The sequence below is a fragment of the Streptomyces sp. NPDC029041 genome, from assembly GCF_040637515.1.
Taxonomy (GTDB): domain Bacteria; phylum Actinomycetota; class Actinomycetes; order Streptomycetales; family Streptomycetaceae; genus Streptomyces.
Genome location: NZ_JBEZWO010000021.1, coordinates 1 through 57,671 on the forward strand (window position 1 = coordinate 1; position 57,671 = coordinate 57,671).

At 71.0% G+C, this 57,671-nt stretch carries 40 protein-coding genes and 11 pseudogenes (1 of these 51 running past the window's edge); 23 read left to right on the forward strand and 28 right to left on the reverse strand.

The window, feature by feature from the left end; genetic code table 11:
* Nucleotides 1-176: 176 nt before the first annotated feature.
* Nucleotides 177-782: a class I SAM-dependent methyltransferase gene (locus AB0F04_RS35060; protein ID WP_362049570.1), complete on the forward strand. Its 606-nt coding sequence runs from the start codon at nucleotides 177-179 to the stop codon at nucleotides 780-782.
* Nucleotides 783-785: 3 nt separating this feature from the next.
* Nucleotides 786-1,838 (forward strand): hypothetical protein, encoded by a 1,053-nt coding sequence (locus tag AB0F04_RS35065; protein WP_362049573.1) that lies wholly within the window; start codon nucleotides 786-788, stop codon nucleotides 1,836-1,838.
* A 25-nt stretch (nucleotides 1,839-1,863) separates the two neighbouring features.
* On the opposite strand, the gene AB0F04_RS35070 is transcribed toward AB0F04_RS35065, so the two are convergent.
* The 4 genes from AB0F04_RS35070 to AB0F04_RS35085 all read right to left on the reverse strand — a co-directional run bounded on the left by AB0F04_RS35070 (nucleotide 1,864) and on the right by AB0F04_RS35085 (nucleotide 3,605).
* Nucleotides 1,864-2,085, reverse strand: a complete 222-nt coding sequence (locus tag AB0F04_RS35070; RefSeq protein ID WP_362049576.1) for a hypothetical protein — start codon at nucleotides 2,083-2,085, stop codon at nucleotides 1,864-1,866.
* A 315-nt stretch (nucleotides 2,086-2,400) separates the two neighbouring features.
* Nucleotides 2,401-2,676 carry a hypothetical protein gene (locus AB0F04_RS35075; protein ID WP_362049579.1) on the reverse strand — a complete coding sequence of 92 codons (276 nt, stop codon included), beginning with the start codon at nucleotides 2,674-2,676 and terminating at the stop codon, nucleotides 2,401-2,403.
* Between the two features lie 119 nt (nucleotides 2,677-2,795).
* On the reverse strand, nucleotides 2,796-3,035 hold the full coding sequence (locus AB0F04_RS35080) for a hypothetical protein (protein WP_362049582.1): 240 nt from the start codon (nucleotides 3,033-3,035) through the stop codon (nucleotides 2,796-2,798).
* Nucleotides 3,036-3,320: 285 nt separating this feature from the next.
* Complete coding sequence (locus AB0F04_RS35085; protein WP_362049585.1) at nucleotides 3,321-3,605, reverse strand: hypothetical protein; 285 nt, start codon at nucleotides 3,603-3,605, stop codon at nucleotides 3,321-3,323.
* Nucleotides 3,606-3,865: 260 nt separating this feature from the next.
* Here AB0F04_RS35085 and AB0F04_RS35090 point away from each other — a divergent pair, with 260 nt between their 5' ends.
* The 9 genes from AB0F04_RS35090 to AB0F04_RS35130 all read left to right on the forward strand — a co-directional run bounded on the left by AB0F04_RS35090 (nucleotide 3,866) and on the right by AB0F04_RS35130 (nucleotide 17,989).
* Nucleotides 3,866-4,162, forward strand: a complete 297-nt coding sequence (locus AB0F04_RS35090) for a hypothetical protein (RefSeq protein WP_362049587.1) — start codon at nucleotides 3,866-3,868, stop codon at nucleotides 4,160-4,162.
* Nucleotides 4,163-5,060: 898 nt separating this feature from the next.
* Nucleotides 5,061-6,473 carry a hypothetical protein gene (locus tag AB0F04_RS35095; RefSeq protein WP_362049590.1) on the forward strand — a complete coding sequence of 471 codons (1,413 nt, stop codon included), beginning with the start codon at nucleotides 5,061-5,063 and terminating at the stop codon, nucleotides 6,471-6,473.
* A gap of 27 nt (nucleotides 6,474-6,500) precedes the next feature.
* The gene (locus AB0F04_RS35100; protein ID WP_362049593.1) at nucleotides 6,501-7,748 is read left to right on the forward strand and encodes a hypothetical protein; all 1,248 of its coding nucleotides are present in this window, start codon (nucleotides 6,501-6,503) and stop codon (nucleotides 7,746-7,748) included.
* Nucleotides 7,745-10,351 carry a hypothetical protein gene (locus AB0F04_RS35105; RefSeq protein WP_362049596.1) on the forward strand — a complete coding sequence of 869 codons (2,607 nt, stop codon included), beginning with the start codon at nucleotides 7,745-7,747 and terminating at the stop codon, nucleotides 10,349-10,351. Before AB0F04_RS35100 ends, AB0F04_RS35105 begins: the two co-directional genes overlap by 4 nt.
* Nucleotides 10,348-11,679 carry a hypothetical protein gene (locus tag AB0F04_RS35110; protein WP_362049599.1) on the forward strand — a complete coding sequence of 444 codons (1,332 nt, stop codon included), beginning with the start codon at nucleotides 10,348-10,350 and terminating at the stop codon, nucleotides 11,677-11,679. Before AB0F04_RS35105 ends, AB0F04_RS35110 begins: the two co-directional genes overlap by 4 nt.
* On the forward strand, nucleotides 11,679-13,286 hold the full coding sequence (locus AB0F04_RS35115; protein WP_362049602.1) for a vWA domain-containing protein: 1,608 nt from the start codon (nucleotides 11,679-11,681) through the stop codon (nucleotides 13,284-13,286). The genes AB0F04_RS35110 and AB0F04_RS35115 overlap by 1 nt, the downstream gene beginning before the upstream one ends.
* Nucleotides 13,283-13,960 (forward strand): 4Fe-4S single cluster domain-containing protein, encoded by a 678-nt coding sequence (locus AB0F04_RS35120; protein ID WP_362049604.1) that lies wholly within the window; start codon nucleotides 13,283-13,285, stop codon nucleotides 13,958-13,960. The genes AB0F04_RS35115 and AB0F04_RS35120 overlap by 4 nt, the downstream gene beginning before the upstream one ends.
* Complete coding sequence (locus AB0F04_RS35125) at nucleotides 13,950-15,359, forward strand: hypothetical protein (protein ID WP_362049607.1); 1,410 nt, start codon at nucleotides 13,950-13,952, stop codon at nucleotides 15,357-15,359. Before AB0F04_RS35120 ends, AB0F04_RS35125 begins: the two co-directional genes overlap by 11 nt.
* Complete coding sequence (locus AB0F04_RS35130; protein WP_362049610.1) at nucleotides 15,356-17,989, forward strand: AAA family ATPase; 2,634 nt, start codon at nucleotides 15,356-15,358, stop codon at nucleotides 17,987-17,989. The genes AB0F04_RS35125 and AB0F04_RS35130 overlap by 4 nt, the downstream gene beginning before the upstream one ends.
* Nucleotides 17,990-18,081: 92 nt before the next feature.
* Here AB0F04_RS35130 and AB0F04_RS35135 read toward each other — a convergent pair whose 3' ends face one another.
* Nucleotides 18,082-19,053, reverse strand: coding sequence for a hypothetical protein (locus AB0F04_RS35135; protein ID WP_362049613.1), 972 nt, complete (start codon nucleotides 19,051-19,053; stop codon nucleotides 18,082-18,084).
* A 233-nt stretch (nucleotides 19,054-19,286) separates the two neighbouring features.
* Between AB0F04_RS35135 and AB0F04_RS35140 the strand changes: the two genes are divergently transcribed.
* Both AB0F04_RS35140 and AB0F04_RS35145 read left to right on the forward strand, forming a co-directional pair.
* Entirely contained in the window at nucleotides 19,287-19,571 is a 285-nt protein-coding gene (locus tag AB0F04_RS35140) for a CU044_2847 family protein (protein ID WP_362049616.1), read from the forward strand.
* The gene (locus AB0F04_RS35145) at nucleotides 19,564-23,946 is read left to right on the forward strand and encodes a tetratricopeptide repeat protein (protein ID WP_362049619.1); all 4,383 of its coding nucleotides are present in this window, start codon (nucleotides 19,564-19,566) and stop codon (nucleotides 23,944-23,946) included. Before AB0F04_RS35140 ends, AB0F04_RS35145 begins: the two co-directional genes overlap by 8 nt.
* Here AB0F04_RS35145 and AB0F04_RS35150 read toward each other — a convergent pair.
* Nucleotides 23,941-24,408, reverse strand: coding sequence for a hypothetical protein (locus AB0F04_RS35150; protein ID WP_159038739.1), 468 nt, complete (start codon nucleotides 24,406-24,408; stop codon nucleotides 23,941-23,943). The genes AB0F04_RS35145 and AB0F04_RS35150 overlap by 6 nt on opposite strands.
* A gap of 5 nt (nucleotides 24,409-24,413) precedes the next feature.
* On the reverse strand, nucleotides 24,414-27,245 hold the full coding sequence (locus AB0F04_RS35155; RefSeq protein ID WP_362049622.1) for a tetratricopeptide repeat protein: 2,832 nt from the start codon (nucleotides 27,243-27,245) through the stop codon (nucleotides 24,414-24,416).
* An 80-nt stretch (nucleotides 27,246-27,325) separates the two neighbouring features.
* On the opposite strand from AB0F04_RS35155, the gene AB0F04_RS35160 reads away from it, so the two are divergent.
* Nucleotides 27,326-28,294, forward strand: a complete 969-nt coding sequence (locus AB0F04_RS35160; protein ID WP_362049625.1) for a hypothetical protein — start codon at nucleotides 27,326-27,328, stop codon at nucleotides 28,292-28,294.
* A gap of 824 nt (nucleotides 28,295-29,118) precedes the next feature.
* Here AB0F04_RS35160 and AB0F04_RS35165 read toward each other — a convergent pair.
* Nucleotides 29,119-29,427, reverse strand: coding sequence for a hypothetical protein (locus AB0F04_RS35165; RefSeq protein WP_362049628.1), 309 nt, complete (start codon nucleotides 29,425-29,427; stop codon nucleotides 29,119-29,121).
* Nucleotides 29,428-29,767: 340 nt separating this feature from the next.
* On the opposite strand from AB0F04_RS35165, the gene AB0F04_RS35170 reads away from it, so the two are divergent.
* Entirely contained in the window at nucleotides 29,768-29,893 is a 126-nt protein-coding gene (locus tag AB0F04_RS35170; RefSeq protein ID WP_362049631.1) for a hypothetical protein, read from the forward strand.
* A 108-nt stretch (nucleotides 29,894-30,001) separates the two neighbouring features.
* Here AB0F04_RS35170 and AB0F04_RS35175 read toward each other — a convergent pair whose 3' ends face one another.
* Both AB0F04_RS35175 and AB0F04_RS35180 read right to left on the reverse strand, forming a co-directional pair.
* Nucleotides 30,002-31,066: a hypothetical protein gene (locus tag AB0F04_RS35175; RefSeq protein WP_362049634.1), complete on the reverse strand. Its 1,065-nt coding sequence runs from the start codon at nucleotides 31,064-31,066 to the stop codon at nucleotides 30,002-30,004.
* A 63-nt stretch (nucleotides 31,067-31,129) separates the two neighbouring features.
* On the reverse strand, nucleotides 31,130-31,729 hold the full coding sequence (locus AB0F04_RS35180) for a hypothetical protein (RefSeq protein WP_362049637.1): 600 nt from the start codon (nucleotides 31,727-31,729) through the stop codon (nucleotides 31,130-31,132).
* A gap of 171 nt (nucleotides 31,730-31,900) precedes the next feature.
* On the opposite strand from AB0F04_RS35180, the pseudogene AB0F04_RS35185 reads away from it, so the two are divergent.
* Nucleotides 31,901-32,620 (forward strand): annotated as a pseudogene (locus tag AB0F04_RS35185) (IS6 family transposase).
* Nucleotides 32,621-32,686: 66 nt separating this feature from the next.
* Complete coding sequence (locus AB0F04_RS35190; protein ID WP_362049640.1) at nucleotides 32,687-32,983, forward strand: hypothetical protein; 297 nt, start codon at nucleotides 32,687-32,689, stop codon at nucleotides 32,981-32,983.
* Nucleotides 32,984-33,254: 271 nt separating this feature from the next.
* Here AB0F04_RS35190 and AB0F04_RS35195 read toward each other — a convergent pair whose 3' ends face one another.
* Nucleotides 33,255-37,760 (reverse strand): caspase family protein, encoded by a 4,506-nt coding sequence (locus AB0F04_RS35195; protein WP_362049642.1) that lies wholly within the window; start codon nucleotides 37,758-37,760, stop codon nucleotides 33,255-33,257.
* 74 nt (nucleotides 37,761-37,834) lie between these two features.
* Nucleotides 37,835-38,311: a hypothetical protein gene (locus AB0F04_RS35200; protein WP_362049645.1), complete on the reverse strand. Its 477-nt coding sequence runs from the start codon at nucleotides 38,309-38,311 to the stop codon at nucleotides 37,835-37,837.
* Nucleotides 38,312-38,986: 675 nt separating this feature from the next.
* Here AB0F04_RS35200 and AB0F04_RS35205 point away from each other — a divergent pair.
* On the forward strand, nucleotides 38,987-39,304 hold the full coding sequence (locus AB0F04_RS35205) for a hypothetical protein (protein WP_362049647.1): 318 nt from the start codon (nucleotides 38,987-38,989) through the stop codon (nucleotides 39,302-39,304).
* On the opposite strand, the pseudogene AB0F04_RS35210 reads toward AB0F04_RS35205, so the two are convergent.
* From AB0F04_RS35210 to AB0F04_RS35225, 4 genes and pseudogenes are all read right to left on the reverse strand, one after another.
* Nucleotides 39,282-40,030 (reverse strand): annotated as a pseudogene (locus tag AB0F04_RS35210) (transposase family protein). The gene AB0F04_RS35205 and the pseudogene AB0F04_RS35210 overlap by 23 nt on opposite strands.
* Nucleotides 40,031-40,346: 316 nt before the next feature.
* A pseudogene (locus AB0F04_RS35215) lies at nucleotides 40,347-40,454 on the reverse strand (IS5/IS1182 family transposase); the annotation flags it as partial.
* Nucleotides 40,455-41,012: 558 nt separating this feature from the next.
* Nucleotides 41,013-41,189, reverse strand: coding sequence for a hypothetical protein (locus AB0F04_RS35220; protein WP_362049650.1), 177 nt, complete (start codon nucleotides 41,187-41,189; stop codon nucleotides 41,013-41,015).
* Nucleotides 41,186-44,491: an RHS repeat-associated core domain-containing protein gene (locus AB0F04_RS35225; RefSeq protein ID WP_362049653.1), complete on the reverse strand. Its 3,306-nt coding sequence runs from the start codon at nucleotides 44,489-44,491 to the stop codon at nucleotides 41,186-41,188. Before AB0F04_RS35225 ends, AB0F04_RS35220 begins: the two co-directional genes overlap by 4 nt.
* Nucleotides 44,492-44,844: 353 nt before the next feature.
* Between AB0F04_RS35225 and AB0F04_RS35230 the strand changes: the two are divergent.
* Nucleotides 44,845-45,368: pseudogene (locus AB0F04_RS35230) on the forward strand (tetratricopeptide repeat protein).
* A 1-nt stretch (nucleotide 45,369) separates the two neighbouring features.
* On the opposite strand, the pseudogene AB0F04_RS35235 reads toward AB0F04_RS35230, so the two are convergent.
* The 3 pseudogenes from AB0F04_RS35235 to AB0F04_RS35245 all read right to left on the reverse strand — a co-directional run.
* Nucleotides 45,370-45,669 (reverse strand): annotated as a pseudogene (locus tag AB0F04_RS35235) (IS5/IS1182 family transposase); the annotation flags it as partial.
* A gap of 33 nt (nucleotides 45,670-45,702) precedes the next feature.
* Nucleotides 45,703-46,505: pseudogene (locus AB0F04_RS35240) on the reverse strand (IS5 family transposase).
* Nucleotides 46,506-46,529: 24 nt separating this feature from the next.
* Nucleotides 46,530-46,634: pseudogene (locus tag AB0F04_RS35245) on the reverse strand (IS5/IS1182 family transposase); the annotation flags it as partial.
* A 568-nt stretch (nucleotides 46,635-47,202) separates the two neighbouring features.
* Here AB0F04_RS35245 and AB0F04_RS35250 point away from each other — a divergent pair.
* Together AB0F04_RS35250 and AB0F04_RS35255 are read left to right on the forward strand one after the other, a co-directional pair.
* Nucleotides 47,203-47,604, forward strand: coding sequence for a hypothetical protein (locus AB0F04_RS35250; RefSeq protein WP_225890818.1), 402 nt, complete (start codon nucleotides 47,203-47,205; stop codon nucleotides 47,602-47,604).
* 360 nt (nucleotides 47,605-47,964) lie between these two features.
* Nucleotides 47,965-48,712 (forward strand): annotated as a pseudogene (locus tag AB0F04_RS35255) (transposase family protein).
* 35 nt (nucleotides 48,713-48,747) lie between these two features.
* Here the strand turns inward: AB0F04_RS35255 and AB0F04_RS35260 are convergent.
* Nucleotides 48,748-49,341, reverse strand: a complete 594-nt coding sequence (locus AB0F04_RS35260; protein WP_362049656.1) for a hypothetical protein — start codon at nucleotides 49,339-49,341, stop codon at nucleotides 48,748-48,750.
* A gap of 142 nt (nucleotides 49,342-49,483) precedes the next feature.
* On the opposite strand from AB0F04_RS35260, the pseudogene AB0F04_RS35265 reads away from it, so the two are divergent.
* Nucleotides 49,484-49,727: pseudogene (locus AB0F04_RS35265) on the forward strand (transposase); the annotation flags it as partial.
* Here AB0F04_RS35265 and AB0F04_RS35270 read toward each other — a convergent pair.
* The 3 genes and pseudogenes from AB0F04_RS35270 to AB0F04_RS35280 form a co-directional block, all read right to left on the reverse strand.
* Nucleotides 49,699-49,918: pseudogene (locus tag AB0F04_RS35270) on the reverse strand (ankyrin repeat domain-containing protein); the annotation flags it as partial. The pseudogenes AB0F04_RS35265 and AB0F04_RS35270 sit on opposite strands and share 29 nt — an antisense overlap.
* A gap of 202 nt (nucleotides 49,919-50,120) precedes the next feature.
* A pseudogene (locus tag AB0F04_RS35275) lies at nucleotides 50,121-51,199 on the reverse strand (IS110 family transposase); the annotation flags it as partial.
* A gap of 276 nt (nucleotides 51,200-51,475) precedes the next feature.
* A complete protein-coding gene (locus AB0F04_RS35280) occupies nucleotides 51,476-51,700 on the reverse strand; it encodes a hypothetical protein (RefSeq protein ID WP_362049659.1) in 225 nt (74 codons plus the stop codon).
* Between the two features lie 78 nt (nucleotides 51,701-51,778).
* Here AB0F04_RS35280 and AB0F04_RS35285 point away from each other — a divergent pair, with 78 nt between their 5' ends.
* Entirely contained in the window at nucleotides 51,779-53,188 is a 1,410-nt protein-coding gene (locus AB0F04_RS35285; RefSeq protein WP_362049662.1) for a PLP-dependent aminotransferase family protein, read from the forward strand.
* A 34-nt stretch (nucleotides 53,189-53,222) separates the two neighbouring features.
* On the opposite strand, the gene AB0F04_RS35290 is transcribed toward AB0F04_RS35285, so the two are convergent.
* The 5 genes in view from AB0F04_RS35290 to AB0F04_RS35310 are tightly spaced (at most 37 nt apart) and all read right to left on the reverse strand, a layout consistent with a single transcriptional unit that may run on beyond the window.
* Nucleotides 53,223-54,215, reverse strand: coding sequence for an aldo/keto reductase (locus tag AB0F04_RS35290; protein WP_362049665.1), 993 nt, complete (start codon nucleotides 54,213-54,215; stop codon nucleotides 53,223-53,225).
* Entirely contained in the window at nucleotides 54,212-55,168 is a 957-nt protein-coding gene (locus AB0F04_RS35295; protein WP_362049668.1) for a hypothetical protein, read from the reverse strand. Before AB0F04_RS35295 ends, AB0F04_RS35290 begins: the two co-directional genes overlap by 4 nt.
* On the reverse strand, nucleotides 55,165-56,334 hold the full coding sequence (locus AB0F04_RS35300; RefSeq protein ID WP_362049671.1) for an endonuclease/exonuclease/phosphatase family protein: 1,170 nt from the start codon (nucleotides 56,332-56,334) through the stop codon (nucleotides 55,165-55,167). Before AB0F04_RS35300 ends, AB0F04_RS35295 begins: the two co-directional genes overlap by 4 nt.
* Nucleotides 56,335-56,345: 11 nt before the next feature.
* A complete protein-coding gene (locus AB0F04_RS35305) occupies nucleotides 56,346-57,395 on the reverse strand; it encodes a glycosyltransferase family 2 protein (protein WP_362049674.1) in 1,050 nt (349 codons plus the stop codon).
* A gap of 37 nt (nucleotides 57,396-57,432) precedes the next feature.
* Nucleotides 57,433-57,671, reverse strand: the 3' portion of a protein-coding gene (locus AB0F04_RS35310; RefSeq protein ID WP_362049677.1) for a UbiA prenyltransferase family protein. Its footprint extends 715 nt past the window's final position; the window shows 239 of its 954 coding nt (coding positions 716-954); the start codon falls outside the window, past its right edge; it ends in the stop codon at nucleotides 57,433-57,435.

The following is a 57,671-nucleotide window of genomic DNA, read 5'->3' on the forward strand; positions in this document are numbered from 1 at the left end:
TCAGGTGCACGCTGCGTGTGGCACGGGGAAGACGATGATTGCTGCGGCGTCAGCGAAGCGGCTGGTGCCCCGCGGGCGGGTGCTGGTGCTGGTGCTATGACGAGACGTACGACTCCGACACGAAATACCAATCCTGGATCGCCAGCCTGAACGCACGGCTTGAGAAGGGGAGCAGAGTGCTGGACCTGGGCTGCGGCAGCGGAGCGCCGGTCGTTCGTGACCTTGTGGCGGCAGGACACCACGTCACCGGCGTCGACATCAGTGAGGTGCAGATCCAGCAGGCTCAGAAGCTCGTGCCGCAGGCCGACTTCATCATGGCCGACGCCACCTCGGTGGACTTCCCGGGCGGATCCTTCGATGCCGTCGTGTCCCTCTATGCCCTCATTCACATTCCACAGGACGAACAGCTTCCGCTCCTGGAGAGGATCGCCACGTGGCTCCGGCCCGGCGGCTGGTTTCTCTGCAGCACCGGTCAGCATGAGTGGACCGGCATGGACGAGAACTGGCTGGACAGCGGGGTTGCCATGTGGTGGAGCCACGCAGATGCCGACACCGATCGTGCCTGGATCACCCGCGCGGGACTGACGGTTGAGCAGGAAGAATTCGCCCCCGAAGGGGGACGGCGGGCATGCGCTGTTCTGGGCACTACGTCCGCTGTGACAGAGCAAGCGAGCGGCATCCGTCAGCCGGCCGGCGGCCGGGCAAACCCCCAGCGAGTCAGGCCCCGTCCCGGTCCCAGGACGGGGCCTATCCCAAATGTCACTGGCGGCGGCCACACTTGAGCCATGACGCTCGACCGTGCCGATGCGGCACCGCCACTGCTCATCCCCTCCGGGGCTGCGTTCAACCCGATGGTGTTGGACCGGCGGATGCTGCTGCCAGTCCTCGACACCAACGCGCTGCTGGTCGAAGCCTGCGCTCTGGCCAAGAGCGGCGACCGACAGGACCGGGTCACAGCGCTAGCCGTCACCGGCCGCGCCACCCCGTACATTGCGGCGCACGTACCAGGCGAAGTCGACGAACACCTGGCCAAGGTGGCTGCCGACTTCGAGGTGTCGGAACATCAGGCGCGTCGCGTGCTCGATCAGCAGATCTTGCCGACCCTTCGAGTAGTCGACCTGGAGATCCGCGACCATCTGGCCCCGCAGACCCGGCACATTCTGCGAGTCGATTCCACGATGCCGCGGAGGTATCGGGGTGACCCGGACGACGCGTCTACCATGGCGCTCGCGGAGTTCCTGGGGCCGTGCGTCATCGTCTCCGCGGACAGTGTCTTCTCCCGCTTCGGGTTTGCCGTCATGGACTGGATCCCCGTCGCCGAGAGCGTGCTGCGCTTGGCCGGTCTGGAGGCCACCGCCGCGAACGCGCTGGTACTCATCGACATTGCGTTCCAGTTGTTCGGTGTCGGTGTTCACCGCCTGAGGGTCCTCGCCGCGCGCAACCCGCTGGTCGCGACGGCCGCCGTCGGCGGGCTGCTGTGGTGGTGCCACCGTCACGGCTACCTGACACGCGACAACTGGAGACGTCGCCTGTCGCAGGTAGGGGGTATGGCGAAGCCGCTGCTGGAGCTGACGCAAGCCGGGATGACCGAGCACCAGGCGCTCAGTAACTCGCTTCTGGTGGTGAAGCCGCCGGCCTGCCCCACCAGCGAGCAGCTCGCGGCCCGGTACCTCGCGCGCTGCGGCTCGGCACTGACGCCCGGCGAGCTACGAGACGCGCTCGCTCGACGAGGCCACACCATCTCCGCCGCCCAGTTGAAGCGGGCCATGCTCGCCCACAGGGCGTTCGTTCGCGGCCCCGGCGATCTGTGGACCGTGGGTCGCCCCGTGCTGACGTAGCAGGTCCGCCGCCTATCGATCAGCGTCAAGCCGTGAGGACGTCCCGGAGCTCCCGCATGGCGCCTTCGTGGTGGTGCTGGGCGGGGATCGCCTCGAACAGGTCCAGGGCGCGGCGGCGGACCAGGCCGGTGCGGTAGTCGACGGGCAGCGCCGTCAGGGCAGCGACTGTGCGACGGCACGCCTCATCGCTGTCGCCGTCGTGATGGGCGCAGGCGACGCCGTCGATGTTCAGCAGGGTGCGCGTCATGGTGCTAGTTGGCGCGGACAGCTGCTGTCTCTCCCGGGCGCGGCGGGTGTCTCCGAGGGTGGGGAAGGCGTGGCTTCTGCTCGCCGTACGTCAGCCAGGTGTCCGACCGTTCGCACTCAGGGAGCCGATCCATAAGTGCATCCGTGTCGGTCAGCGCCTGGCGGGCATGCTCGGGCTGGTGGTTGAGGGCACAGCCAAGGACGTTAACGCCCTTGGCCTGCACTCAGCGAACCCTTTTCCTCTCCCTGCGGGGGCACTGAGTCTCGGCACTCACGCGTTGTCGGTTCTCATCGACATTTTCGAGCCAACTGATCGCTAAGTGCTGTCCAAACCCGTCGATAAACGTTGCCTGCTCTCGCTTACTGAACCAGCCGTGTCCGTCTCGGCGTCGAGCGGGGTTTCGACGCCTGCGAAGAGGGTGTCGACGTAGGTGCCTTCGGCGTCGTGGAGGTGGGCCGACCAGGGCTCGGTGTGCTCGGCGGCGGGGCGGTCCGCGTGCTCGGCAGCGTGCATCAGGAGGTGTGCGCTGGTGTAGGCGGATCCTTCGTCGTCGGGGGCGTCCGGATCGGCCATCATGATCAGGAACGTCACTCCGCGGTCGCCGCCGAGGTAGGCGCGCCGGCCGCGCCGGGCCAGTTCGGCGATGAGCAGGTCGCCTTCGGTTGGGGCCCGGGACGGCCGCTGCCACGTCGGCCCGCCCCGGGGAGCGGTCAGAACGGGAGCGGCGCCAGCACGCTGGATGCCTGGACGGCTTCGACACCGGCCGGGCTGAACTTCAGCGTCTGGAAGGTGGTGGTGACGCCGTTGTCGTGCTCGGTGCGGATGCGCAGCGTCGCTTCACCGAACTTCAGGGCGAGGTTGGCCAGGTCGACGATCCGGTCCAGGTGGTGCCCCAGTGGCCCGTGCCGATGACGCCGTATTCGCGGTAGGTCACGTCGCCCATCGCCCACGTGTGGCTGCCGCGGTACTCGAAGGTGTTATCGAGGTTGACGGTGCCGATTCCGCCGTCCGTCACCGCGGCGACGATCGGCAGGAGGGCGGGAGTGGAACGGCGCAGCATCAAAGGCTGCCGTGCAGGCGAGAGTTCGGGGGTGCTGGCCAACCCCGACCAGCAAGAGAAATATACCGCACTTTCATCACTCACGGGAAGGGGGCACACCACTGCCCCCGACAGCACGGCGGCCGCGCCCGGACATGTGTCCCGGGGCGCGGCCGCGAGCCGGCCAGGGCAGGCGTCACGCGGTGAGCGTGACGTCGGTGGTGTCGATGACCCGGCGGATCGGGATCGGTGCTCCCTTCTTCCGCTTGGGGGCGGGCTTGGGCAGCTCCCGCACGGGCCGGAAGACGGTGCCCGTCCGGCCGGTGACGTCTCGCCAACGGGCCTCGAAGGATTTGCGCTGCTTGTCGACCACGCCGGCGGGGGCCGCGACGAGGAAGGCTTCGGCGGAGGGCAGGCCGTCGGTGGGCAGCAGGCAGTGGGCGCGGCGGATGTGGGAGTGCTCGCCGATGGTGAGCTTCACGTCAGCGTTCTTCGACGCGTAGCGGCGGACGAGCATCTCGGGCGGTGGATCGGTCGCCGACCCATACGGTGCGCAGGGAGCGCCAGGACTGGCCCTTCTTGACCTTGCCGCGGCAGCCCTCGGGGCCGGAGCACCAGGGCGGGTGCTTGATGTACTCCTCGGTCTCGGGGTCGGTGTAGCCGCCCGGGGGGGTGGTTGCGTCGACAGCGGGCGGTGCGCTTCATGTGGCACCACCACTTCGGGCGGGTGCACTTCTTGCCGTGGTGGGTTCGGCACTCCTTGGTCCGGCCGATGAAGGTCATGCGGCGGATTTCGTAGACGGCGTACTCGGCCTGGTCCAGTGCGGTTTCGAAGGTGGTCAGGACGGGGTTGTTGCGGCCGTCCTCGGCGAGCCGCTGGTAGAGCGAGCCGGCCGGGCCGTACAGCGACATCTGCTCGTTGAGGGCCTGGGACACGAACTCCATGGGAAGTACCTCGGCGGCGACGTGCGGGTGTTCGCGCAGTCGCTCCTCGTGCCGGTCGCGGGAGGCACAGACCCCGCTGAAGGGGCACTGTGAGCAGTAGGACTTTTTGATCTTCTCGCCGAGCTGGTCGTACACGTAGGCCTCGACGGCGGCCCGGTCTGCCTCGGCTAACCCGCCGTTTTCCCCGCGCGCTCGGCATGCACGCGTGGCGGTACAGGGCGGCAAGACCGTCCCCTGAGTCACTCCCGTAACGGAAGAGCGATCCGCCCCAACCGGAAAAGGGAACAAAAGTTCCCCGTACTGGCGTGTTGCAGTTCCGGAATTCCCCGCCAAAGGGCATCCCACGGCCTGCACTTGTGCCATTATGAGGCCCTCCGGAGCGAGTGCTTCTGGCTGGCGTGCGTGCGGATGGGGATCCGCTACGACGCTCAGGGGGATCAAGCGACGGCCCACAGAGATCTTCGGCCGTCGTATCGGGGGGAGTGGGGTGACGGAATCTCATGTCGATCAGGCATGCCCTGTGTGCAGAAATCCCGGGGAAGTCGGTGAGTTCTGCGGGGTCTGCCAGTGGCGTTTGCGGGACGACCGGGTCCTCGGGGAACTGACCGAGGAGGACGTGGCACAGTCCCGCTCCGCACTGCAGGCGGCCGGACACGCGTGGGACGTGCGAGCCGCGACCCTGTCGAGCCGGGCGCCGAACGGCCGGGCCGACGCGGACGGCGACCAACTCGCGGACGTGATCCGCGGCGGGCCCTGGAGACCGGAAGGAAAGGCGCCGGCCGGAGCGCCGGATCTTTCGTACGGGCGCGGTGACCCCGGTTCGCAGGACGGCGCGGAATTCCTTGACGACCTGTTCGCCCGGCGCATCATGGAATTACTCTTCATCGAATTCACGCCCGACGAAGTGAATGTGATCAAGGTGGCGGTGGGGGAAGGCGGACTTCCCCGGCAGGCTGACGCGGGAAGTATGCAATGGCCCTCTCTGGCACCCATGATCGATTCCCGTGACAGCATCCGCCGATTCCAACTCGCAGGCGGTATCGGAACACTGCCTCCCGTATCCCGTAGGCAATTCGACACGACCGTTCTGCATTGGCTCAAGGCCTACATCCCCCCTTCGTACGAGCAGTCCGTCGTACTGCTGACCCCCCGCACCGGATGGGTCCTGCTGGAGCGGGCCGCGGCCGCCGTGCGTACCGCCTACACCCTCCGAGCCGAACTCGGGCGGGGCAGCGCCGTCGACGCGGACTGCACAACCTCACAAGCTGTACGAGAGGTGCTGCGCACCGCGCCCCTGCTCGCCGACCACACACTGGTACTGGCCCGGGCCGACCGGTCCACCGGTGCCGTGCGGACGCACAGCCACGTGCTCTTCCCGGCGGGGCGCCGGCTCCGCCGTGGTGAGACGGCGGTCGCGGACGTCACCGTGCACGGCGGGGTCACAGGCGCCGAGCCCGTGCGCCTGCCGGTCTTCGCGGGCAGGCCAGCGGCCGACGGCACCGGAGCCGAGCCCCTGACCGTGCACGAGGTCACCGTCGCTGCGCTGTCCCAGGTCCGGTTACGGTTCGTCCTGCGCGGACCCGGCGAAGTCGAACTCGTCACCCCGCAGGAAGGAAGCGCGCACGCGCCGAGAAGACCGGCCGCCGTCGACGTGCCCGCCTTGCTCACCCGCCTGCCCCACCGGATCCTCCGCCCGCCGAGGCTCGAGGTCTTCCTCACGGTCGAACTCAGCGGCGCGGACCGGGACGAGACGCAGGAGCGGCTGGCGTTCGCCCGGGACCTCCTCACCACACTGTCCGGGCAGGACGCTTCAGGTGCCGCGATCCGCACCGGGGCGATCGGTCACTACGACCACGAGATCCACGAGAACGGCTACACCTCCCGGCGCACCCTCCTGCTGCCACCGGTCCCCGCCGGACCCGCCCCCGCCACGCTCACCGCCCTGGCGGGCTGGCGGCCCGCCAGGCGCGAACAGGACATGGCCTCCTCACTGGAAGACGCGCTGCGGGCGGTACTTCTGCTCGTCGGCGCGGCCACGGGCAGCTCCGAGGACGTGCGGCGCGTCCTCCTGATCGTCGCTCGCCGCCCGCCCGGCCAGCCCCGACAGCACGGCATCATCCCGGCCTGCCCGCTCGGCGCCGACTGGCGAACGGAACTCGGCCGCCTGCGCTCCGCCGGCGTCAAGGTGATGACCAGGGCCGATCCGCAGACCGGGCCGCCACCGCAGGACCACCCGGGCATCGCGGCGCGACGTTACACCGACGCGGCCTGGGCCGAACTCTCCGCCGAGGGCACCTTCCGCCCCGGCCAGGACTCGGCGGCCGATGTCGCCAAGGCGCTCGTCCCGCCCTGGCGACTGGAGGGGCCACCCTGCCGTCTGGCCTTCGCCACCCCCCTGCTCTGAATTCCTTTTCCGCACGAGGAGAACGTCATGGCCCCAGAGTTCTTCAACCCCAATGAGGACAAGCCCGACGGCGGCCCGAGCGGCACCGGCACCCCGGCTGGCGGTCCGGCCGGCCCACAGCCCGCCGAAGCCGCGCAGCCCGCCGAGCCGGAGCAGCCCGGCACCCGGTGGTCTCCCCGCGTAGTACCGCCCCAGGCCCCCGGACGGACGGACGCCGGCCCCGCGCCGGCCTATCCGTCCCAGCCCACCCTCCCGCCGCCGATGCCACCCGTGCAGGACGGCAACCTCGAACCTCTGCGGATCCCCACAGCCCCCCAGGAAGACGGCACCGCCGCGGACCGCGTACGCATCGGCCTGTGGGGCGCGCCGCGCTCCGGCAAGACCACGTACCTGGCCGCACTGCCCATCGCGGCGATGCAGTACCAGCGCCACGGGCAGGGCAACTGGCTGATCAGCGGCATGACCGCGGAGGCCAACACGTTCCTCAGCGACAGCGTGTCCAAGCTTGCGATCCAGCGCGAGTTCCCCGGCGGCACCGTGGCTGTCACGGGCATGAGCTGGTCGTTCCAGGGCCAGGAACCCGGCACCGGGATGATGCGCAGGCGCACCCGGGAACCGAGCTTCGTCCTGGAGATCCAGGACGCGCCGGGCGAGGCGTTCCGGCCGAACAACCCCCTCCAGACCCAGGTGGTCGACCAACTGGCCCGCTCCCAGGGCCTGATCTACCTGTTCGACCCGCTCGGCGACGCCCAGGAACTGACCCAGAGCCTGACCTTCTTCTACTCGACGCTGAACGAACTGAACACCCGGATCAGGGACGCGGGCGGCCACTACCGGGGCCGGCTGCCGCACCACGTGTCGGTCTGTGTCGCCAAGTTCGACCACCCGGACGTCTTCCGGCCCGCCGTGGAAGCAGGCTGGGTCACCCAGGACACCGTCGGCTCCCAGCTGCCGCGCATACCCGAGCACCTCAGCGAGCGCTACTTCCAGTGGCTGTGCGACGAGTTCCGCGGCTCCACCGCGCGCCTGGTGCGCGACGGGCTCGCGAACTTCTTCCACCCCGACCGCATCACCTACTACGCGACGTCCGCCATCGGGTTCCGGCTGAACCCGCAGCACGTCTTCGACTACCGCAACTACGCCAACGAGGAGATCGTCGACGGAGTGCGCCGGATCTGCACCTCCCCCGAGCCGATCAACGTGCTGGAGCCGCTGACGGACCTGGAACGCAAGATCCGTACCGTCCGCGACGCCCGCAAGGGGTGGCGGCGGTGAACGAGGAGCAGGGCCAGGACCGGCTGGCCGCCCACTGGGCCGTGCTGGGCAAGCACCCGGGCCAGGTCATGGGATACGAGGTGCTGGACGGCAGCCTGCCCCCGGACCGGGCCGAGTCCTACCTGTGGGCTGCCGCCACCGGCACCCCCGAGAGCCGCGAACCGGCGGCGGCACTGCCCTGGCGTGTGTTCCTCGGCAGCGTGCGCACCGACCCCACCCCGGTCTGCGCGACCGTCGAGACGACCTGGGACGGAAGCCGGGACGGGACCGGCGCCCCCAGTTACACCTGGCGACTGTTCCTCCTCGACTGGTCCCAGGCAGGCGCTGCCCGGCTGACCTGGTCCGCGCTGGACCAGGCGCTGCCACACGACGGCCAACCGCCGACCAGCGGGAGGCCGGTGCCCCTCTCCCCGCCCCGGCCGCAGGCCGGGCAACTCGCCGCACAGGCGGAGGAGCTGGGCTTCGAATGGACAGCACGCGTCGCCGCCCTGCTCCTGGACAACCGGCGGGTCGCGATCGTCCCGCCCTCCGGGACGACACTCCCGGAGGTCACCGAACGGGTCCGTGTCCTCGACGCTGTCTGCGCTCTCCTGCCGTACGGCTGCCGCGCCTGGCTGAGCGGTGCGACCTGGGCCGGGCAGTCCGACCACGCACTGCGGCTCGTCTTCACCGCCACCCCTAAGACCGGGCAGGTGGAGGTCTGGCCGGGCACCGGCAGCCCGCCCGACCCGCAGGGCACCGCCGCCCGCACCTACCTGAGCGAACTGCTCCGGCTGCGGGCGAAACCCCGGCCCACCGCCGAACTGGTCGAGCACCTGCTGGGCTGGACCGAGGTCATCCCGGTGCAGAACCCGGCCGAGGCACTGCGGGCGCTGCGCGATGCCGACCTGCTGGACTCCGTGATCGAGGCCGTCCGGCAGGGCCGCGGTGACCTGCACGACGTACAGCGGCTGTTGGAGCGGTACCCGGTGGAGTCCCTCGGCGAGGTGCGACTCGCGGTGCTCCTGCCCTTCCTGGCCCGGTGCGCGCAAGGCCCGGAGGGCGGGCCCGCGCGTGCGCTGCTGCTGCGGCACTGGAGCCGGTCCCTCCCGCACCTGCTGGCCGAGGACGTCGTCGCGGGCGGCGGGACAAAGGAGTCGTTCGAGCGTGCGCGGGGCCATCTGGGACTGATGCACGCCCTGGAGGCCGAACGGCCCGGTGCACTCGACGAACTGCTGACCGCTCTGGTGTCAGCCCCGCAGCACAGGCCCGAATGGACCGGATACCTCGTCTACTGGGCGGAGCAGACGTTCGGCCGGGCACCGGAGGCCGCCGACACCCTCCTGATCCGTTCCCGCGAGGCGGGGCTGGCCTGGCTCAGCAGCTGGCTGGAGGACAGGACACGCGACCTGGCGCCGCTCGTGCGGCTGGCGACGCGAGCGGTCGGCGGCGCCTCGGGCGGCGTCACCGGATGGCCGCGGTTCGCCGCGGCCCTCACCGGACGGGCGGGCTTCGCGCAGGCGACGGCGGAGGACGCCGAAGAGTTCGTCGGAGCACACGACGACGCGTGGGAGACCGCCCTTGAACTGGCGACGGCCGAGGGACGGCCGGAGGTCGTCGATCTGATGTGGCCCCGCCTGCGCGAAGTCGCCCGAAGCCGGGAGGCGTCCGCACGGCTGCTGCCCGCGCTCGACAGGCTCGCCCCGGCCGAGGGCGCGAGCCTGGCACCGGAGGTCGCGGCGGACGCCGACCTGCTGCGCGCTCTGCACGCACACGCGGCGGACGGCTCCAGGATCCCGTCCGGGATGCCCCGCGCCCGACGGCTGACCGACACCCGTGCCCAGGAGGCGTACGCCGCGGCCCTGAGCCGGCGTGTCGACACGGACCAGACCTCCACAGCGGTGGCGGTCGAAGCCCTGCTCGGTGACGAGCCGGATCCGCACAGCTGGCGTGTGCTCCAACTGCTGATGGCGCAGCGGGTCTCCACCGAATCCCTCGTCCGGGACGGCCTGGCCCGACGGCTCACCGAGGCGCACGCCCGCTGGCTCCGCCTCGACCTGCCCGACCACCTGGTGCGGGACCTGAGCCGGCGCCACCACCTCAGCTGGCTCACATCGGTGTGGGAATTCGGCCGCGCGGTGCGTGAGAAGCAGCCGATGGACCGGTTGGCCCGGCTGATCGCCACCGCCGCTCCCGGCGGCAGGTTCAGCCCCCAACTGCTCTCCGCGATCGCGGACTTCATCCGGGCCAACGGCCCGTGGATCGCCTACTCCCTCGCGGCGCCGCTGCACCGGACGGCACCGAACCTCGACCTGGTCCTCTACAGCGCGCTGCGCCGGAGCGAGGGGACCCGGGCGGTCGCGGACCTGCTGGACCGGTTCCACGCGGAGGAGACCTACCAACACCAGCGGCTCCACGGTGCGCTCACCGGCACGCCGCCCACCACGGCACCGCTCACCGCCCTGCCACCGGCCGGTGCGCCGCCGGTGACCGCTCCCGCGCCGCCGCAGACAGCTTCGCCCCAGACCGCCGCACCCCTGCCGGCGGCGCCGCAAGGGACGGGCCACAAGGCGCGGTGGCCTGTGTTTCGCCGCCCCGACTGGTTCCAGGGCATGCGGCGATGACGACTCCCACGGCCATCGCCATCGACCCGGGCGGCCGCTTCACCCGCGTCGCCCACGTCGGCTCGGACGGCACACCGGCCCTGGCCGCGCTGCCCGGTGAGGTGCCGGGGGAGGGCCTGCCCGCTTCCGGAAACACGGCAGGCCACCCTGCTGCTGCCCTTCGGGCCGCGTACGCCGTGTACCGCGAGCACTACGGCACCCCCGAGCAGGTGGTACTCGTCGTCCCGCAGCACGATCGGGCCACCCACGCGCGCCGGGCGACCGACGTGCTGACCGCCCTCCACGGCACCGACCCCATGCCGCGGCTACGGACGCTGAGCCACCCGCACGCGGTCCTGGCCCTCCTGCGGCACGCGGGCACGGCGACCGCACACCGGTATCTGGTGTGCGACCTGGGCGCTACCGCAGTGGAGGTATCGGTGTGCGCGCTCGCCCCCGGCTCGGTGGCGGTGACCGGCACGGCACGCCAAGCCCCTGGCGACGGCTTCGCCGCCGGTTTCGACACGGCGCTGCTGACCGGCGCCGGGCTGCCGGACGACGAGGCCACCCGCCTGGCGCTCGCGCGGGCCAGAACCCGGGACGGCGCGGAGCAGCGACTCGATGTCGCGCTCGGTCACAGCGCCCGCCGTCCCGGGCGGTACGACGACACCGTGGTCCTCGAGGTGGCAGGTGGAGAGATCACCGTCGGGGTGCTCCGGCGGGCCCTCGACCGGCTCATCGCAGGGCTCGACGCCGTGCTCGACGAGACGGGGGACGACTCGGCGCCGCCGCTGATCGCGGTGGGCGGCGTGGCGCGGTCGGGTACGCTTCTGCGCCACCTGACGCAGCATCACCGAGCGCCGGTCGCGCTGCCCGGCGGTGTGGACCCCGCCCTGGCGGCCTCGTTCGGCGCCGCGCTGGTCGCCGCTGGGCGGGTCGACCCCGCCGACCGGTATCCGTACGCCGTCTACGTCGGCACCCACCGGACCCTGGGCGGCGAGATCGAAGCGGAGGATCTGCTGGTCAGCCCGGCGGGAGCGCTGGAACCGGGCGGGGCGACCGTCTTCGCCGAGACCGGCGGCCGGCGCGTCCGCGTACGGACCAGGCCGATCGGCTCGGGAGCCGCGCGACCCGTGCGGATACACGTACGCGACGCGCGGGGCGGCAACGCGACACAGATCGGAACTCTGACGGTCCCCGCGAGCGCCGAGGGAGCCCGTTACCACGTCGGCGTCCGAATCGCCGTCGACGGCACCGCCCGTCTCGTCCTGCACCCGCTGGGTTCCGGGACGCCCAGTGAACACCCGCTCGGCGCCCTGCCGACCGACATCGAGGGAGCTCGTTCGTGATGTCATCCGCCGGGGGGCCGTCGGCCGTGCCCCCGTCCAAGGAAACGGCCGGCCTTGCCCGGCGCCGCGCCGGGCGAGCCCGGGGCGCCTTGGTGGCCGCGAGCCTCCTGGCCCTCGTGCCCCTCGCCGCGCCCACGGCGTCCGCCGACACCGCTCCGTCCCGGGCCGAGATCTACGACGCCCTGGGACTGGACGAACAACCGGCCGACTACGTGGTCCTCGTGGACACCTCCGGCTCGATGGCGAACAAAGGCCGGTACAACACCGTCCGCTCCACCCTGCGCCAGTTCCTCGACGGTCTGTCGGCCAAGGACCACATCGCGCTGTTCACCTTCGACTCCAGCACCGAGCCGCGCTACGTCGGCTCGGGCGGTGACACCGACGCCATCATGTCCCGGCTGCCCGCGTCCCCCGACCCCGACGGCGAGACGGACGTCGGGTCGGCCCTGAACAGCGCGCTTGGCGAACTCGAACGGGACGACGCCGCCGAGGTCGCCTCGGTGGTGCTGCTCACCGACGGCGAGCACAGTCCGCCCAAGGGATCGCGCTACCCGAAGTCGACCGGTGCGGCCTGGACCGACCTGCACGAGCGGGCGCAGGACATCGGCAAGGGCACCGAGCTGGCCGGATACGCCCTGCCGTTGGGCGACGGCGCCACCGGTGCCGAGCTGCTGGGGGAGGTCGTCGACGACACGACGGTGCTGCGCCCCGACAGCATCGAGGACCTCGGCGGATACCTGAAGCGGGCCGGCGACGGTGCCCGGGCGCGCAAGGCGGGACTCCTGCTCGCGGGCGACGAGGGCGAGGGGATCACCGCGTCCTGGTCCGACGGCCCCCGCCGCGACATCACCGGCGGCTCGGTCACCGCGCGCCTCACATTGCGCTCGACGGCCCGTCACGTGCCGTTGAGCGTGAGTGGCCTGGACGTGTCGGTGCCGGGCGACGACCTGCGGATCTCCGGCCTGCCGTCCTTGGTGACCCTGGGCCCGGGGGAGTCCCGCACATTCCCCGTGAGGGTGCGCGGCACCCTCTCGGACGGCCCGCTGCCGTTCCGCCGGGACCGGGACACCGACGCCCGCCTGAGCGTGGCCGGACGTGTCAGCTCCGACTGGGAGCGGCCGCTCGCCGCGGACGTGCGCCTGGACGTACCGCGCCGGGTCCAGGTCACCGGCGCACCGCTGCCGCTGCGGGCCACGGTGGGATCCGCTGCCCTCCTGCCCGCCCTCCTCACGGGAATGTTCGCCGTCCTGCTGGCCTGCTGGCTCCGGTGGCGGCGTACGAACCGGCCCCGGCTGAGCGGCGAGTTGCTGCTGACCCCGGTCTACGGCGGGCAACTGCCCGACCGGATCCAGCTCAACGGGCGCCGGGTGGACCTGCGCCCACACGCGGTCGGCGGACGGGGCTCGGTGCGCGGACGGCGCCGGTCGACCGAGCAGGGACCGCGGGTCGATCTGCGGATCCGCTACACACCGGACGGATCCGCCGGCCGGGAGAGCGACGCCACATGCGGGCCCGGCGGTCAGGTCGTGGTCAACGGAGTGTCGTTCACCTATCTGCCCGAGCGGCGTGCCGACGGCGTCACCTCCACGGGCGGGCGGCCGCGATGACCACCACGGTGCTCAACGTCGCCGCCACACACATCGGCACCGAGGCGCTGGGGCCGGGCGTACGGTCCGTCGTCTGGGTGCAGGGATGTCCCTTCCACTGCGCCGGCTGCATCGCCCCGGACTGGATCCCGGACCGTCCGGCACGGCACGTCGCGCCCGGCGCGCTGGCGGCGGAACTCCTGGCCGACCCCCGGGTCACCGGTCTCACCCTCTCCGGAGGGGAGCCGATGCAGCAGGCCGGCGGCCTGGCCGAGCTGGTCTGCCAGGCCCGGCTGATCAGGGACGTCTCCGTCATCTGCTTCAGCGGGCACCGTCTGGAGCACCTGCTGACCCGGCCTCCCTCGCCCGGCGTACCGGACCTGCTCGCCGCCGTCGACGTGCTGATCGACGGTACCTACGTAGCCGCGCTGAACGACGGCCGGGGCCTGCGCGGCAGCTCCAACCAGCGGATCCACCACCTCACCGACCGCCTGGCGGTCCACGGGCACGAACTGGCTCAGGGGCCCCGCACCGCCGAGATCGCCGTGACCGGCCGGGAGGCCCTGCTCATCGGCGTACCACCCACCGGGCTGCTCACCGCGTTCGACAGCGCGGTCGACGCCGTCCGCGCCTCTACGCCACCCCGCACGTCACCCCGTACGTCCCCAGGAAGGAAGCACCACCATGAGCGGTAGGAAGCGCATTCAGGTCGACGAGTCGGAGTGGTACCGCATTCAGCGCAAGGCGCAGCAGCTCAAGGAGGTGCAGCGCAACATCCCCCGGCTGATCGAGGACGTACGGTCCCAGACACGCGCGGACATCGACCGCACCTTCGCTGGTGTCCAGCAGCGACAGCGCCGGCACGAGGAAGCCGTTCGCGCGCTCAGCGACCAGACCCGGCAACTGGAGGCCGACACCACGCGCCGGCTCCAGCAGCAGGCCGCGGACCTGCACCGCTCGCTGGACGAGACCGCCGGCCGGATCCGGGAGGAGACCCGCCGGGAACTGGCCCGGCAGCACGAGGAGACCACGCGGGCGCTGGCCGCCGAACGTGCCGAGCGCCGCGCAGAGATGACGAGGCTGTCCCAGGACATCGAAGTGATCAAGGCGGGCGAGGCGCGCGCCGAGGAGATGGTGCGGGCCTGGCTCGCGGACGCTCGCACGATGGCCGCACTGATCGCCGACACTCTGCCGCACGAGCGGTACGCGCCCGGCGCACTGAACCGGCTGACCGGACGGCTCGCCACCGTGGAGCACAACGTGGCGGAAGGCCGGTTCGAGGCCGCCCTCGCTGTGGCACAGGAGACCTTCCACTCGCTGAGCGACCTGCGGGTGGACACCGAGCACCGGGAACTGGAGCGCTGCTCGGCCCAGTCGGAGGCGGTCGAAGCCCTGGTCCGTGTCGAGAGACTGATCGCGGGCAATGAGCAACGGCCGGTCATCGGGCCGGACGGTGAGGCACTGGCCGGGTACAGGCTGGACGTCGTCCACTGGTCGGAGGGCGAGTTCGACGAGCTGCGCCAGGAAGCCGCCGACGCCCTGGCCCGGGCCCGCGACGACGTGACGGACACCGACGAGCTGCGCGGCCTGCGCGACCAGGAGGCCACCCGGCTCGAGCAGGCCCTGGGCGGCACGGTGGAGCGGGCGGGCATGCGTCACCTCGCCTCGCAGATCCGGGTCAACCTCGCCGACGCGGTGGCCCAGACCCTCAGCGATTACGCGTACTACGACCTCGTCGACGGCAAGTACGAGAACGCCGACGCCCGCGGCAGCTACTACGCCAAGCTCCGCAACGGCGCCAACGGCAACGAGATCGTGGTGGACGTCTCCCAGGCGGAACGGGATTCGGACCAGTGTGTGATCCGGGTGGTGTCCTACGACCACGATGTCACGGCCGAGGCCGAACTCATGGACCGTGTCCGGGCCATCCAGCAGGCGCTCGAGGCGGACGGCCACCGTGTGTCGGCGCCGGAGTGCGAGCCGGACACGCCCGGCGGCGGTCAGTTGCCCACCCCGCGGCCCGCTCCCCACCCCACCCCGCGCCCCGCTCCCCGTCCCGCCGAGCAGAGGCAGTCGAGGAAGGCGGCAGAATGACCGCGACGGCTGCGGAGACACCGTCCGTGCCGGGTCCCACGACGGAGCGGCTGGACCCGGCCGCTCTGCACAGCGGTGAGCCGTTCACCGTCCTCTACGGACCCGGCGTGGGGGATGTCTTCGTCGACAGCGCCTACCAGGTGTGCGTCCTGGAACAGGCCCTGTGGCGGCTGCTGCGGGCCGAGGGCTTCGAGCGGATCGTCTTCAGCTCCCTGGACCATCCGGTGTACTTCCGTGACCGCGCCTCCCGCGACCTGTCCCGGCGCGCCCCTGCCCGGGCAGCCGCGGCCTCCCGGGCGCCGGACCGGCGCACCATGCGTCATCCACAGCTCAGGGGCCCACTGGACGGGCTGCTGGTACGGGACTTCACGCCCCGCGCCGGCCCGGAGCCGCATCCCGCTCCACCGCCGCCCGGCGGCAGCGGTGGCGGGGCGGCGCCCCCTGCGCCGTCGACGGGGATATCCGACCCGTTCGGAGTCATGACCCTCACCGGCTATCTCCGCCAGTCGCGGCACCGCACCGCCGTGGTGTTCTCCCAGGCCGAGGAGATCCTGCACCACACCAGGGCCGCACGGCAGCTGGCGGGCGCCATGGAGCGGTGGGCGCACCACGGCGACGACCGCAACCTGTGGATTCTGGTCTTCCGCAAGGCGACCCTGGGCGACGTGGCCGAGTTCCTGCGGGTGCGCGGGAGCTTCCCGTTCCTGGAGACCTTCGTGAATGACCAGCGGGCCGCGCCGGGACGTGGCGGCACCTTCCGGGTCGGCCACCCCGAGGCCGCCGAGCTGGAACGGCTGATCCACACGGTGCGGCTTCGGCAGGATCTGCGCATCGCCGACTGGGTGGAACTCGACCCGATCGTCAAGGCGATGGCGGCCCACCCCGGCAAGGCCCTCACCTGGCAGTCGCGGCTCGCCCGACTGGCCCGACAGGGCGGGACGCTGAGCCGGGACACGGTACGGCAGTGGCTCGGCACCGTGTCCGCCGACGGCCGCACCCCGTGGGAACGGCTGGAGTCCATGCCCGGAATGGGCATGCTCTTGGAACACTTCGAGCAGCTGCGGGCCGAGACCGAGGCCGCGGCGGAACTGCGCGCCCTCGGGCGGGCCACCGGCGCGGAGCCGCCCGCCCTGCACCTGGTGTTCACCGGAAACCCGGGTACGGGAAAGACCACGGTGGCGCGACTGGTCGGTGAAATGTACCGGGATCTCGGCCTGCTGAGCCGCGGTCACTTCGTCGAAGCGCAGATGAGTGACCTCGTCGCCGGATACGTCGGCCAGACCGCCCAGTTGACCAACGCGACGGTCGACCGTGCCCTGGACGGGGTGCTGTTCATCGACGAGGCGTACGGACTGAGCGACCAGCGGGACGGATTCGGCGACGAGGCGATCCAGACGTTGCTCAAGCGCATGGAGGACGACCGTGGCCGGCTGGTCGTGATCGTCGCCGGATACCCGGGGAAGATGAAGGAGTTCCTCGCGGCCAACCCCGGCCTCGCCGGCCGGTTTCCGCTGGACAACATCCTGGAGTTCCCCGACTACGCCCCCGGCACGCTCCAGGCCATCCTGGAACGCCGGCTGGCGGAGCGCGGTCTGCTGCTCGCTGAGGGGACGGCGGACCGGCTGCGGGAGATCGTCGCCGAGATGTACCGGACCAGGAACCCGGACTTCGCCAACGCCCGGGAGATGCGCACCCTCGCCGACGCCGTCGCCAAGCAATGGGCCCGTCGCGTCCGGCGCGACGTCGGGGAGCCGGTCACCGCCGAGGACATTCCCGATGCCTACCGCGCCTACCTGCCCCGCCCGGCACCCGACCCGGCGGCCCTCCTGGCCGAACTCGACGACTACGTCGGCCTCGGCCCGGTACGGGAGGTGCTGGAGAACCTGGCCAACAGACTGAGGATGCGCCAGGAGTTCCGCAAGCGGGGCCCTCTCCTCCCACCCCACATGCTGTTCACCGGGCCGCCCGGAACGGGCAAGACCACCGTGGCCCGGCTGATCGGGGCGCTCTTCCGCGACCTGGGTCTGCTGCGCAAGGGCCACGTCATCGAGGCGACCAAGGCCGACCTGGTCGCGAGCTACGTGGGCCAGACCGCTCCGCTGGTGTGCAAGGCCGTGCAGGACGCGCTGGACGGTGTGCTGTTCATCGACGAGGCCTACAGCCTGGTCCGGGACACCAAAGGGCACGGCGGGTTCGGCGCCGAGGCCATCGACACCTTGATCCGGGAGATGGAGCACTGGCGGGGGCGCCTGGTGGTGATCGCCGCCGGCTACCCGCGGGACATGGACGAACTTCTGGCCTTCAACCCGGGCATGCCCTCACGCTTCACCGAGCGGGTGCCCTTCCCGGAGTACTCCATGGCGGACCTGGTCGAGATCCTGAGCAGGATGGCCGCCGCCGAGGGCTACACCCTGGCCGAGGGGGTCCCGGAGCGGGCCGCGCGCTGGCTGCGAGCCGCCCGCCTCGCCGATCCCGCCGCCTTCGGCAACGCCCGCACGGTGCGCGGACTGCTCGGCAGTATGGAGGGCCGGATGGCCGCCCGCTACGCCCGGGGAGAAGCCACCGGCCCCGAACTCCGGCCCGACGACGTCCCGCCCCCGCCACCCGTCCACCGGCACGAAGGGTTGTGAACCGTGCCGGGCCGGCTGTCGGACGGTTGGGCGTTCCAGCGGTGTCGAGCAGCCGGGGCGGCCTGCACGGCCGGGGCGCGGTGGGGGACCGGTCAGCCGGTGGTGCGCAGAATGACGTCGCGGCCTTGTGTGTCCTGCTCCTCACGCTCTCGCAGTACGTCGGCGAGGGCCTCGTCGGCCTCGCGGAGACGCCGCTCGATGGTGTCCGCGACGGCCTCCACCTGCTCCGGCGTCATACGCTCCTGCGGTGCGGAGGCGGTCGTGCCGCCCGGACCGGTGGCCTCCCACAGTGCCCGGGCGAGCACCCGGTCGGCCCGGGCGTGCCGGTTCAGGGAGGCCAGCCGGGCGCCCTGGGCGGCGTGGACGTTCTCCAAACGGTCCTGGTACGAGGCCAGTTCCTCACTGCTGGCCTGGTACTCGCGTTCCGCCGCGGCCAGCGCGCTCTGTGCCGTCGCCGCCCGTTCCAGTACCTGCCGGGTCTGCGGGGCCAGCACCGAGAGCTGGTCCTCGGTGAGCCGTACCAGCGCGCCACTGCTCGTGCGCAGCGCCTCGTCGACACCGGCGTCCCGCCCCCGCAGCTCCGCCAGCCGTGCGCCGATGATCTGCTGCTGCTCGCGCAGCGCGTCCAGCGCCATGACGAGCCGTTCCAGCCGGCGCAGCTCGTCCACCTGCCGACGCAGCGCCTCGTGCTCGGCGAGCCGGCGGCGCAGCGTGTCCTCCGAGGCCGCGAGCTTCTCCAGAGTCTCGCGCTCGCCGCGGACCCGGTCGGCCGTCTGCACGAGCTCACGCGTCAACTCGTCCGTGCCGCGCGCCACCCGGTCCCCCGGCCGGGCGGCGGCCAGCAGCCCCGGCAGCGCCTCGGCAAGGTCCCGGCCGCTCTCCAAGGCCTCGTCCAGCGCGTACAGAGCGGCGAGGGCATGGCTTCCCCCGGCCCCGCCGTCAAGCCCGCGTATCACGGCCGTCGCCCACCGCAGGGCGTACCCGAGTACGCGCAGGGCGACCTCCTGGTCGGTCGTGCCGGTGGCGGCCAGAGCGTCCGCGATGCCCTGCCTGCTGTCGTCCACGATGCCCCCCCAACGGATCCCCTGCGGACCCTTGTCGTTCCTGGTAAGGCCTCCGCCGCTGCGCGACACGGCCTGCTCCGGACCAAGCGGCCGGCCGACCCTGACGTATCACCGCAAACCCGCACGCAGCCGGAGTTCCCCCACTATCCTGCACGGACAGCGTCCGGTGGAGTTGATTCGGGGGATTCATGGCCGAGTTGGTGCGATTCGATGGTCCTGACGGGGCGTCGCTGATGGTGGAGGTGGAGGACGACGACGCGGGACTCGAGCTCATCTCCCGCGATCCGAACGGCGTCGTGCGGGCCGGCCGCCGCTTGGAGGAGGCTCTGGCCTCGGTCCGGCCCGCCCTCCGGTCGGTCGTCGACTCCGTTGCAGCCCTCGCTCCGGACGCGTACGAGGTCGAGTTCGGGATGAAGCTCAACGCCGAGTCCGGCGTCGTCGTCGCCCGGACGGCCCTCGAGGGCCACTTCAGCGTCAGGCTCCAGTGGAGCGGACCCGCTCGAACCCCCGGTGAGTGAAGCGGTGTCCGCCGTGCGGGAGCGGCCCCCCTGGCTGGTGAGCGTCCGGCGTTCCCGGGACGACAACCCGGTCGGCGCCGGTCTGCTGGTCACCCCCCACCACGTGCTGACCTGTGCGCACGTCGTACGGCCGGGCAGCGCGCTCGGTGTGCCCGACGATCCGGTGTACGTCGAGTTCCAGTACGCCCAGGAGCACGGCGCGATCCCGGCCACCGTCGTGCCCGACGGCTGGCACCCGGCCACCGGGTCCGACTCCGGGGACATAGCGGTGCTGGAACTCGGTGCCCCGGCACCGGCAGAAGCCGAGCCCGCCCCGCTGCGCACCACCGACCCCGGCACCTGGGACCACCGTTTCCGCGCGTACGGCTACCCCAAGGAGCATCCCCGCCAGGGTGTCCCCGTCCGGGGCGAGATCATCGGCCATGCCGGCGGCGAGTGGCTGCAGGTGGAGGCGAGCCCGCACACCGGATGGGCACTGGAACAAGGCTTCTCCGGATCCCCGGTGTGGGACATGAACAGCCAGGGCGTGGTGGGGATGCTCGTCGCCCGTGACTCCGTGTCCAAGGTCGACCGGCGCACGGCCTACGCCATCAAGGTCGAGACGCTGGTCCGGTACTGGCCCCCGCTCGCCGCGCAGGTACGCGACGCGACGACGGGGGAACTGCGCAACCGGCTGGAGAGCCTGCTGTGGATCCCGCTGGCCGGGGACGGGCGGATCCCCCGGATCGACGAGGTGGACCCGTACGACATCGGTGTCTCGCGATCCAAGTACAGCAACCGTCCGGGCGAGGCACCCTACGTGCCGCGGCATCCGCAGGACGGGCAGCTGGACGCCGCCCTCGCCGAGTCCCGGTTCGTCGTGCTGGCCGGCCGCTCCAAGGCCGGCAAGTCCCGCACCCTGTACGAGGCGTTGCTGCGGACGTCTCCGGGGGCCCGGCTGATCGTGCCGCGTCCCGACGGCCCGGAGCAGCGGGCACTGGACGACCTCAGCCGGCTGACGCTGCCGACCGGGCAGGACCCGAGCGTGCTCTGGCTGGACGACCTGCACCGCTACCTGCGGCCCGGCGGTCTGGACCTGCAGATCCTAGACCGGCTGACGCGCCGGCACCCCGCCGTCACCGTCGTCGCCACCATCCCGGCCAAGCAACGGGCCGCGCTGACGGCCATGGAGAACGACGTCGGCCGTGTGTCCCGGACCGTTCTCGGCAAGGCGCGCACCGTCGAACTGCCGTCGCGGCTGGGGGCGGCGGACACCGCGGTCGCCCGGGACCTGTATCCGGGCGAGGACTTCGCGGCCCGCGGCATCGGCGAACTCATGGTGGCCGCCCCCGCCCTGGAACAGCGCTTCGCCGACGGAGCCGAGAGCTGCCCCGCCGGCTGGGCCCTGGTGAAGGCGGCCACGGACTGGCAGCGGATGGGCATGACCGAGCCCGTCCCCGAGACGGTGCTGCGCGAGCTCTTCGGCGCCTACCTCGGTGCACACCAACCGCAGTTCGACGCCGACGACGAGCTGTACCTGACCGGGCTGACCTGGGCCCGCGAACCGGTCGCCGGCGGCATCGCCCTGCTGCACCGCGTCCCCGGCCCGGACGGCGGGCCCGCGTACGCCGGGTCGCCCTACCTGTCCGAGTACCTGGACACCCGCTCCGACGACCCGTCCGCCGCCGTGCCCCTCCTCGCCTGGGAGCACCTCGCCGAACGCCGGCCCGCCGCGGACCTGCTGCACAGCGCGTACGTGGCCCTGATGCGCGAGGAGCCGGAGGTTGCCAAGCGGATGTTCCAGCAGGTCGTGCAGACCAGTGGAGACCGGGACAGCGCGGCCTGGGCTTCGCTGATGCTCGGTGAGATACACCTCTTCCAGGGCGACTTCGCGCGCTCGGCGGCCCTGTTCGACACAGCGGCCTCCTCGGGAGTGGAGGGCGTGGTCCCGCTGGCCCAGGTCGACCTGGCGGGGGTGCTCATGGTCACCGGTGACCGCACGCGGGCGCGAGCCCTGCTGGAGACCGCCGTGGCCTCCCGGGACCCGCAGGTCTCGCAGATGGCCCAGGTCGGGTTCGCCCGGCTGCTGGCGGAACAGGGCGAGGCGGAACGGGCCGAGGAACTGCTGGAAGCGGTACTGGCGGCGGGGGACGCCGAGGTGACGACGCTGGCCCAGACCCAGTGGCTTCGCGTGGTGACCGGTGAGGCGCGCAACGTACGAGCGGCCGGACGGACGGGCCGTGAGCGGGTCAAGCCCGGCGCCGGAGCGGGTGCGGCCCGCGCCGACTCCGCGGAGCTCGGGGAGCAGCCGTGGGCCCTGTCCCGGGCCCTCGGAGAGTCGATCGCCGGCCAGATCACCGCTCTGGCCTCGGTGAACCTCGGCGGAATCTACGCCCACCAGGGCAAGCTCGACCGAGCCGAGGAACTGCTGAAATCGGCGGCCGACAGCGGCGGATACCATGCCGCCCCGCAGGCCCAGTCGGGACTCGGCGAGCTGTACATCCTGCAGGGCAGGTACGCGGAGGCCGAGGAGATGCTGGAGGCCGTACTGCGCTCCGGGCATCCGCTGCTCGTCCCGGTCGCCCAGGTCGCCCTCGGCATCGCACTGCTCCAGCAAGGTGACGACGCACGGGCGTTGCCCCTGCTGCGCGAGGTGGCCGAGCTGGGACACCCCGACCAAGGACCGCGGGCGGCCTGTGTCCTCGGCGAGTGGTACACCGCCCAGGAGGACGCCGGAGCCGCCCGGGAATGGCTGGGCCGCGCGGTCGGTTCCGGCCACCCGGACTGGGCCCACACCGCCCGTGTCGACCTGGCGTTCGTACTGGCCACCCAGCAGGACGACCTGGACGGGGCGCGGGAGTTGCTGGCGGAGGTGACCGGGTCCCGGCACCCGGAGCAGGCGCCGCGCGCGGCGGACATCCTGGGCGAACTCCTGGCGGCCGAAGGCCACGCGCAGGAGGCCGAGGAGGCCTACCGCGTCGCGATCGGCTTCGGGCACCGGGACTGGACGCAGCTGGCCCGCATCAACCTGGCCGCCCTGCTCGCGGCCCAGGCGCCGGACACGACCCGGGCACGGGAACTGCTGACAGAGGTGATGCGCTCCGGGCACCCGGAGCAGGCGCCGCGCGCCGGGGACATCCTCGGTGACATCCTGGCGGCTGAGGGCCGGGTAAGGGAGGCCGAGGAGGCCTACCGCGCCGCGATCGACTCCGGTCACGGCGAGTGGTCGCTGATCGCCCGGCTCGACCTCGCCGTCATGCTCGCCGACAACGAGGACTTCTCCCGGGCGGAGAGCCTGCTGCGTGTGGTCGCCGAGTCGGACAACGCCACCGCCGTGGCTTGGGCGACCACCCTGCTCGGCATGGTCCACGTGCACGGCGGCCGACGCGCCGAGGGCCTGCGTCACCTGCGGCAGGCGGGCGAGACGGGCGAGGTGCCCGTGGCTCAGATGGCCCGGTTCCAGCTGGCGAAGTTCCTGCTCGACGACGGAGAGAACGACGACGCCCGGGAACTGCTGCGGTCCGTGGTCGAGGACCAGCCTTCGGACGTCACCGAGGTCGCCCGCGCCTACCTCTGCGTGCTCCTGCTGCGTGAAGGATCCACCGCGGCCGCCGAGGAACTCCTGCTCGGCGTGGAACGCTCGGGCGACGCGGAGGCGATCGCCGTGGCCTACCTCGGCATGGGCGAGTACCTGCTGGACATCGGCGAGGTACAGGCCGCCGGGGAACTCCTCGAGGGCGCGCTCAGCGTGGCGGATCCGGAGACCGCGCCCCGGGCTGGCGCCCTGCTCGGCGTCGTACGGCGTTCCGACAACGAACTGGAAGAGGCCCGGCGTCTGTTGTCCGACGCGCTGGACACCGGGGACCCGGACGTCGAACCGCTGGCGAGACGGTATCTGGGCAGCACTCTGTTCCGTATGCGCCTGCTGCGAGAGGCGGAGGAGGTCCTGCTGCCGCTGGCCCGTTCCGATGACGGCGAGCACCGCCTGCAGGCACTCCGATTGCTGGGGCAGGTGCTGGTCGCGGACGGCAGGCCGGAGGAGGCCTGTCCGTGGTTCGAGAAGGCCATCGCGTGCGGCGATCCGGAGACGGAGTCCGCCTCCCGTTACGACTTCGCCGAGTTGCTGCTCAGCATGGGGCAGCGGGAGCGCGCCCGGGAGGTGTGGGCTCCGGAGGTGTCCGAGGAGGACGAACCGGCGCAGGCCCGGCCCGGCCTCCGCCCCCTGGAGGAGTCCGTCGCCACGACCGAGGCGGCGAAGCCGCCCGGGCCCGCTCAGCATCCGCTGCCTGCGGCCGTGCTGTCGCTGCTGGGCGACGTGGCGTCCGCGGAGGGAGACGGGGACGAGGCCCGGTACTGGTATGGGCTCGCTCAGCCCCACACCGGGCCCTCCTCATGAACCGCCGGGCAGTGAGTTGCTGAACGCGCTCACCCCGGGGATGCCCCGTTCCAGAGACCGCACCTTGAACAGGTCCTCGTAGATCCGGTGCAGAGCCCCGGCCTGTTCGCCGGCCGGAAGCAGGGCCGCCTGGTCCACCCGGTCGAGCAGGACGGCGTAGCGCGAGCGCATGTTCAGGTGCCACCGCCAGCGTGCGCCGAAGTCCAGGGCGCGGGCCACCGCGATGAGGAACGTGGCCACGCCCGCCGCCACACGGGCCCAGGTGGAGTAGTCCACCGGCAGCACGGTCGCCACCGTCGTGGCGGCCATGGCTGCCATCGTGCTGCCGTTGTGCAGCAGCGAGTCGCGTTTACCGCCGTGTGGTCGCATCGCCAGCTTGATACTGGCCGTCAGACGGGCCCTCTGCTCGGAGAGGTCCTGCGCGGCGGGCTCGGATGCGTCGGGCGCAGATGCGTCGGGCAAAGGGGTCAGCCTCCATCCAGCCGGTTGAGGAACGCACGCGTGGCCAGGGTGATGGTGTGCGTGGGGCCCAGTACCCGCGTCTGGTCGTTCGCGACCTGCCGCAGCAGGGCGAGGGCCTCGGACCGCCGGTGTGCGCGCAGCAGGTGCACGGCGTAGTTGCTGCGGACCGTGAGGACGTCGGGGTGCTCGTCGCCGTAGACCCGCTCCATCGCGGACACGAGCTCCGCCGACTGGGCGAGAGCCTCCTCGTGGCGCCCGCACTCCGCCGTGAGCTCGACCAGGTTGGCCCGGGCCGTGAGGACGTGCCGGTCGTGTGCCGGAAGGCGCGCGGCCATCTCGGGCACGAGTTCGGCGAGGGCGCTGCGTGCCTCCTCCTGCCTGCCTTCCTGCTTCAGGCGGTAGGTGATGTTCAGCCGCAGCAGGAGCACGCGCGCGTCACCGGCCCCCAGCACCCTGGTGGCGGTGGGCAGCATCTCCTCCAGGTAGGTCCGGCCGAGGGCCGGATCCCGCGTGCCGATCAGCCAGGCGACGGTCTGCTGGGCTCCGAGCGTGTCGGCGTGCGCGGGCCCGTGGACCTGCTGCACGTCGGACACGAGCGCGTGAGCCTGCTCGAGGCGCTCGTCGAGGTCGCCCCCGTCGTCCCACCGGATGAGGTCGTGGCGCACGGCGAGCGTCGCGGTGTGACGTGGTCCGAGCGCCGCCCGGCAGTCGTCGGCCAGTCGGCGTGCGAGGGCAAGCGCCTCGGCCGGCCGTCCCGTCGCCTCGGTGCAGCCGCTCAGCTGGTGACGGGCCGTCAGGGACTCCGCGCTCCGCTCACCGAAAGCGTCGGTGAGGCGTGGCAGCCACGCACTCCAACGGGCCAGGTTGTCGGCGGGGCGGGCCGCGGTGCGGCACTGCAGCCCGTGCAGTACGGCCTTTTGCCGGCCGGCCCGCCACAGATGCTCGGGCTCCGCTGCCAGGGCGTAGTCGAACGGCTGGGTCCCGTGACCCTGTGTCTGGTGTGGCACCCGGGCGTGCAGCACATCGGCCAGCGCGCCGTGCCCGTCGGTCACGCGGACCCGGCGGGACGGGGGCAGCGGTTCCTCGGTGCCGTCCGGCTCCGGTGGGCCCATGAGGTCCTCGAACAGGTCCAGGTCGTCACCCGAGGTGAGGTGTTCGACGAGCAGGGCGTGGAAGAAGCCCACGAGTTCCTCGTCCGTGCCCGCTGCGGAGCGCACGAGCAGTCCCTGGAGCCGCACCAGGACGTCTCGCACCAAGTGGGCGGGCTCCGGTCCCGCCAGCAAGCGGACGGCCTCCATGAGGAGGGACATCGGCAGCACGGGCCCCGGACCCGCGGCCGCCAGTACGGTCAGCACCGCGTCGAGGAGCGGGTCGCCCCGGTCCGGACGGGTCCTCGCCGCATCGAGGGATCGGTCGAACGCCGCGCCGAGGGAGCTCGGCAGGTCGTCCGCCGTTTCCAGAGCGCCGGCGACGTCCGCGTAGGTGCGTGCGGCCAGCCAGTTGCCGTCGGCGCGGTCCAGGATGGTCGCGTGCAGGTGCGGGGGCACCCCGCGCTCGGTGAGGTAGGAGGCCAGCTCGGCGCGGGTGGCGGTGCCGAGGGCGAACTCCCGGGCACCGTGCGGCAGTCGCGTCCCGGTCCGTGCGGTGACCAGGAGGGACACATGCTCCAGCCGCGGATCCGACGCCAGGTCGTCCAAACCCGCCAGCACCGGATCGTGCGCGGTGGCGCTCAACTGGTCGAGCCCGTCGACGACGACGCGTACCGGTTGCCCGAGGAGGGCGAGGGGGCCGAGGACCTGGGCGTGCAGCGCGTCGAGGCCGGCCAGCGCCGCGTCGGGCGTGGTCTGCCGGAACGTGCTGACAGCCGCCGGGAAACCTGGCAGTCGGCGCAGGTCACGGGCCAGTTCCTCGGCGAGGGTCTCGGGCGTCGTCGCAGCGGTCACGACGGCCACCGCGTCGTGCTGCGCGGCCTGCGAGGCGACGAACGCCGACTTGCCCTGGCCGGCGGGCGCGGTGACCGCCACGGCGCGATGGCCGTCGAGTTGCCCGGCCAGCGTGTCGGCCCCGGAGGTCGGCCGGTACCAGGTGAGCAGGTCGGCCAGCTGCTCGATGCCGCGGCGGGCCCGTGAGGCGTTCAGGGCCAGCCACAACGAGGGGTCGTTGTAGGAGACTTCGGTTCCGCGGTCGTAGACCCGATGGGACGGGTGCTGGGCGCGTAGCTGCCCGCACAGCAGGGGCAGCGCCGAGTGCGCGGTGAGGAAGGCCCGGGGCGTTCCGGTCCCGCTGCGCATGAGCCGGGCGAGGGCCGCGGTGAAGGCGCAGGCGAACGCGGCGCCGGTACCGGTGGAGACGAGCACCTCGAATCGCTTCCCCGTGCTTCGGGCGATGTCCTTGAAGACGTCCCCAAGCACGGTCAGGACGTGCCCGGACTCACAGGCGTCGAGTACCAGGACGAGCCCGTCGAGGTGCGGATGTTCCAGGAGCAGGTCGGTGAACGACTTCCCGAGCGCGTACGCCGACTCCGGCTTGCCGACCGACGACTTCCGGGTCATCAGGTGGAAGTCTGAAGCGGTCGCGAATCCGTGCCCGGTGAAGGCGACGAACAGCGTCGCGCCGTCCGCCGAGGCCCGGGCGACGGCGGTGCGCAGGCCCTCCTCCAGGGCGGAGGCGTCGGGATCGAGCAGGAGCGAGGTGCCGTCGGGAAGAGCCGGCCGGCAACCGCCCAGGGCCGGGTCCCGGAACACCGCGTCGAGATCGGTGACCGCCCGGCCCAGACGCGAGAGGTGCTCCTGTGTGTCGCACTGCGACCCCACCAGCAGACACCGCCGTTCCCCCATGGGAGGAAGCCTGCCATGTGAGGATGGGGTGTGTCAGCGGGTTGGCGACGCGGGCGCGATCACCAAGGGGGGAAGGGCACATGGCCGAGATCGTCCTCGTACATGGGATCGACCATGAACAGAGTGTCGCCGGGACACTGGAGTCCGAGTGGCTGTCCGCCCTGGCGCACGGACTCACCAAGATCAGCCGGGAGGACCTCGCGACGAGCGTGTGGCACCGTGGTCTGCCGGGTGCCGTCGATGTCCGGATGGCCTTCTACGGGGACGTCTTCCTCTCCCCGGAGGGGGAGGGGCTGACCGCGGAGGAACAACAGGAGATCGAGCGGCGCCTCATCCTCCGGGACGAAGCGACCTCGCGGTACGTCCTCGAGAACGCCGCCACCAGGTCGACGGATCCCGGACAGCGTGCCATCGCCGCGCGGGAACTGGACAGGCTCCGCGGGACCCCGCCGGAGCCCATGGGAGTCAGGTCCGCGACCCGCGCCGTGACCCACGCTCTGCTGCGCCTGCCGTACTTCGGCGACGCGGCCCTGTCGGCGCTCGGCGCCGCCAAGCCGCCGGTCCGCCAGATTTCCCGGTACTTCGGTGAGGCGCGGATCAGACGCGACGTGCTGGACCGGGTGCACAAGTACCTGGACGCGGGCACCAAGGTGGTGATCGGGCACTCCCTCGGCTGCGTCGTCGCCTACGAGGCGCTTTGGGAGCGAGCGGACGCCGGCCACAGGAAGGGGCCCGAACTCCTCCTCACCCTCGGCTCTCCGCTCGGCATCCACCCCGTCCGCCGTCAGCTGGCGCGTCGGCCCTACGGGCCCCCGACGGGACTGCGCCGCTGGGCGAACTTCGCGGATCCGGACGACATCGTCGCCGCGCACCATGACCACACGAAGCTTTTCCCCGATCCGCACCACCACGACCCGGACCGCCGGACCGAGATGACTGCCAAGCCGGTCACCGTGGACAACGGAAGCTCCCCGCACACCGGAACCCACTACCTCGTCAAGAAGGGATGCGCTCTACGGATCGCCGAGGCCCTCGACGCCCGGCGCTGACACATCACGGCCGCGGCGAGCCGCACTCCGGGACGTCCGGCAGCCGGTTGCCCGGCGAGTCGATGCAGGGGGTGGAGATGTACCCGCCGTACTGAGGCAGGAAGGCCCACCACTCGCCGCTGCAAGCCGGCACGGCGACCACCTGGCCACGGGTCCGGCCCCGACCAACACCTCGACACCGGCCGGGAGTTGCTCGATCAGGGCGTCTCCCGTGGACGGGCCCTCGCGGACGTGCACGAACTCGCCCCGGGTGCCGTGCCACGTCCCCGCGGGCAGCACCGCGCCCGGCACGCTCAGCGACCGCGTGAGCCGGCCGAGGTCGGTGTACGCCTTGCCGTACGACATCCCCACCGGATGCAGCGTCAGCACGGCCGTGATCGCGCGGTCGTCCGCGCCCACCGTGCCGGTGGTGTGCGGCGCGGGCGCGTGAGATCCACGTCCGCGACGGTACCGGCACGGGGGCGGCGGCCGGTCCCGCCGCGGCCTGTGCGCCCGCCGCGAACGCCCCCGACCAGCCCTGCTTCACCGCCCAGGGCCGCTCGAACGCCCCGGCGATGTCGAAGTGCTGGTCGAAGTGGTCCGAGGCGCGGCGTGTCGAGCGGCGCAGGCTGTCCATGACGAAGTCCCGCACGGGTGCGGGCGCCTTCTCCAGGACGTGGCGGTAGATCGTCACGGTGTCCCGGGCCGAAAGCGCGGTGTAGCCCCAGTACCGTTCGTGACCGGCGGGCGGTGGCGCGGTGTCGCGCAGGTCCAGCCGCGCCGACATCCGGTCGATGATCGCCGAGCCGCCGCACGTCGCCCAGTAGTGGCTGGCTGCCGCGTCGTCACTGCTGCGCAGCATTGGATCCAGCCGGGCCAGGTCGGCCTCGGGGATGGTGTAGCCGGGGCACCGGTCCCACAGGAAGTCCAGGGCCAGCAGCAGTTTGACGACAGAGGTCCATGGACTGAACGAAGACGGCTCCGTCGTCGCCGCCCGTGATGATGTCGTGGATCTCGATGGTGCGGATGGACGGGGCCTCGTCTGCGTCGGCGTACGCGATGACGAAGGCGCGCTGCTCGTCCATAGCGCGGCGGAGGTCGGTGAGGGTGTCGGCGAGCGGCTGGCGGGCGGTGTTCTTCATCGTGTTCAGCACGGAGTCTCCCTGGGATGTACCTGTCTTCGGTGGTGGGCTCTGCCACGAAACCCGCAAGAGAAATATACCGCACTATCATCACCAGCGGGAGGGGGACGCATTTGCTTTTCACGCGAATTGGCACGTCAGCAGGTCTTCCTACCACCGTGCCGTGGTTTGACAGGGCTCCGATCGGAGCACGACGCTTGCGATCGTCCGAGAGGTTGAGAGGGGTCCGAGCGTGTGGCTGCAGCCGACAGCAATCCGCCGCGCCCGGTTGTCGGCGCGGGGCCGGTGCGACAGGTTCGTGCACACCGGGCAAGACGGACTGCTCCGAAGGGAACGCACGCGCCGAGCGGCGATGAAGTGGGCGCGAGGCTACGGCGAGCCCTGCGCGGTCTCACCGCAGGATCTCGCTCCCGAACTCGCCCGCAGGGTCGCGCTGTACCCCGGCGAGGGGCCTGACACCTACGTCCCGCGCCGCTGAACGCAGGCAGGCGGCAACGGTGAAGGGCCCGGGCCACCAGAGTCCTGGTGGCCCATGCCCCGAAGCGATCCGCCCTCGGCCGTTCCCGTATGGAGGCCGGCTGTCAGTTCAGCCGTGCAGAGCGGCGCCGGCCGGGTGGATCGTTTTGGGCTGCCGAGAGCCCCGCCGGCCATCGGTGAGCGCGGCGAGCAACTCGGCAGGCTCGGGCTGCTGCTCCTCGCTCAGGTAGCGGATGCCGTCGCCCTCCGGCGAGGTGCCGGTCTCCTTGCCGATGGGGTGGCGCCGGCTGACGGCGGTGCGCCAGCCGTAGCGCTCGTCCCACACCAGGGCGGGGGCCCCGGAGCCACTCAGCGACACGGCGGCCGCGAGCACGTCGCCCTCCAGGCGCCGCACCACGATGTTTTGCTGCTCGGCCAGGCCGGCGCCGACCAGGACGTCGGCGACGCGCTGCAGGTACGGCTGGACCTGGCGGGCGCGCAGCTCAGTGACGGCGCTGGCGAGGGCCGTGCGGTGCACCGCGGTCGGGTAGCCGAGACGGGTGGCGGCGGCCTCGGGGGTCAGCTCCGGCTCGGCCTGCAGCAAGTCGGCGATCCTCTCTCCCCGCAGCCGCGGCAGGGCACGCGCGGCCGCGGCGTAGGACAGGCCGACGCGGTCCTGGACTGCCGCGATGGTGGCCGCCGGATCCTCGTCGAGCAGCGCGCCGACCCGGGCGGGGATCTCGTCGCGCGGAACCATGTCGCCGCTGCCCTTGGGGCGGCCCTTGGGTCCGGCGTCTGTGCTGGTGCCCTTGGCCGTCCGGAAGGCCTTGACGATGCCGCGCGGGCAGTGCTCCACACCCTTGACCTTGATCAGGTGGGGGGCGATCTGGGGGTGCTTTTTGTAGTCGTCCCAGGTCTTGGGGGCGACCCCGAGTTCGGCGGCGGCCTCGTTGCGGTCGAGGAGGTCCTGGTCGTCGTCCTCTTCCGGAACGGCAGGGATGGGACGGCCGGCCAGGTAGGCAGCGGTCTGCTGGCTGTCCCACAGCTTCACCCGCGCGTCTTCTGAACTGATCGCGCGCGGGAAGTCCTTGGCATTGTAGGGCTGCTTGTTGCGGAAGGTGCCGATGCTGATGCCCATCGCGCTGGCGAGCTCGTCGCTGGTCTGGGCGTACTTCCGGCGTCCGGCGCTGATCATCGTTCTCTCCTGGTCGGTGGGGCAGGGCGCCGGCGTCGGTGTTCCGAGCGGGGGGCAGGTGGGCTATGCGGTACGGGTGGCCGTGAGGTCAGCGGTAGTGGCCTTCCACTGGGCTTCGAGAGTGCGGAGAGCAGCCCGATAGTGATCGTCGTCGCGGGTCCGCGCGTCCTGGGCTGCCGTCAAGGCCTCGAACAGCTCCGGCTCGTCCAGGAGGTGGTGGGCCAGGTCTACGACGAGGCGGACACCGAGGTCCTCGAGAACGCGGTCGTGGTGTGTCTCGAGGGCTGCGCGGCGGCGCCGCGCGGCCTGGCGTGCCCGGGATACGGCTCGCCGTGCCGCCACGACCACCGTGATCAGGGCTCCGAGCGCGACGGCGCCGGCCGCGAGACCGATCGTCGCCCACGGGATGGTGAAGTCGGGAAGTAAGGGCGGCGCGGGGCGTCCGGCTACGAAGGCATCGGGCTTAGCCTTCGCGCGGATCGCGACGAAGCAGACGGCAGCTCCGCAGACGATCCCGCCGGTGGCGAGGAACAGGAACTCGATCGGAGTCGAGCCGGCATCCCCCGCGCGTGGCGTAACACGGCGGCACGCGGCCGAGCGCGGTGCAGCATGGAGGAACTCCTCGACGACGGTGGTGACTTCGGTCCTGGGTGTGCTTGTCACAACACACCCAACGAAAGAAAGTTACCGGACTTGCGTCATCGTGGGCAAGGAGGCGTTCCTCAGGCCTGTCGCACCGCTACACGCAAAGTGCGACGCAACCCGTGGGCGCTGTCACGTTGGTTGACCGGGTGGGATGATCTTCTGGTTGATCAGCCTGGGAGGGGTCGTTTCGTGGGGGCCGTGTCGCTGTCGTACAAGGGGCACCGGTACCCGGTCGAGGTCATCTCCCACTGCGTGTGGCTGTACCACCGCTTCCCGCTGTCGTTCCGCGAGGTCGAGGAGCTCATGCTCGAGCGCGGGATCGCCGTCTCCTATGAGACGGTGCGCCGCTGGTGCGCCAAGTTCGGTCAGCAGTACGCGAGCGCGCTGCGCCGCCGGCAGTCTGCGCCTGGTGACAAGTGGCACCTGGACGAGGTCTTCATCAAGATCAATGGCGAGCAGCGGTACCTGTGACGGGCCGTCGACCAGGAGGGCAACGTCCTGGACATCCTCGTGCAGGACCGTCGGGACAAGGCCGCGGCCAGGCGCTTCTTGTGCCGCCTGATGAAGAAGACTCGCACGGTACCGCGGGTGATCGTCACCGACAAGCTCCGCTCCTACAGCGCGGCCCACCGCGAGGTCATGCCCTCCGCCGAGCACCGGCAGTCGAAGTACCTGAACAACCGGGCCGAGAACAGCCACCAGCCGATCAGGCAGCGCGAACGCGCGATGAAGGGCTTCCGCTCCGTGGGCGGAGCCCAGCGGTTCCTGTCCGCGTTCAGCGGCATCTCGCCCCACTTCCGGCCCCGCCGCCACCTGATGACCGCTGCCGCCCACCGAGCCGAGATGAGCATCCGCTTCGCGATCTGGGACCACATCACCGGCGCTGCCGACCGGCCCACCACGGCCTGACCACAGGCCCGGCCCCCAAGCTCACCCTGCCCCGACGCACCGTTAGGGAGTCACGCACCCACCAACGTGACAACGCCCATCGAAGCCCTGCGCCGCGCCACGACCGGCGATGCGCCGCACGTCCTGCGGTTCGTGGCCGAGCGCTCGGGGAACCTCCACCACCTGGCCGGCGGCATCGCGGCGGCCTGGGCGCACAACGGACAGCGGGTCCTGCTCCTCGAGGAAGCCGAGGACTACTGGCGCTGGACCATGAGCGGCGTGGTCGCCGCCGGGGCCGCCACAAGAAGGAGATCGAGCCGGCCACCCCGCCGGAGCCGACGACCAGCACGCTGTGGGCCTCGCCGGACGGCCCTGGCCTCCTGAGACGCCACACCTGCATGTGGGAGGCCCGCCATCACAGGAGAGCGAGCGCGGCCTCCCCCACACCGACCGCAGCCCGCTCACGGCGGCGGTGGCCGACGCCCTCGACGCCTACGACGTGATCGTCCTCCTGCCGAGGCACTGGTCCTACCCCGACCGGGAGACCGCGGCAGCGCACGTCTCGGCGAGATCGACATCTTCCCGCACACCGACTGCACCGAACGCCGTTCAGGACGTCCCCTGCATCAGGCGCGGCCAGAAGGCGCGTAGGTGATCACTCCCCTTCGGCGCAGGAGACGCGGTGCTCCAGGTGCGGGAACAGCGCCTCCCAGCGATCCTCCGACAGGCTGACGGGCTGTGAGCGGCACATGGCCTGGTAGAGACGGTCGGTGTCGTAGTCGAGGATGTAGGTGTTCTCCCCGTTGGTCAGTCCTGACGCGTCGGTCTTGGCGGTGACGGCCAGCCAGCTCCCGCCCGAGGGCAGCCGGACGGAGTCCGCTCCCTCCAGGGTGGCGAACTCCGGGGTCACCCAGCGGCCGTCGCTGCCCAGGGACCAGATGCGGTAGGGGTGGCCGGTGATGGCGTGGCGGCCGTCAGGGGTGAGGTCGAGGGACTCGATGGCGCGGTCGAGGCGTACGGTCTCGTGTTTCTTCCTCGGATTGCGTGGGTCGGACACGTCCCAGAACTCGATCGTGCCGTCGGCGACCGCGGAGGCGAGCTGGTCCTTCCCGGCGGGGAAGTAGCTCCCGGGAGCGGCCGGGATTCGGGCTCCCTCTTCCGGACGCGCGGGCTCGGAGAGTTCGTGCAGCCGGATCGTGTCGCCGGGCTCCTCGGTGATGAGCAGCTCGGACGCGTCGTCATAGGAGGCGCTCTTGCTCAGCGCCGCGTCCTCGATCATTCCGCCCTTACGGGGATGGCGGGGGTCGGAGACGTCCCAGAGCCGAAAGTGCCACCCGTCCTCGACGCTCACTACCGTGTGCGGGCCCGCGAACCACAGGCTTCCCGTCTCCAAGGAATCCCCGTCCGCCCGCGCGGGGATGTCGGCCCGGTGGACGGGCTTCGCGGGGTCGCTGATGTCCCACAGGGCGATGGCCGGTTCCTCCGGCGAGCCCACGGCCAGCAGCCGGTTGTCGGGGCTGACGGCGAAGTGCGGGACGCTGGCGGTGTAGCGGATGCTCGTGCTCCTGCGGGGTGGGCTCTCGGCGCCGAACTGCCAGAATTCGAGGGTGTGGTCCAGTCCTCCCGCCCAGTGGTGGGCCAGCAGGACCGGGTCGCCGCCCCGGCCGGTCAGGAACCAGTTCGCCTCCCAGCCCTCCGGCAGGGTGTAGCGCGGCTTCGCCGAGCCGTTGTCGCCGATGGTCCAGATCCGGGTGGTCGTGGCGTCGTCCCGCTCGTGGCCCTCCCTGGTGATGAGCAGCCTGCCGTCGGCACTGATGGGGCTCGTACCCCTCATCTCGTGAGGCGGCAGATAGCCGGGCAACGCGGGCGCCCAGGCGTGGTCGGCCCACAGCCGGATCTCGCCGCCCGCCTCGCCCGCGGCCAGATAGCGGCTGTCGGGGCTGTAGGCGACCGACTGGACCGGCTGCCCCGCGGACAGTCCAGCGAGTTCCGGCTTTATCTCCGCCAGTTCGGCCGTCTTGGCCGTCGCCCTGAGCCGCCGTACGCCGGCGTCGCGGTCCGCCCCGGCGAGGAACCTGCCGTCCGGGCTGAAGGCGAGCTGCGGCATGCCGTCGTAGCCGCCCCAGCTGTCGCTGTAGTCCTCGGCTGACACGCGCCGCAGCTGGCGCCCGTCCACCACCTTCCACCAGGCCGTCTTCCCGCCGCCCCCATTCGAGACGACCAGGTCGCGGCGCGGGTGGGCGGCGACGGACATGACCGAGTCGGCCCGTTCGGTGTCGCGTACGACGGGCCGGTCTGGGTCGGTCAGGTCCCACAGCCGTACCTGGGCGGAGCGCCCGTCCGAGCCCGGCTCGTTGCCGTTACCGGTGATCAGGTGGTGTCCGTCCCGGGTGAATGCCAGGGAGATCAGCTCCGCGTCGGCCACCGTGCGCTGCGCACGCAGCTCCGGGCGCGCCGGGTCGGAGACGTCCCACAACCGCAGCCGGCCCTTGTCACTTCCGGACGCCAGGGTCCGGCCGTCCCTGCTGAACGCCACGCTGAACGTCGCCTCGCTCCCATCGACCGGCAGACGTGCGAGCCGCTTGGGCCGGTGGGGGTCGGCGGTGTTCCACAGGGTCAGTTCGGTACCCGTCTGCGCGGCCAGCAGCGGCTTGCGGGGGTGGTGGGCGAGGGCGGACGGGCCCTTCACCTGGAAGCGGCCCCCCTCGGCCGGGCGCCGGGGATCGGTCAGGTCCCACAGCTGCACCCGGCCGTCCTGGTGGCTCGCGGCCAGCGCCTTGCCGTCCGAGCGGTAGGCGAGATTCATGATGACCTCGCGGTGCGGCTCCTCGGGGGTGAGGTGGACCGGGGTCAGGGTGATCGCCGACGCGTAGAGGCTGGAGCGGGTCTCGGGGGTCTCGGCCGTGCGGTACGCGGCCAGGCTGAGCTTCAGCGCCGTGCCCGGGTCGCGGTCGCGGATGCGGTCGGCGCGGCCCGCCAGCTCGCGGGCGATCAGGGTCCGCTCCCGGTTCGCCGCCTGCCCGTTCTCGTAGAACGCCCAGCCTGCCAGGGAGGCCGCCACCAGGGTCAGCACCGACAGTACGGAGACCCAGGCCCGGACAGCCCGGCGCCGGCGCCACTCGGCGGCGTCGCTCGCGGCGACGAAGTCGCGGACCACCTGCCGTACGGGTGCCGCCCCGGCCGTCCCGCCGGCGGCCAGCTCGCGGGCCTCGCGCAGATCGAAGCCCCGCCACAGGCCGCTGGGCCCGCGTCCGCCCTCGTCCCAGCCCTCCGCCGCGGCCGTCAGCCGCCGCAGCCGCAGCAGATCGCCGCGGGCCTCCTCGATCCAACCGGTCAGCCGCTCCCACGCGTACAGCAGGGAGTCGTGCCCGAGCTGCGCCCCGCCGCCCTCGTCCACCACGACGAGATGGGCGTCGGCGAGCAGCCGCAGCAGGTCTTGCGCGCCGGTCAGTTCCTCACGCGGCGTCCGGCGGCGCACCAGCCGGCCCTCGCCGTCGGCGACCTGCACCATGGCGAGCATCAAGGCACGCAGCCGCTGCCGGCCGTCCTCGTTGAGGCCGTCGTGGATCCGGTCGGCGGCGCGGGCGACCGCGTCACGGATGCCGCCCGCCTCCTGGTACGCGGCGTAGGTGAGCGTGGTGCCGCGCCGCCGCAGCCAGATCTCCTGGAGGACGTAGGCCAGATACGGCAGGGCCGCCGCGTCGCCGGTGCGTCCGCCGCGCCGTTCCTCGTTCACCTCGCGCAGCAGGATGCGCGGGACGCCCGCCTCCCACTCCAGTCCGGCGTACCGGGCGGGCTCCACGATGGCCGCCTCGATCTCGGCCTCGTTCAGGGCCGGGACGACGAAGTGGTCGCGTTCCGCGAACGGGGCGAGGTGCGGGTCGCCGAGGACGTCGCCGTGGTAGTCGGCGCGCAGCGCCAGCACGACGCGCGGACCGTCGGTCGCGGTGAGCGCGGCGGCGAACCGGGCGCGCTCGGCCTCGTCCGCACCGTGCGTGAAGTACTGCTCCAGCTGGTCGACGACCAGTACCCCCGGCACCGGCCCGCCGCCCGCCCCGGGCTCGGGGCGGGGAAACCGGCCCTGTTCCAGATCGCGTACGACCTCGCTCACCGGGCGGCCCACCGCCTGCGCCCACGCCTCGGCGAGCCGCCGGAACGGCCGCGCTCCGGGTGCGGGCACCAGGCACACCGGTCCCAGCGCGGCGCGCTGGGCCGCCACGCTCAGTCCGGCCCGCAGCAGCGACGACTTGCCGACGCCGGAGTTGCCGATGAGGGCCAGCGGCTCCCCCGGCCGGATGCTCGCGACCCTGGCCAGCAGACGCTCCGTCATCTCCTCGCGGCCGAAGAAGAGGTGGTGCTGTTCGGGCAGGAACGGGCGCAGGCCCGGGTACGGGCACACGGCGTCCGCGTCGTCGTCCGGCGCCGCCGGGCCGTCCGCGGCGGACCGCGCGGGATAGCGGCGGTTGGCGGTGAGGACCAGCTCGGCCATGCGGGCGGTGCCGCCGCCGTGGGGGCGGGCCGCCTCGCCCTGGAGCCGCTGGTCGAGCAGGCGGTAGACCCCGCCGAGCGTCAGCAGGCGGGCGGCGCCCGCGTCGCCCTCCCGCAGCAGCTTCAGCAGACGCCCCGTGAACAGGGTGTACTCGGCGCCCTCGGGGGCATAGGCCAGGGTGTTGCGCTGGGCTGATCCGAGCAGATAGCTGCCTTGGGGGCGGGACGCGCCGAACGGGTCCGGGGCGGGGGCGCGGCCGGGTTCCCGGGCATTCCCGGCGAAGCAGCAGTCGAGGATCAGCACCGGGTCCGCGGCGGCGTCGTCGAGATAGCGCTCGATCTCCGCGTAGGGCACCGCGTGGGCAGTGTCCGTGAGGGACTTGGTCGCCGCCGTCGCCAGATACAGCCGTCCGCCGGGCCCGCGCAAACCGTGGCCGACGAAGCAGAAGACGACGATGCCGCTCTCGGGGCGTTCCTCGGTGGGTGCCGCCCGGTCGATGGCCTCCGCGAGCACCTCCAGCACGTCGCTCGGCGACGCGGGGTTCGTCAGCACGCGGACCCGGTCGCCCATGCCGCAGTGGGTGCGCAACGTCTCGGCCAGCGCCTCGGCGGATGGCACGGCCGCGGGGAGATCGTGCAGCCGGTCCCCCGGGTGGCGGCCTGTGCCGACCACGACCGCGTGACAGCCTGGCCCCGTCAGGTCCGGCCCTCCTCCTGACTGCGTGGACCCTCCCCCTAACGGCATGGTCAGCGTGCCCCTTGGGCCCGGTGAGAGCCGTCTCCGTCGGCCGGGTCCTCTCCGGTCGGGTCCTCTCCGGCCGGTTCCCGCTCGTCCGTCTCCCGGGCCGAGGGCTCCCGCAGGACCTCCGCCACCCGCTGGGCGAGCTCGCCGGTGCCCTCCGCGGTCAGCGGCCGGACCTTCTCGGAGGCGACCACCAGCTGGGTGCCGTCCGGCCGGTTGATGGTGACGGTCACATTGCTCCGCCGGTTCTGCAGCCAGACGACGAGAGCGGCGCCCGCCGCCGCGGTGGGGCCGCCGGGGGCGAGTAGCAGGGTCAGCAGCTCGCTCCAGGCACCGCCCATCGCTCCCGCGGGCGCGCTATCCGCGAGGTCGCGCCGCACCAGGCCGCGCAGTTCGGGATCCTGACGCAGCCAGTCGTACAAGTCGTCCGTGGCCCTCGCGTGGTCGCCGCTCGCCGCCTGTACGCCGAGTGTGAAACGCACCCCCCGCTCCTCCCCCGGCAGCCGCAGCCGTACCGCTCGCGCCGCTCCCGCCGCTCATGCCTCCGTACGTTCGTGTATCCCCAACTCCCCTTACCCTCTCGCTAGTTCCCCGCACATCACAGTCACAGCACGGAGATGCCGAGGGGCGTTCCCCCGCTGGCAGCCGGCGGGTCTCCGCCGCGTTCACCGCCGCCTGCGAACACCTCGGCATCAGCGTCCAGCCCACCCCGCCCCGCGCCCCTACTGCCAAAGGCATCGTCGAGCGGACCTTCGGCACCATCAACGCCCTGTTCTGCCAGCACCCGCCCGGCTGCACCGGATCCGACGTCACCCGCCGCGGCCCCGACACCGAGAAAGACACCTGCTACAGCGTCCCCCAGCTCCAGGACCTGCTCGACGAATGGCTGGTGCACTACCACCACCGGCCCCACGCAGGCCTGCGCCACCCGATGACGCCGAAAAAGGCCCTCACCCGAACCAGATGTGGGCCGCGCTCGTCGCCGTCGCCGGGTACGTGCCCGTCCCGCTCACCGGCAGCGACTGCCTCGATCTGCTGCCCGTGCGCTGGCAGGCCATCACCCCCGCCGGCATCACCATCCACCACCGCACCTACGACCACGATCTCCTCGCCCCGTACCGCGGCCAGGCCTCCCCCGTCGCCGGCCGGGGCGGGAAATGGAAATCCACTACAACCCCCACGACGTCCGCCAGATCTGGATCCGCCTGCCCGACGGCGAGCTCACCGAAATCTCCTGGATCCACCGCGACCACCTCCACCAGCCGTTCAACGACCACACCTGGCAGCACATCCGCACCCACGCCCACGCCAACGACCACGACGACAGCCAGCAGCATGAGACCGGCCTGGCCGACGCCCTCGACCTCCAGCAGCACAAACCCGGAACCCTCCCGGCCCACGCCGCCTACCTCCACCAACGCACCGCCAGCCGCATCGGATCACTGAGCTCGTTCAGCGCTGCCGCTCCCGAGTGAGGACGGCCGCGGCGATTGACGACATTCGATTCGGGCTGCACCGGGACCTGCGGAAGATCCGCCATGACTTCAGTCGCGCGGCGCCGCGCTCGACCGGTGCCCGTACTCTGGACAGCGCGCGGTTGACGGTTTGCTGGGTCGGCGTGGGTCGCGGCCCGGAGGGCGTCGGAGGGGTGTCGTCACCCAGGGACCGGCTCCCCTGTAGGCGCGGTCGGCGAGGATGGGCACGCCCTGGCGCTCGCAGATCCGGATGATCCGGTGGGCGCGGGCCGCAGTGAGATCGTGTGCCCGGCCGGGCAGCGCCGGCGAGATCCACAGCAGCCGCCCGACGGGATCGGTCACCACCTGCACGTTTGCCCCGTGTCGGCGGTGCTTGTGGGAGAAGTCGGCCCGGCTGTCGCCGACCCGGTCGCACTCCGCGAGGGTGCCGTCGAGCAGGACGTAGTCCGGGCTGGCCTCGGGCAGGGCGCGCAGCAGGCCAGGTGCGCGGTCGGCAAGCAGGTCGACGACCGCTGTCGTGTAGGCGTGGGCGGTACCGACGGAGATACCGAACCCGGCAGCGAGCTGGGCGAGGGTGTGGTGCCGGCGCAGGTACACCAGGCCGACCAGGGCACGCTGGTGCGGTGGGAGCTTGCAGCGGCGGTCACCCTCGCGGGTGACGATAAGCATCGTGACCCACTCGACCAGGGCGTGAGGCAGGTCGAGTGCGGCAGAATACGGAACCAACGCGGCTCCTGTGCCTTCGGGTTGCGACTTCGAACACCTCCCCCAACGGCACGGGAGCCTCACGCGTTGCGGGCATCGATCCCGTCACCCGATCAGTGGCCACGCTGAAAAAGCTCACTGTCCGACGGGGCGATCCTCAACCTGACAGAGGTGAAGGACGCCGACCGCGCGGGGCGCGCATACGACAGCCCCATACCGCCTGACCAGCCAGTCGTCGACAACCTCGGGCGCGGAGGAAGCAAAGATCCCGTCCTGGACGCGGCAACGCAATGGTTGTCCGAGCAGCCCGGCTGCGCGTAGGCGGGGCGGGTGATCAGTTGGTCGGCGCCGGTTTCCTCGCCCAGCTGGGGGTTGCGCCTTTCCGGGCGAGTCGCCTGGTCATGAGGGTGATGGCGGCCCAGGTGATCAGGGTCTCGGAGTGCTGGAACCCCTGGCACTACGTTGGGGGCCGATACGTCGTCGGTGACCCACACGCGGCCGTCGTCGCCGGGGAACCCGCCGATGACGCCGGCGATGTCCCGGCCGCCGCCGGACGGGTCGATCGAGACAGCGATCTTCTGCGGCTCCACGGGCTTGGTGGTGTCGCGCAGCAGGCGCAGCAGTTCTCAGACACGAGCGCTCCTTCTGCGGGTCGGGGGTTGCCCTGGTAGAGGGCGTGCCAGTCCCGGACGATCGACGTTGCCTTCTTCTGCGCCCACCACGCCTTCAGCCGTGCTACGGCGCGCGTGGGGATGTGCGGGTGTGGCAACGGCTCGCTCAAACCAAGGTTGAAAACGGCTCACTGGCGCGAATTCCGGGCTCTGATCACCAGCACCACCGGGGCCACGCAGGACGAGCTGGACACAACCCTCGGCCAGGGGCCCTGATCTCTGCTCTCGCCGCGATCGATCTACTGCCCTCCGGGCCGAGTTGACCTCGGGCATCGGCCACGAACGGCCAGCGGCCTCGACGGAAAGTATCGCCGAGGCCGCGTCGCAGTCGTCTAGGTTCGCCGTCGCCCTGCCAGCCAGACCAAGCTGCCGACGACCACAAGGGCGATGCCCTCGATGATCAGAACGCGGGCAACGCTGAAACCTGTCCACGCTGACACCACGAAGGCCAGACCTGCCAGAAGCACGATGGCGAGCACTGCGGCTGTCTTCTTACTGGCTTGATTCACTCAAACGCCTCCTGATACTTCTGGATTGCCACTCCAGCGCCGGTCAAGGCACCGCCGGTAGCAGCGATGGTGGGGGCGCACCCAACGACTGTGGTACATCCCGGCGCAGCCGCGACCGCCCCGATACCGGAGGCAATGCCGGCAAGGGCGGCACCCGTTCCCTCCAGGAATGCCCCGATCTTGAAGAGTCCTGTCGGGTCACTGTTGTTGATGAAGTCGCCGGCCGCGTAGAGGTATGCGTTGGTCTCCTGCCCCGACGGGTCCGGCTGGGTGAAGCGGCCGAGGGTGGGGTCGTAGTAGCGGTAACCCATCTTGTAGAGGCCTGTGGGGTCGAGGTAGGCGCCGGTGTAGCGGTGGGGCTGGGGGACTGCCTCGGTGGTGGTGCCGCGGGGCAGGCCGGTGGGGCCGTAGGCGTAGGTGTGCGTGCGCTTGCCCGTGTCGTCGACGAGGCCGAGTACGTTGCCCGTGGCGTCGGTGAGGTAGTAGTAGGACTTCCCCCCAGTCGTCATGGAGTTCAAGGTGCCCGCCGGTTCGCGGATGAATCCGGTGTCCACGCCGTTCGTCGTCGTGGACGCCAGGCCGAGCGCGGTGTGGTGGAACCACGTCGAACCCAGCTTCGCGCGCTCGGAGTTGGTCGTGCCGGCGTGGACCAGGTCGTAGCTCTTGCCGCCCGCTGTGACGCCGGAGAGCTGGCTGTGGTCCGTCCACGCCCCGTTTGTGCGGGCGGTGGTGCTCGCGCCTGCCGTCTCGTTGCCGAGCTTGTCGTAGGACCAGCCGGTGGTGGAGCCGTTCTTGCCAGTCAGTTCGCTCGCGTCGTCGTAGATGTAGGTGGTGCCGCCCGGGCATGCGTTTTTCGTGCCGTCCTGGCTGGTGAGGTTGCCGGCCTTGTCCCAGCAGTACAGCCACGACGCCTTGCGCGTGCCGGCGGAGTCGGCTTCCAGGGCGTAACGCAGGCGGTCCTGGGAGTCGTAGTCGTAGGTGGTCTTGTACTTGGTGAGGTTGTCGGTGCGGGTGCGGATCTTCGTGGTGTCCTTGCCCGCGGTGTTCTTGTAGCTGTAGGTCAGGTCGATCAGCGTCGTCGTCCCGGAGGTGGTTTTGATGCTTTCGGGTCGGCCGTTGTCGTCGATGCCGACGGCTTGGGTGGTGCCGCCGGGGTAGACGGTCTTGGTGCGCTTGTCGTTCTCGTTGTAGTCGAAGTCGGTCTTCTTGCCGTCCGGGGCGGTCAGGTAGTCCAGGCGGCCGGCCTTGTCCCAGGTGTAGTCGGTCTTGCCGGTCGGGTCGGTGTAGTAGTCGACGTCGCCGCCCGGGGTGTAGGCGAGGGCGGTCTGGGCGCCGTTCTGCAGGGTGCGGACGCTTTCGCGGTTGAGCTTGTCGTAGTCCCAGCCCGTGGTGCCGGAGGCGTCGGTGCGGGATTTGACGTTGCCGTCGCCGTCGTAGGAGTAGGTGACCGTGGCGTTGGTGGAGGACACCTTCGTCACGCGGTCGCGGTTGTCGTAGGTGTAGACGGTCTTGATGCCGCGTCCGTCGGTGACGGTCTCCACTCGGCCGAGCGCGTCGTGGGTGTAGTTCGTTTTACCCAAGGGCGTCGGCGGGGTGACCGTCTTGAGGTTGCCCTTGGTGTCGTACTCGAAGGAGGTGACCTTGCCGCCTGCGTCCTTGGCGGTGCAGCGCTGACCCTCGAAGCCGCCGCAGGTCGGGGTGTCCTTGTTGTAGGTGTACTCGCGGGTGCCTCCGGCGGTGCCGGACGTGGTCACCGACATGGTGTTGCCGTTGGTGTCGTACTTGAAGGTGTCCTTGCGGCCGTCCGCGCTGGTGAAGTCGTTGGGCAGGTCGGTCCCGGCGATCGTCTGGTAGGCCGTCACCGAAGCCGTGGCGCCGAGTGGGAGCTTCTGGGAGATGGCGTTGTTGCGGCCGTCCCAGCCGTAGGTCGTGGTGTTGCCGCCGGTGCCGTCCGCGCCCGTGCCCATCGCGTCGATCGCGGTCTGCAGCAGGTGGTTGGTGTACTTGGAGTGCCGGGAGTGATCGAGGGGGTCGGTGACCTTGGTGACCTCGCCGTCCGCGTTGTGCAGGTACTTGGTGGCGTCGCCGTCGGGGTCGGTGACTGTGGTGGTGCCCGCGTCGGAGGGGGTGGCGGCCGTGTAGTCGTAGCGCCAGGTCGGACCGACGTGGCCGCCGCTCGTCACCTCGGTGGCGCGCTGCATCGACCTGACGCGGTTGTGGGCGTCGTAGGTGAACAGGGTGACGGTGCCCTCGGGCGTGGTCACCTTGGTCAGGCGGCGTGAGGAGTCGTACGCGTAGGCCGTGGCCTTGCCGTCGGTGTCGGTGACCTTCGCCAGGTTGCCCGCCGGGTCCAGGTCGAACACGGCCGTGCGACCCGTGTGGTCCTTGGCCTGCCACTGGCTGGCGTTGGTCTTGACCAGGTCGATCCAGCGGCCCGAGCGGGTCTCGGTCAGCTTGAAGCCCTTGTGCTCGCTGCCCTCGTCGTGCTGGTCGACGGTGATCGTGCCGTCGTTCTTGTCCGTGACCTTCGTCAGCGTGCCGTGCTCGTCGAAGGTGTCCTTCGAGCCCGACTTCCGGTCGGTCAGCGTGTAGGTGCCGTCCGGGTTCTTCTTCAGGTCCTTGGAGTAGCCCGTCGGCGTGGTGTAACCGCCGGTAGACGTCTTCTTGAACCGCAGGGCCTCGCCCGTGGCGTCGTGGACGACCACCTCCCCGTCACCGAACTGGAGGTAGCGCTCATACGCCTGCCACCAGCGCTGCGACACCTTCCCCCACGGCGCTTCCAGGGAGTTGTACGTCCGGGTCAGCTGCAGTTTCTGCCCCACACCGGCGATGTCGAAATCCGTCGCGGCGAGCATCAGGTTGCCGTTGGACACGTTCACCCGGGCCACCAGCGCGTCATTCAGGCGCGTGTCGATGATGCGGTGCCACGGCACCTCGCCCTGGCCCTCCGGAACGAAGGGTGTGGCCTCGGCTGCGGTCGCCGCGCGGGACGCGGAATTCTTGGCTTTCCCGCTGGTCGCGCGAGTCTTCTGCGCTGCCCGCCAAGCCGCCACTTCGGCGGACGGCTTGGCCTCAGCCTCCGAGTCCGGTGCTTTGACCGACCCGGCCGGTGTTGCGGGAGCTTCCACCTTGGTCGGCTTCGTCCACGGGCTTTCCGGCTCCGGCAGCTCCGGCTTCGGTGCAGCCGCCAGACCAGGCGCCGCGGCGATCACCACAGCGGCCGTGGTGATCGCCGCGACGAGAGCGGTTCTGTGCGTTCTCCGGGCACGCCGAAACGACGTGCTTCCAGCACGTAAATGCATCAGCTTCCCCCCACAGGAAGTCAGACAGGGTCTCGCGGGCGGAGCCGCCGATGACGAATGGGCACGGCCGTGGCGCTTGGTGGACTTCGGCGCCGGGTGGACCTCAGGGGCGAGCATGCGCCAGGCGTTGACGCTGTAGCGGGCGTGGATGCGGGTGGCGAACTGCTCGCGGCCCTCGGGCCCACCGAAGGCGCGGGCGGTGGCGGACTGAAGGGTGGACAGGACAGCGAGAGCAGCAGCCCCAAGGGCGCGCACAACGGTCTTGATCACCCCACCCACCTTGATGAAAGATCGCGCGGAATGGTCGAGTTGGCGAGTATGTCGGCTGGTTTTGGTGTGACACCGTGGGCGGCATGAGTGATGATCGTGAGAGGGATGCGGCGCTGACGCGAGCGGTACAGCTGCGGGAACAGGGCAGGCCCGGGAACAACTGGTGGAGCTGGCCGAGCGGTATCCGGAGGATGCCGAGATCGCCTATCAGACGGCCTGGGTGCACGATGTTCTCGGTCTGGAGCGTGAAGCCGTCCCGTTCTATGAGCGGGCTTTGGTCGGTGCGGGCCTGTCTCCCGAAGATCGGCACGGGGCCTTCCTCGGGCTGGGGAGCACTCACCGGGTCCTGGGCTCCTACGGAGTGGCCGCACAGACGCTGCGGCGCGGGCTTGATGAGTTCCCCGACGACCCGGCCCTGCAAGCCTTCCTGGCCATGGCGTTGTACAACCAGGGTGAAGGCCGGGAAGCGGTGCGGCTGCTGCTGAAGACGCTGGCTGCCACCAGCGGCGACCGTCGGGTGCAGGACTACCGGCGGGCGATCGAGCACTACGCCGACGATCTGGACGGTGTGCAGCAGACGGATGGGGAGCCGCAGGAGAGGAGTTGAGTCACCGGCGGCGCCGGGGTCGATCGTCCCAGCGGTGAGTGGTCCACGCCTGTCGGATCAGGCTGCGGACGGTGATGACGGTATCGAGGTCGAAGAAGACGCTGATCACGCTGGTGCGGCGTTCGTAGCAGCTGGCCAGGCGGTGAAAGGCGTTCTGCTAGGCATGAGTACGCTCCACATGCCACCTCCGGCTGGTCTGGATCGGTGCCTTCTCGCCCTTGTGGGCGATCAGTCCGTGCAGTCCTCGCCGCTCCAGTTCGGTGCGAGTACCGGCGGAGTCGTACCCAGCGTCCAGGTTCACGCCGCCTGTCCGCGTGCGCTCTTAGGCGTCGTTTCAATTAGTGAGTCGGCGGTAACCGATGAGGGCTGCGGCTATGCCGACGAAGGCGAGGAAGTGCTCGGCCTTGCGTTCGTAGCGGCGGTGCAGGCGTCTGCAGCCGGCCAGCCATGACACCGTCCTCTCGACGACTCAGCGGTGGCGGCCCAGCCGCGTGGCGGACTCGATGCCCTTGCGGGCGATCCGATGACGGATGCGCTGTTGGGCGAGCCATCGGCGCAGGTGGTCGTAGTCGTAGCCCTTGTCGGCGTGGAGCTTGGCCGGGCGCCTGCGGCGCGGCCCGCGTCGGGAGCGGACGGGTGGGATGCCCTGGACCAGCGGTTTCAGGCCGAGGCTGTCGTGCATACTGGCGCCGGAGATGCCAAGCGACAGTGGCAGTCCGTTTCGATCGGTGATCAGGTGGATCTTGGATCCGTTCTTGCCGCGGTCGGTCGGATCCGGTCCCGCCAGGGCCCCCTTTTGCCGCCCGGACGCTGACGGAGTCGATCGCGCAACACGACCAGAGCTCACCTCTGGCACCGAGTTCATCCGGGAGAAGGCGGTGGAGCCTGGCCCACACCCGTGCCTGGCTCCACTGGGCGAAGCGTCGGTGCCGTCGGCCAGGCCGGCCCGAACAGCGGGGGCAATTGCCGCCAGGTGCAGCCAGATGCGGCCACGAAGATGATCGCCGCAAGGCATTCACGGTCACCGGCCCGACGTCGCCCGCCGCCCTGCGGACGTATGACCTCCGTCGGCGGCACCGTCCGCCGGAACAGCATCCACAACTCGTCCGGCACCAACCGCTCAACCAGATCCGTCATGCATGGCTCAACGAATGAGCTTCTTCAGCGTTGCAGCTCCAGGGTGAGGACGGCCTTGGCGATTGACGTCATGCGGTTGGGGCTGCAGCGGGACCTGCGGAAGATCCGCCAGGACTTCAGGCGGGCGACCTGGAGGACGATGAGACTGCCGCTGGCGCGAGGAGATCCGGCCGGGTCAAAGTTCAGAGCAGCTTCTCGCCGATCCTGCCGTTCGGGTACAGGGCAGCGGGACGTGCAGCCAGTTGATCAGCCCTTAAGTGACCCAGGCCAGGCGGCCTGGCGGGACCATGGCGCGCGCCAGCATCTGAACGTGGCCCTGACATCTGTCAGGGTCGCAACGTCCCGGGTCCGCCCCTACAGTTCGAGGCGCCGGCTGGGCGTCCCCTGCACCGCTACGGCGGCTGAAGCGAGGGCCGTTAGCGCATCGGTCAGGTCACAGCACGGGCGCCACGGCACAGCGCCCCTCTGCGGAAGCCCTCAGCACCTGGACCCAGGGAGAAAACATGCACGGGCCTACCTGCCTCAGTACGGGGGCTATGTCTGCAACATCTACATAAGCAGTCCGGACAACCAACTGCCCGGCGTCGCGCAGTGCTGAGCAGTGCATCACGGTGCTGCGAAGGGCCTGCGGGAAGAGCCGGGCAGGCACCCGGCGCCTTTCGGTCGAACTCGAAAACCAGTGAGAAAAGGACAGTGGATGACCAGGACCAGGAAGTATCTCTCCCTCTGGATGGCAGCCCTCGCCCTGACGGCGGGCGGTGTGATCGCCGCCCCTTCGGCCAGTGCCGCTGCCAGCGCCGAGTGCGGAGTTCGGGCGAGCGACGGCCGGCTGTGGTGCGGGAACGGAGCCCCCGCCATTCTGCGCTCGGGCGCCTATCACGAAGCGAACATAACGGGGCAGCTCTATTCCACCTTCAGCTGGTTCGACTGCTGGACCTATGGTGGACTGCACGGCGGCGGCAACACCACCTGGTACCACACCAAGGGTGACTGGACCGCTCCTGGCTACGACGGGTGGGGCTACGTCCCGGCGGACTGGGTCAACACACCGTCCTCGTTCGACGCCGATCCGAGCGCGCGCGGTCTGCGGCACTGCTGAGAGCAGCACTGCCGAGCTCGCCGGACCACCTCCTTGATGTCGTCGGTCTCGTCCACGAGACCGGCGGCATCGTCGTCGTGGCGCCCCATGTCGGCGACCCATTCCCTCCCGTTAACGGTGCCTGACGGATCAGTTCCGGGTCACTCGGGGATGATCTGTCCAAGGGGTATGAGGCAGAGCGCCCTTTGGGTGCAGAGCAAGATCTAGTCACAGGTGGTAGCACCCTGCCCGAGGCTACAACCACTGAGCTTCTTCGATGTGGCCACCGATCGGGTGACGGCCCGTGCAGCGCAACGAGCGAGGTCCCCGGGCTGTTGATCGAGATGTCTGACTTCTCAATCACGTTGCTCGGGGGCCTCGGTGGTCGTCCGTCCTGCCGCACTTGACCTGCCGCATGCACTCGTGGACTGGGTCACCATGTTGATCGTCACCCGTGAGGGCGACCGGCGCTGCAAGCTCCGTCCGTCCCAGCGAGCGATGGTGGCACCGGTGTACCTGCGCGAGCACATCACTCTGGCGAAGATCGCTGCCGGGTTCGGGATCAGCGAGTCCACCGTGCATGCCTACACCAGCGCAGTCGTCGACCTCTCGCCGCCCGTGCACCGGGTCTGCTGAAGACGCTGCGCGAGCATGATCCCGACTTCGTCCTGCTCGACGGCACTCTCGCCGAGTGCGACCGGGTCGGCGACGGCCGGGCCGACTACTCCCACAAACACCGGCGCCACGGCGTGAACGTGCAGGTCGTCACCGATCCAGGCGGCCGGCTGTTGTGGCTCTCCCCCGCCCTGCCGGGCCGCACCCACGACCTGACCGCTGCCCGCGCCCACCGGATCATCCGGATCTGCGAGCGCCAGGGCGTTCCGATCGTGGCCGATCTCGCCTACCAGGGCGCCGGTCCGTGGCTGACTACGGGCATCAAACGCAGGCTCCTGAAGAACTGACTCCCACCGAGAAGACTCGCAACCGTGCCCTGGCCGCAGCGCGCGCACCCGTCGAACGCGGAGTCGCCCGCCTGAAGTCCTGGCGGATCTTCCGCAGGTCCCGATGCAGTCCCAACCGCATGACGTCAATCGCCAAGGCCGTCCTCACACTGGAGTTGCAACGCTGAAGAAGCTCAATGATCAGGCCATAAAAAACGGCGTCTTACTCGTTGTCCCGCCGATTCAGCCGTATACAGCCCCACGTGCCTGTCGCGATGATCAGCGCTGCCAGGCCGCCGATCGCCCCGTGGTCTGAGCCGGGTTCCAGCTCCACGTCCTCCACCGGACCGGCTGCACCCTTGGGGTCGTACAGCACGCGCAGCTTGTCGCCTGGCTCAACCCAATCCGCTTCGCAGCCGTCGCCCTCCGACAGCTGAGGTGAGATCTCCCGGCCGTCGCCGGTGCGGAGCGTGCACTTGTCGGTCTTGCGGTTCTCGACCTCGATCACGACTGCCTCTGCCCACCGGCCGCGTTCCTGCAGCGCCCGCTCGTTGCCGGCCTGGCGGGTGATGATCGCCACTACGACTGCGGCCACGAGGGCAACGGTGAGGGCGACGATGGCCAGTTTCGGCGGCTTCTTGTGAGGGATGTGGCGGAGCAAGAGGGGTGGCACTAGGACCAGCGCCAGGGGTATTAGCAACGCAGAGACGAGGAAGGCCGCGCCGCGTAGCAGGCCCGGCAGCGGGATCACCGGCGCGAGCCACATCAGGCTCACCGAGGCTGCAACGCACGTGGTGTTGAACAGAAGCCAGTGCATGGGTCCCGTACGGGGCCGGGGGTGGGCGTTCTCGGCAGGCTGGGCTGCTCGGTCGGCTCCTGCCGCGAGCCCGCGTGAGTCCCTGTCCCCTGTCATGCGCTCCTACTCCCTCGCCAGTCTGCGTCGGCCGGTTAACGGACGAGCGTACGGGGTGCCGAATCCGGACCGGTTGGCCAGGTCGGCCCTTCCCTGCGGCTCCTCGGCGCATGTCGGACGACGGAGGTGGGGAACCGAGGTGACGCCACCGCTGGACCATCGAGCGAACCATGTCCTGGCTCGCCGCCTGCCGCCGCCTCCATTGCCGCTATGAGCGAAAGGCCGAGCACTTCCTCGCCTGCACGAGCATCGCCTGCACCCTCATCTGTTATCGGCGGCTCGTCTGCTGATGTGGGCCTGCAGCAGATTCACGGCCAGGTCGTGGCCGTAGTGATTGGCCATGTCCATGGGTGTGCGGCCGTCTGTCTGGGTCTCCGAGCTCCGGATCAGCCCCGAAGACCAGCAACACGGCCGTGGTGTGCACCGTCAACGGCTGCCCTCTCTGCAGGGAGCCACCACCCTCGGCGTCGATTGCATGCGTCGCTTGGGGACGGGAGTTGTGCTCGCGCTTTGGCATGAGCACCTCCCGGCTTCGAAAGGCGCGGTTCACCCTACAGAGAGCAACAGGTCCTGAACCGTCCATCCGTCGCCGTATCTAGGGATCGCCGGCCACCCTGAAGGGCGGCCGGCGGTCGAGGTATGCCGCGCCAGAGATCAGTGGCGCACCCTTGTCCCGTTTGCGGCCTACCCCGGTCGTAGTAGGTGCGGGAGGCGGGGTCGTGGAAAGCAGCGAACGCGGAGAGGGACATTGCGCGTTTGAGCTGCCGGTTCCCGCCTTGGAGCGTGTTCGCCGTGGAACGAGGAGCCTGACTGTCTGGTGGTGGGGGCGAGGCCGGCGTAGGAGGCAAGGTGGGCGGCGCTCGGGAAGCTGCTGCCGTCGCCGACGGTGGTCAGGAGGACTGCGGCGGTCCTGACACCGATGCCGGGCATCGACGTCAGGACCTGAGAAAGAGGGCGGGACTCCAACAGGGCCTCGACTGGGCCTCCAGTGCCCGGCGTTGTTCGTGGACGGCGGCCGGGGATTTGGCCAGGGAGGCACGATCAGGTCCAGGGTGTTGGTGCCGGGAACCATGACCGTCTGTTCGTCGAGGGCGGTGAAGATGTCCTTGACCAGCCGTTCAGCCATGCGGGGTGCCTTGGGCCGGACAGCCTCGATGAGTTTGCGGCGGCCGGCTTTCCGCAGTGCTTGCGGAGAGCCCTAGCGCTCGAGGAGCCAGGTGAGGGCGGGGTGGTCCAGGCGGGGGCCGAGGACGCGTTCGAGGCTGGGGTGGAACTGGGTGAGCAGGCCGCGGATGCGGTTGGAGGTGCGGTTGGCCTCGCCGGCGAGGTCCTGGTCGAAGCCGACCAGCATCGTCAGCTCGGCGGTGATCTCGTCGGCCAGTTCGAGAGAGCGCAGGGTGTGGGGCATGGTGCGGGCGGCGTCCGCGATGACGGCCGCGTCGCGTGCGTCGGTCTTGGCCTCGCCCGGGTAGAGGTCGGCGATCCGGCGCATCGCGAGTCCGGGCAGGTAGGCGACCTTGCAGCCGGCGTCGCGGGCGACGGTCAGCGGGAGGGCGCCGATGGAGGCGGGCTGGTCCACGACCACCAGGACGGTGCCGAACTTGGCCCTGAGCTTGTCGAAGACGGCCCGCAGCTGGGGTTCGCCGTTCGGCAGGGCTTCGTCGAAGACCTTCTTCCCGGCCGGGGTGAGTCCGTGGCCATGGTGGCTGCTCTTGCCGACGTCCAGGCCGAGGAAAAAGCCCGTTGCGTCGATGTCGACCACCGTGCCCCCACATGCGTCGATGCCGTGCCGGCCTCGGCGGCGGTGCCGTTCGCGCGCATCCACGTTATGCAGACCTGCCGCCCATGAGCTGCCCGGCATGGCGCCGGGCCAGGCGGTGGCCGGACCTCTGATCAGCGTCTGTGACGGCACCCCTCGGGCCCGGTGACACCACCCCCAGGTCACCCCATCGAAAAAGGGGCAACAGCCATACCGGGCCCGGAGGCCAGCGGCCCTCTTGCAGGACCGCGAAGAAGACAACGGGGCGACGGCAGCGCTTCAGGCAGCAGGCCAGTCGATGGCGACGGCTCGGCGGGCTCCCGGCCGTGCGAAGTGGGTGCGCATCCGACGCCAGGCGGTCTGCTTCTGCCGGGCGTCGTCCGGCACGACCGGTGCGTCCGGCAGGGCCGAGAGGGCACCGGCCCTGGTCTGCCAGTCCTCGAACACGCTCCGGAACATCTGGTGTTGGTCCTGGATCGGCACCGAGCGCCTCACTGTGGCCACGACGGCCTCCTTCATGTACCCGCACTTGTCGAGGTATCGAAGGTAGCGAGCAATGGCCCGCTGCTACTGTCCAATGGCATGCGGGAATCACAGACCAATCTGGCAGGCGATCTTCTGCTTCACCTGGGGCGGCCCGGTGACGGACCGCTGCACGAGCGGGTGAAGCGGGCGCTGCGGACGGCGATCAGGGACGGGCGGATCGAGGTCGGCACCGCTTTGCCGCCCAGTCGGCAGCTCGCCACCGACCTCGGCTGTTCGCGCTGGGCGGTCACCGAGGCGTACAGCCAGCTCATCGCCGAGGGATATCTGGAGGCGCAGACCGGCTCAGCCACCCGGGTGCGCTGGACGAGCGCCCTGGACGCCGGCTCCGGGCGCCGCGCACCGCGACAGGCTCCCGAGGCGCGCTTCGACCTCGGGCCGGGTCTGCCGGACCTGCGCGCGTTTCCACGCCGCCGGTGGGCCGAGGCAGTACGGGCACAGGTGACGACCACGGCGTTCGCGGAGTTCGGGTACCCGCCGCCCGGCGGCCACCTCCGGCTGAGGCGGACGCTCGTCGCGTACCTGGCCCGCTCCCGCGGCGTCGTGGCGGCCCCGGAGGATGTGATGGTGTGCACGAGCGTGACCGACGGAGTACGGCGTGTCTGCCATGCCCTGCGCGCCGACGGCATCACCGCGGTCGGCTGTGAGGAACCTGGCTGGACACGGCTGCGGGAGGTGATCCACGCCGCCGGTCTGGAGCCGGTGCCCGTGCGCACGGACGGCGGGGGCCTGCGCGTCGACGAACTCGCCGCACACACCGGACTTCGGGCGGTGCTGACGAGCCCGGCGCACCAGTTCCCGCTGGGCAGCGTGCTCGCCCCCGAGCGGCGCGCCGCTCTGCTGCGGTGGGCTCGCCAGGTGGACGGAGTCGTACTGGAGGACGACTACGACGCGGAGTTCCGCTACGACCGTCGTCCGGTCGCGGCACTGCAAGGAATGGACCCGTCTCGCGTGGTCCTGCTCAAGTCGCTCAGCAAGATACTGTCCCCGGCGCTCGGCATCGGGTGGCTCGTGGTTCCGCCCCGCTGGACCCGGTACCTGCACCGGTCGGACCAGGCGGCGACCCAGCCCCCGACACTCGATCAGCTCGCCTTCGCCGAACTGCTGGAGTCGGGTGCGTACGACCGCCATCTGCGCGCCTGCCGGACGCGGTACCGCAAGCGCCGTGACGCGCTCGTCCAAGCCCTCGCCGACCAGCTGCCCGGTGCCCCGGTCTCCGGCATCGCGGCCGGCCTCCACCTCATCCTCCGCCTGCCGCCCACCATGGACACCGCGGCCGTGGTCACGGCGGCAGCCGCCCGGTCACTGCGCATCGCCGACCTCACCGCCTACCACGCCACCGAGGACCATGCCGATCACGGCCTGGTCCTCGGTTACGGCAACCTCGCGGACGGCGCGGTGCGCGAAGCGGTACGGCATCTGCGCGGGGCGATCGAGGAGTGTGGGTAGTACCGCCGGGGGTGCCGCCTCCTCGTTCGGGTGCTCAGCCTGGCGTCAGCAGTGCGTCGATCTCCCTCATCTGGTCCTGCGTGAGCGGTCCGTGGTCCATCGCCGCCGCGTTCTCCTTGACCTGAGCCACCGTCTGGGCACCGGGGATCGGGATCAGCGAAGGCGAACGCGCCCACAGCCAGGCCAGAGCGCCCTGGGCGAGGGTGCGCCCGCCGGAAGCAAGGATGTGGCGGACGGAGTCCAGGGCCCGGGCCAGTTCCGGGACGGGGTAGCCGTCCTGGAAGTAGTTGAGCCAGTCCGGGGAGCGGCGGCGGAAGTCCTGTTCGTCGGTGATGCGGGAACCGGCGGGGTGGGCGCCGGTCAGCAGGCCGGTGCCCAGCGGGCCCCGGGCGAGGCCGGGGATGTCGTTGCGCTCGCAGATGTCGACGAGGGCGGGCGAGTCGTGCACCACGTTGATCTCGAACTCCAGGCCCCCGAAGCCCGGTTGTCCCACCCAGGCGGCGGCGAGTTCCGGTTCGTCCGTGGACCAGCCGTAGGCGCGGATGCTTCCCTCCGTCACCAAGTCCTGCAGGGTTCCCAGGAGTTCCTCCGCCTCGGCCACGGGAAGACCGGACAGGTGGAGCAGGTACAGGTCGAGGTAGTCGGTGCGCAAGCGGCGCAGGGAGGCCGTCAGGGCCTCGCGGACGTAGCTGGGGGTGGCGTTCTGGCCGGTGAGCCGACGGGCCTCCTCGTCGATGGTGTTGCCCCACTTGGAGACGATCGTGATCTGGTCGCGCTTGCCCGCGAGGGTGTCGCCGATGAGCCGCTCGGCCGTGCCGGTGCCGTAGGCGTCGGCCGTGTCGTAGAGCGTGATCCCGCTGTCGAAGGCGGCCCGGAACACCTCCGCGGCCTCGGCCCTGTCGAACCGGGCACCCCAGCCGAGAGGCTGGTCCCCCGCTGCCGAGGGCCCGCCGAGCGCCCAGGTGCCCAGGCCGAGGGCCGACACCTCCGTTCCGCCTGCGACCAGGGTCCGTCGCTGATGGGTCATGTCACTCCTTCGTGCTCGCGGTGTCGCGGGACAGCGAACCTCGGTGTCTTTTCGGTGGTGTGGAGGCGGGTCAGCAGCACTGCCCCACCCGCGCCGAGCAGCTCGGCCAGCGTGCAGCACACCCTGCTGGCCAGCGCCGCCGCCCCCGCCTCGGCCCACGGCAGCACGGCGGACAGCGCACCCAGCAGGACCAGTTCGCGCGTGCCCGCCCCGTCGGGCACGACCAGCGTCAGCGCTCCCGCGACTGTGGCCAGGGCGAACGCCCCTACGCAGACGGACAGTGCGCGCCCGGCCGGTGCGCCGAGCAGGACGGCGATCAGCCACAGGTGCAGCCCGGAGACCGCCCAGCACAGCGTCTCCAGTGCGATCGCACGGCGTACGCCGCTGTCGGAGAACTCCCCGGCGGGCGGCTTGCGCTTCAGCAGCCGGGCCGCCCCGGCGGTCAGGCGGAACAACAGACGCGGGCGCCACAGCACCGCCAGGGCGAGCGGCACCACGGCCACGAGCCACAGGCCCCCGGCCCCCGGCCCCTGGACGCACAGCAGACCCATGACGGCGGCGGTGAGCAGCACCACCACGGTGTTGAGCAGATAGGCGCTCACCATCCGGCCCCCCGCGATGCCGGCCGCCCCGCCCAGGCGGACATAGGCGAGCACGCCCCAGACCGGGCCGGGGATGTACTTTCCGAGCAGGGCCAGGAAGTAGATGCGGACGCTTCGCCGGGCGGGCAGCGGTGAGCCGAGTGCGGTGAGCCCGGCCTGCCAGGACGCCCAGCCCGCCAGCTGGCCCACCATCTTGAACAGCAGCGCGCCGGCGAGCAGTGCCACGGCCCGGGGCCCGGTGAACATCGCCAGGACGTCACCGCCGTGCCCCCACAGCACGCTTCCCGTTCCGAGGGCCGCGGCGGCGAGGAACACCGCCGCCACGGCCGCCCTGGCCAGGCGCCGGATCATCGGGACGCCTTCACCGACACGACGGTCTCCTGGAGGCGGTGGTCGGAGACCTCCGGCAGCGCGGTGAGCGCGTGCCGGGCCACGTCCAGGCCCGCCGAGGTGAACGTCCAGTCGAGCCGCCAGAGCCTGAGCCACCCCTGCTCGTTCCAGGAGGTGGGCCAGATCGAGCCGCCGTGGTCGGCCGCGTCGTCGAGGGCCGAGCGCAGCGGCCGCAGATCGCCCATCGCGGCGGTGGTGTTGAAGTCCCCGGCGACCAGGAGGGGGTTGTGGTTGGCTCGGATGTCGTCGAGCAGCCCCTTGTACTGGGCGCGGCGGGCCGCCTCACGGTCGTGGATCGTCCGGTAGAAGGCCGGGGACAGCAAGCTCTGCCGCATGTCCACCTGGACCGGGATGTGCACGTTGTAGAGGGATACGGCCTGGCCGCCCACCCGGATGTCGGTGCGCAGCACCTTTCCCGTCCGGTAGACCCGGTACCAGTCGGGGGACGCGGCGCGGGCCGTGGCCCTGTACGGGCCGATCGGCGGGCGGGCAGTGATCGGGTAGCGGGAGAGGGTGACGAGCTCTCCCTGGACGACCACCTGATAGCCGGGGAATTCCTTCCGGATGCGGGCCATGTCGTCGATCTGGCGTTCGTTGGCGTCGTCCTTGTCGCTCCAGACGTATTCCTGGAGCAGGTAGACGTCGGCGTTCCGCGCCTTGAGAGCCTGGTAGAAGCGGTCCGGGGTGGTGCTCTTGCCCCAGGCCAGGGTGTTGAAGGAGACGACCTTCAGCGTTCCGGGCGGCGCCGCCCCGTCGCCCTGCCACAGGGCGGCCGGGTTCAGGCCGGACCACGGGTAGCCGAGGACCAGCGCGGTCAGGGCCACGGCTTTGACGATTCGTGCGGGCCGCCGTGGCACCCGGCGCCGGGCGAGCCTGGCGGCCGGTGTGCCGGCGAGGAGCAGCAGGGGTACGGCGACGAAGGCGATCGGGGGTTCCAGGTTGAGCACCATCATGGCCCACCAGCGGCCGCTGAGGAGGTACTGGAGGAGGACGAGGATCAGCCAGCCGGTGCCGGCCGCAAGCAGCAGCCGGGTGTAGCGGCACCAACGGGGCTTGGCGACGGAGGCGGGCTCCGGGCCCGCCCCACCGGTGGGCGAGGCGGGCTGCCGGGTCAGTTCGATGGCCATGGCGGGGTACCTCAGCCCGCGGGCAGCACGGCCGCGGGCGTGCCGTCGCGGTCGTAGAGCGCCCGGAACCGTTCGGAGACGAGCCAGTGCAGGGCTCCCGTCACCACTCCGCAGGCGACCGCCAGATTGAAGACGAACTGGACGGCGACGAAGAAGAGCAGGAAGCCGACGCCCCGCGCCTTGCGCACGTAGCGGTACATGCCGAAGTCGCAGCCGAGGGAGAGGGCCAGCAGCGCGGCGGGCACGAGCCAGCCGACGGGGCCCAGGAACAGGGCAAGCGGCAGTGCCGGTACGGCGAGCAGTGCGGCCAGGCTCCCCCAGGCCCGGGACGCGGTCTCGAAGCCCTTGGCGAACTTGCGCCGGCGGGCGTACAGCGGCACGCGCAGCCGCCCGCGCGTGAAGATCTTGCGGGCCAGGGGCCACAGCTCGTGGTCGTCGTCGTGGGTGCCGCGGACGGCGGAGGTGAGGATGAGGTCGTAGCGCTGGGAAAGGCGCAGGCCGTAATCCACCTCCTCGGTCTGCCGCAGGCGCGCGTCGAACGGCCCGACGTCGTCGTAGACCCGGCGCCACATCGCGCAGATGGAGGGGAAGAGGAAGGTGACGGTGCCCTCCGCCGTCTCCCGCCAGTAGTAGGCCTGGAGCGAGCGGCACTCCTCGACCGCGCTGTCCCGGATCAGCGGCACCGGCTCGTAGATGCCGCACACCGCCCCGGCGCTGGGTTCGGCGCGCAGCCGGGTCACGGCCTTGTGCACGGCGTCCGGGGCCAGGGCCACGTCGGAGTCGAGGAACAGCAGTACTTCGCCGGCCGCATGCCGGACACCGACATTGCGGGTGGCCGCCACGCCGCTGTTGGTGCCGGTGCTCAGGACCGTGACACCGGCCTCGCGGGCGATGCGGGCGGAGTCGTCGGTGGAACAGTCGTCCACGACGATGACTTCGAGCCGCGGGTAGGTCTGCCGGCTCACGGAGTCCAGGCACATGCCGATGGTGCGGCCGTAGTTGTAGTTGGGGATGATGACGGAGACGAGGGGGAGCTCGTCCGTGTCGCCTGTGTCACTCATGGCTTGAGGTTCCTTCAGGATGTGCGGGGACGAGAGGTCAGTGCAGGGCCGCGAGGCATACGGCGGTCAGGGCGCCCCAGAGCACGCCGCTGCCGACCAGGAGAGGGTCACCGGAGAGGGTGCGGACGGGGTCGGCGCCGCCGTGTCCGACGACCAGCAGTTGCAGGTAGCGGAAGACGGCGAAGAAGGCGCAGGGGGCGGTGAGCAGGACCAGCGTGGCCGTACCGTGGTGCAGGGCCATGTCCGTGCGGATGCAGAGCAGATAGCCGACGGTGG

Excerpts from the sequence above, each read along its gene's own strand:
- AB0F04_RS35300 (WP_362049671.1), bottom strand. The coding sequence starts at position 56,334 with ATGGCCATCGAACTGACCCGGCAGCCCGCCTCGCCCACCGGTGGGGCG.
- AB0F04_RS35285 (WP_362049662.1), top strand. The coding sequence starts at position 51,779 with ATGCGGGAATCACAGACCAATCTGGCAGGCGATCTTCTGCTTCACCTG.
- AB0F04_RS35175 (WP_362049634.1), bottom strand. The coding sequence starts at position 31,066 with ATGATCAGCGCCGGACGCCGGAAGTACGCCCAGACCAGCGACGAGCTC.
- AB0F04_RS35225 (WP_362049653.1), bottom strand. The coding sequence starts at position 44,491 with ATGCATTTACGTGCTGGAAGCACGTCGTTTCGGCGTGCCCGGAGAACG.
- AB0F04_RS35120 (WP_362049604.1), top strand. The coding sequence starts at position 13,283 with ATGACCACCACGGTGCTCAACGTCGCCGCCACACACATCGGCACCGAG.
- AB0F04_RS35095 (WP_362049590.1), top strand. The coding sequence starts at position 5,061 with ATGATCGATTCCCGTGACAGCATCCGCCGATTCCAACTCGCAGGCGGT.
- AB0F04_RS35130 (WP_362049610.1), top strand. The coding sequence starts at position 15,356 with ATGACCGCGACGGCTGCGGAGACACCGTCCGTGCCGGGTCCCACGACG.
- AB0F04_RS35155 (WP_362049622.1), bottom strand. The coding sequence starts at position 27,245 with ATGGGGGAACGGCGGTGTCTGCTGGTGGGGTCGCAGTGCGACACACAG.
- AB0F04_RS35205 (WP_362049647.1), top strand. The coding sequence starts at position 38,987 with ATGGAAATCCACTACAACCCCCACGACGTCCGCCAGATCTGGATCCGC.
- AB0F04_RS35170 (WP_362049631.1), top strand. The coding sequence starts at position 29,768 with ATGAAGTGGGCGCGAGGCTACGGCGAGCCCTGCGCGGTCTCACCGCAG.
- AB0F04_RS35125 (WP_362049607.1), top strand. The coding sequence starts at position 13,950 with ATGAGCGGTAGGAAGCGCATTCAGGTCGACGAGTCGGAGTGGTACCGC.
- AB0F04_RS35250 (WP_225890818.1), top strand. The coding sequence starts at position 47,203 with ATGACCAGGACCAGGAAGTATCTCTCCCTCTGGATGGCAGCCCTCGCC.
- AB0F04_RS35115 (WP_362049602.1), top strand. The coding sequence starts at position 11,679 with ATGTCATCCGCCGGGGGGCCGTCGGCCGTGCCCCCGTCCAAGGAAACG.
- AB0F04_RS35140 (WP_362049616.1), top strand. The coding sequence starts at position 19,287 with ATGGTGGAGGTGGAGGACGACGACGCGGGACTCGAGCTCATCTCCCGC.
- AB0F04_RS35160 (WP_362049625.1), top strand. The coding sequence starts at position 27,326 with ATGGCCGAGATCGTCCTCGTACATGGGATCGACCATGAACAGAGTGTC.
- AB0F04_RS35100 (WP_362049593.1), top strand. The coding sequence starts at position 6,501 with ATGGCCCCAGAGTTCTTCAACCCCAATGAGGACAAGCCCGACGGCGGC.
- AB0F04_RS35260 (WP_362049656.1), bottom strand. The coding sequence starts at position 49,341 with ATGCACTGGCTTCTGTTCAACACCACGTGCGTTGCAGCCTCGGTGAGC.
- AB0F04_RS35070 (WP_362049576.1), bottom strand. The coding sequence starts at position 2,085 with ATGACGCGCACCCTGCTGAACATCGACGGCGTCGCCTGCGCCCATCAC.
- AB0F04_RS35110 (WP_362049599.1), top strand. The coding sequence starts at position 10,348 with ATGACGACTCCCACGGCCATCGCCATCGACCCGGGCGGCCGCTTCACC.
- AB0F04_RS35295 (WP_362049668.1), bottom strand. The coding sequence starts at position 55,168 with ATGATCCGGCGCCTGGCCAGGGCGGCCGTGGCGGCGGTGTTCCTCGCC.
- AB0F04_RS35065 (WP_362049573.1), top strand. The coding sequence starts at position 786 with ATGACGCTCGACCGTGCCGATGCGGCACCGCCACTGCTCATCCCCTCC.
- AB0F04_RS35290 (WP_362049665.1), bottom strand. The coding sequence starts at position 54,215 with ATGACCCATCAGCGACGGACCCTGGTCGCAGGCGGAACGGAGGTGTCG.
- AB0F04_RS35305 (WP_362049674.1), bottom strand. The coding sequence starts at position 57,395 with ATGAGTGACACAGGCGACACGGACGAGCTCCCCCTCGTCTCCGTCATC.